The organism is Pseudarthrobacter oxydans (assembly GCF_030812335.1).
GTDB classification, from domain to species: domain Bacteria; phylum Actinomycetota; class Actinomycetes; order Actinomycetales; family Micrococcaceae; genus Arthrobacter; species Arthrobacter oxydans_B.
Genome location: NZ_JAUSSN010000001.1, coordinates 226,492 through 283,760 on the forward strand (window position 1 = coordinate 226,492; position 57,269 = coordinate 283,760).

The 57,269-nt window shown below is 65.2% G+C and carries 54 protein-coding genes and 3 tRNA genes (1 of these 57 running past the window's edge); 27 read left to right on the top strand and 30 right to left on the bottom strand.

Translation table 11 applies throughout. The annotated features are described in order from the left end of the window. The first annotated feature begins 1,866 nt into the window (after positions 1–1,866). The gene (locus tag J2W14_RS01070; RefSeq protein ID WP_307457135.1) at positions 1,867–2,019 is read left to right on the top strand and encodes a hypothetical protein; all 153 of its coding nucleotides are present in this window, start codon (positions 1,867–1,869) and stop codon (positions 2,017–2,019) included. A gap of 496 nt (positions 2,020–2,515) precedes the next feature. On the opposite strand, the gene J2W14_RS01075 is transcribed toward J2W14_RS01070, so the two are convergent. The 8 genes from J2W14_RS01075 to rpmH form a co-directional block, all read right to left on the bottom strand. Then, a complete protein-coding gene (locus J2W14_RS01075; RefSeq protein WP_307457137.1) occupies positions 2,516–3,742 on the bottom strand; it encodes a ParB/RepB/Spo0J family partition protein in 1,227 nt (408 codons plus the stop codon). A 68-nt stretch (positions 3,743–3,810) separates the two neighbouring features. Further along, positions 3,811–4,878, bottom strand: coding sequence for a ParA family protein (locus J2W14_RS01080; RefSeq protein ID WP_307457140.1), 1,068 nt, complete (start codon positions 4,876–4,878; stop codon positions 3,811–3,813). A gap of 85 nt (positions 4,879–4,963) precedes the next feature. Then, a complete protein-coding gene (gene rsmG, locus J2W14_RS01085; RefSeq protein ID WP_307457144.1) occupies positions 4,964–5,614 on the bottom strand; it encodes a 16S rRNA (guanine(527)-N(7))-methyltransferase RsmG in 651 nt (216 codons plus the stop codon). A 17-nt stretch (positions 5,615–5,631) separates the two neighbouring features. Further along, entirely contained in the window at positions 5,632–6,249 is a 618-nt protein-coding gene (locus J2W14_RS01090) for a Jag family protein (protein ID WP_307457147.1), read from the bottom strand. Then, complete coding sequence (yidC, locus tag J2W14_RS01095) at positions 6,249–7,229, bottom strand: membrane protein insertase YidC (RefSeq protein ID WP_307457150.1); 981 nt, start codon at positions 7,227–7,229, stop codon at positions 6,249–6,251. The genes J2W14_RS01090 and yidC overlap by 1 nt, the downstream gene beginning before the upstream one ends. Before the next feature lie 16 nt (positions 7,230–7,245). Continuing rightward, positions 7,246–7,641 carry a membrane protein insertion efficiency factor YidD gene (gene yidD / locus J2W14_RS01100; RefSeq protein ID WP_307457152.1) on the bottom strand — a complete coding sequence of 132 codons (396 nt, stop codon included), beginning with the start codon at positions 7,639–7,641 and terminating at the stop codon, positions 7,246–7,248. After that, entirely contained in the window at positions 7,634–8,044 is a 411-nt protein-coding gene (gene rnpA / locus J2W14_RS01105; RefSeq protein WP_307457155.1) for a ribonuclease P protein component, read from the bottom strand. Before rnpA ends, yidD begins: the two co-directional genes overlap by 8 nt. 41 nt (positions 8,045–8,085) lie before the next feature. After that, positions 8,086–8,223: a 50S ribosomal protein L34 gene (rpmH, locus tag J2W14_RS01110; RefSeq protein WP_003800212.1), complete on the bottom strand. Its 138-nt coding sequence runs from the start codon at positions 8,221–8,223 to the stop codon at positions 8,086–8,088. 463 nt (positions 8,224–8,686) lie between these two features. On the opposite strand from rpmH, the gene dnaA reads away from it, so the two are divergent. The 12 genes from dnaA (at position 8,687) to J2W14_RS01170 (ending at position 22,004) form a co-directional block, all read left to right on the top strand. Further along, complete coding sequence (gene dnaA, locus J2W14_RS01115) at positions 8,687–10,108, top strand: chromosomal replication initiator protein DnaA (RefSeq protein ID WP_307457158.1); 1,422 nt, start codon at positions 8,687–8,689, stop codon at positions 10,106–10,108. A gap of 533 nt (positions 10,109–10,641) precedes the next feature. After that, the gene (dnaN, locus tag J2W14_RS01120) at positions 10,642–11,766 is read left to right on the top strand and encodes a DNA polymerase III subunit beta (protein ID WP_307457161.1); all 1,125 of its coding nucleotides are present in this window, start codon (positions 10,642–10,644) and stop codon (positions 11,764–11,766) included. Positions 11,767–11,860: 94 nt separating this feature from the next. Continuing rightward, positions 11,861–12,745 (top strand): phosphogluconate dehydrogenase (NAD(+)-dependent, decarboxylating), encoded by an 885-nt coding sequence (gene gnd / locus J2W14_RS01125; protein WP_307457164.1) that lies wholly within the window; start codon positions 11,861–11,863, stop codon positions 12,743–12,745. Between the two features lie 26 nt (positions 12,746–12,771). Further along, the gene (gene recF, locus J2W14_RS01130; protein ID WP_307457166.1) at positions 12,772–13,959 is read left to right on the top strand and encodes a DNA replication/repair protein RecF; all 1,188 of its coding nucleotides are present in this window, start codon (positions 12,772–12,774) and stop codon (positions 13,957–13,959) included. Beyond that, the gene (locus J2W14_RS01135; RefSeq protein ID WP_307457168.1) at positions 13,956–14,519 is read left to right on the top strand and encodes a DUF721 domain-containing protein; all 564 of its coding nucleotides are present in this window, start codon (positions 13,956–13,958) and stop codon (positions 14,517–14,519) included. The genes recF and J2W14_RS01135 overlap by 4 nt, the downstream gene beginning before the upstream one ends. Positions 14,520–14,952: 433 nt before the next feature. Further along, a complete protein-coding gene (gene gyrB, locus J2W14_RS01140) occupies positions 14,953–17,037 on the top strand; it encodes a DNA topoisomerase (ATP-hydrolyzing) subunit B (RefSeq protein ID WP_307457171.1) in 2,085 nt (694 codons plus the stop codon). Positions 17,038–17,096: 59 nt separating this feature from the next. After that, positions 17,097–19,820, top strand: a complete 2,724-nt coding sequence (gyrA, locus tag J2W14_RS01145) for a DNA gyrase subunit A (RefSeq protein WP_307457174.1) — start codon at positions 17,097–17,099, stop codon at positions 19,818–19,820. Further along, entirely contained in the window at positions 19,817–20,467 is a 651-nt protein-coding gene (locus tag J2W14_RS01150; RefSeq protein ID WP_307457177.1) for a DUF3566 domain-containing protein, read from the top strand. The genes gyrA and J2W14_RS01150 overlap by 4 nt, the downstream gene beginning before the upstream one ends. A 98-nt stretch (positions 20,468–20,565) precedes the next feature. After that, positions 20,566–20,639, top strand: a tRNA-Ile gene (locus J2W14_RS01155). Between the two features lie 70 nt (positions 20,640–20,709). Continuing rightward, positions 20,710–20,826, top strand: coding sequence for a DLW-39 family protein (locus J2W14_RS01160; protein WP_224048067.1), 117 nt, complete (start codon positions 20,710–20,712; stop codon positions 20,824–20,826). Between the two features lie 71 nt (positions 20,827–20,897). Further along, a tRNA-Ala gene (locus tag J2W14_RS01165) sits at positions 20,898–20,973 on the top strand. A gap of 116 nt (positions 20,974–21,089) precedes the next feature. Beyond that, a complete protein-coding gene (locus tag J2W14_RS01170) occupies positions 21,090–22,004 on the top strand; it encodes a DMT family transporter (RefSeq protein ID WP_307457181.1) in 915 nt (304 codons plus the stop codon). A 58-nt stretch (positions 22,005–22,062) separates the two neighbouring features. On the opposite strand, the gene J2W14_RS01175 is transcribed toward J2W14_RS01170, so the two are convergent. Then, the gene (locus J2W14_RS01175; protein WP_307457184.1) at positions 22,063–22,938 is read right to left on the bottom strand and encodes a glycosyltransferase; all 876 of its coding nucleotides are present in this window, start codon (positions 22,936–22,938) and stop codon (positions 22,063–22,065) included. Between the two features lie 157 nt (positions 22,939–23,095). Further along, complete coding sequence (locus J2W14_RS01180; protein WP_307457191.1) at positions 23,096–24,109, bottom strand: hypothetical protein; 1,014 nt, start codon at positions 24,107–24,109, stop codon at positions 23,096–23,098. A gap of 155 nt (positions 24,110–24,264) precedes the next feature. On the opposite strand from J2W14_RS01180, the gene J2W14_RS01185 reads away from it, so the two are divergent. Continuing rightward, positions 24,265–24,810 (top strand): peptidylprolyl isomerase, encoded by a 546-nt coding sequence (locus tag J2W14_RS01185; protein ID WP_307457194.1) that lies wholly within the window; start codon positions 24,265–24,267, stop codon positions 24,808–24,810. Between the two features lie 9 nt (positions 24,811–24,819). Beyond that, positions 24,820–25,701, top strand: a complete 882-nt coding sequence (locus J2W14_RS01190) for a rhomboid family intramembrane serine protease (RefSeq protein WP_307457197.1) — start codon at positions 24,820–24,822, stop codon at positions 25,699–25,701. 1,394 nt (positions 25,702–27,095) lie between these two features. On the opposite strand, the gene J2W14_RS01195 is transcribed toward J2W14_RS01190, so the two are convergent. Next, the gene (locus tag J2W14_RS01195; RefSeq protein WP_307457200.1) at positions 27,096–27,710 is read right to left on the bottom strand and encodes a DNA-3-methyladenine glycosylase I; all 615 of its coding nucleotides are present in this window, start codon (positions 27,708–27,710) and stop codon (positions 27,096–27,098) included. A gap of 120 nt (positions 27,711–27,830) precedes the next feature. Next, positions 27,831–28,085, bottom strand: coding sequence for a cell division protein CrgA (locus tag J2W14_RS01200; protein ID WP_307457202.1), 255 nt, complete (start codon positions 28,083–28,085; stop codon positions 27,831–27,833). Between the two features lie 214 nt (positions 28,086–28,299). On the opposite strand from J2W14_RS01200, the gene J2W14_RS01205 reads away from it, so the two are divergent. Further along, a complete protein-coding gene (locus J2W14_RS01205) occupies positions 28,300–28,941 on the top strand; it encodes an aminodeoxychorismate/anthranilate synthase component II (protein ID WP_307457204.1) in 642 nt (213 codons plus the stop codon). A gap of 16 nt (positions 28,942–28,957) precedes the next feature. On the opposite strand, the gene pknB is transcribed toward J2W14_RS01205, so the two are convergent. From pknB to J2W14_RS01240, 7 genes are read right to left on the bottom strand one after another with little or no spacing between them, the layout of a single operon-like run. Continuing rightward, positions 28,958–30,925 (bottom strand): Stk1 family PASTA domain-containing Ser/Thr kinase, encoded by a 1,968-nt coding sequence (pknB, locus tag J2W14_RS01210; RefSeq protein ID WP_307457208.1) that lies wholly within the window; start codon positions 30,923–30,925, stop codon positions 28,958–28,960. 6 nt (positions 30,926–30,931) lie between these two features. Continuing rightward, positions 30,932–32,752: a protein kinase domain-containing protein gene (locus J2W14_RS01215; RefSeq protein WP_307457211.1), complete on the bottom strand. Its 1,821-nt coding sequence runs from the start codon at positions 32,750–32,752 to the stop codon at positions 30,932–30,934. Next, entirely contained in the window at positions 32,749–34,206 is a 1,458-nt protein-coding gene (locus tag J2W14_RS01220; protein ID WP_307457213.1) for a peptidoglycan D,D-transpeptidase FtsI family protein, read from the bottom strand. The genes J2W14_RS01215 and J2W14_RS01220 overlap by 4 nt, the downstream gene beginning before the upstream one ends. Then, positions 34,203–35,654 (bottom strand): FtsW/RodA/SpoVE family cell cycle protein, encoded by a 1,452-nt coding sequence (locus tag J2W14_RS01225; RefSeq protein WP_307457216.1) that lies wholly within the window; start codon positions 35,652–35,654, stop codon positions 34,203–34,205. Before J2W14_RS01225 ends, J2W14_RS01220 begins: the two co-directional genes overlap by 4 nt. Continuing rightward, a complete protein-coding gene (locus tag J2W14_RS01230) occupies positions 35,651–37,390 on the bottom strand; it encodes a PP2C family protein-serine/threonine phosphatase (protein ID WP_307457220.1) in 1,740 nt (579 codons plus the stop codon). Before J2W14_RS01230 ends, J2W14_RS01225 begins: the two co-directional genes overlap by 4 nt. 2 nt (positions 37,391–37,392) lie before the next feature. Further along, entirely contained in the window at positions 37,393–37,872 is a 480-nt protein-coding gene (locus J2W14_RS01235) for an FHA domain-containing protein FhaB/FipA (protein ID WP_307457224.1), read from the bottom strand. Beyond that, positions 37,869–38,618, bottom strand: coding sequence for an FhaA domain-containing protein (locus J2W14_RS01240; protein ID WP_307457227.1), 750 nt, complete (start codon positions 38,616–38,618; stop codon positions 37,869–37,871). Before J2W14_RS01240 ends, J2W14_RS01235 begins: the two co-directional genes overlap by 4 nt. A 409-nt stretch (positions 38,619–39,027) precedes the next feature. Here J2W14_RS01240 and J2W14_RS01245 point away from each other — a divergent pair. Then, positions 39,028–39,110, top strand: a tRNA-Leu gene (locus J2W14_RS01245). 224 nt (positions 39,111–39,334) lie between these two features. Here the strand turns inward: J2W14_RS01245 and J2W14_RS01250 are convergent. Both J2W14_RS01250 and J2W14_RS01255 read right to left on the bottom strand, forming a co-directional pair. Next, positions 39,335–39,820: a VOC family protein gene (locus tag J2W14_RS01250; protein WP_307457229.1), complete on the bottom strand. Its 486-nt coding sequence runs from the start codon at positions 39,818–39,820 to the stop codon at positions 39,335–39,337. 177 nt (positions 39,821–39,997) lie between these two features. Then, a complete protein-coding gene (locus J2W14_RS01255) occupies positions 39,998–40,687 on the bottom strand; it encodes a TetR/AcrR family transcriptional regulator (protein ID WP_307457232.1) in 690 nt (229 codons plus the stop codon). Between the two features lie 186 nt (positions 40,688–40,873). On the opposite strand from J2W14_RS01255, the gene J2W14_RS01260 reads away from it, so the two are divergent. The 4 genes from J2W14_RS01260 to J2W14_RS01275 all read left to right on the top strand — a co-directional run bounded on the left by J2W14_RS01260 (position 40,874) and on the right by J2W14_RS01275 (position 45,378). After that, positions 40,874–42,283 carry a flavin monoamine oxidase family protein gene (locus tag J2W14_RS01260; protein WP_307457234.1) on the top strand — a complete coding sequence of 470 codons (1,410 nt, stop codon included), beginning with the start codon at positions 40,874–40,876 and terminating at the stop codon, positions 42,281–42,283. Positions 42,284–42,328: 45 nt separating this feature from the next. Next, positions 42,329–43,240, top strand: a complete 912-nt coding sequence (locus tag J2W14_RS01265) for a universal stress protein (RefSeq protein ID WP_307457236.1) — start codon at positions 42,329–42,331, stop codon at positions 43,238–43,240. Next, a complete protein-coding gene (locus J2W14_RS01270; RefSeq protein WP_307457239.1) occupies positions 43,237–44,760 on the top strand; it encodes an APC family permease in 1,524 nt (507 codons plus the stop codon). Before J2W14_RS01265 ends, J2W14_RS01270 begins: the two co-directional genes overlap by 4 nt. 135 nt (positions 44,761–44,895) lie before the next feature. After that, entirely contained in the window at positions 44,896–45,378 is a 483-nt protein-coding gene (locus tag J2W14_RS01275) for a pyridoxamine 5'-phosphate oxidase family protein (RefSeq protein WP_307457243.1), read from the top strand. A gap of 78 nt (positions 45,379–45,456) precedes the next feature. Here J2W14_RS01275 and J2W14_RS01280 read toward each other — a convergent pair whose 3' ends face one another. Then, positions 45,457–46,089, bottom strand: coding sequence for a hypothetical protein (locus tag J2W14_RS01280; RefSeq protein WP_307457246.1), 633 nt, complete (start codon positions 46,087–46,089; stop codon positions 45,457–45,459). Between the two features lie 156 nt (positions 46,090–46,245). Here J2W14_RS01280 and J2W14_RS01285 point away from each other — a divergent pair, with 156 nt between their 5' ends. Beyond that, on the top strand, positions 46,246–46,629 hold the full coding sequence (locus tag J2W14_RS01285) for a VOC family protein (RefSeq protein WP_307457249.1): 384 nt from the start codon (positions 46,246–46,248) through the stop codon (positions 46,627–46,629). A gap of 47 nt (positions 46,630–46,676) precedes the next feature. On the opposite strand, the gene J2W14_RS01290 is transcribed toward J2W14_RS01285, so the two are convergent. Continuing rightward, positions 46,677–47,081 carry a DUF5997 family protein gene (locus J2W14_RS01290; protein ID WP_307457252.1) on the bottom strand — a complete coding sequence of 135 codons (405 nt, stop codon included), beginning with the start codon at positions 47,079–47,081 and terminating at the stop codon, positions 46,677–46,679. 90 nt (positions 47,082–47,171) lie between these two features. On the opposite strand from J2W14_RS01290, the gene J2W14_RS01295 reads away from it, so the two are divergent. Continuing rightward, the gene (locus tag J2W14_RS01295) at positions 47,172–47,924 is read left to right on the top strand and encodes a LysR family substrate-binding domain-containing protein (RefSeq protein ID WP_307457255.1); all 753 of its coding nucleotides are present in this window, start codon (positions 47,172–47,174) and stop codon (positions 47,922–47,924) included. Between the two features lie 22 nt (positions 47,925–47,946). On the opposite strand, the gene J2W14_RS01300 is transcribed toward J2W14_RS01295, so the two are convergent. From J2W14_RS01300 to J2W14_RS01330, 7 genes are all read right to left on the bottom strand, one after another. Next, positions 47,947–48,282 (bottom strand): hypothetical protein, encoded by a 336-nt coding sequence (locus tag J2W14_RS01300; protein ID WP_307457259.1) that lies wholly within the window; start codon positions 48,280–48,282, stop codon positions 47,947–47,949. Between the two features lie 308 nt (positions 48,283–48,590). After that, positions 48,591–49,451: a phosphogluconate dehydrogenase C-terminal domain-containing protein gene (locus J2W14_RS01305; protein WP_307457261.1), complete on the bottom strand. Its 861-nt coding sequence runs from the start codon at positions 49,449–49,451 to the stop codon at positions 48,591–48,593. Between the two features lies 1 nt (position 49,452). Then, complete coding sequence (locus J2W14_RS01310; RefSeq protein WP_307457264.1) at positions 49,453–50,268, bottom strand: sugar phosphate isomerase/epimerase family protein; 816 nt, start codon at positions 50,266–50,268, stop codon at positions 49,453–49,455. Beyond that, positions 50,265–51,089, bottom strand: a complete 825-nt coding sequence (locus J2W14_RS01315) for a triose-phosphate isomerase family protein (protein WP_307457266.1) — start codon at positions 51,087–51,089, stop codon at positions 50,265–50,267. Before J2W14_RS01315 ends, J2W14_RS01310 begins: the two co-directional genes overlap by 4 nt. Continuing rightward, on the bottom strand, positions 51,073–51,543 hold the full coding sequence (locus J2W14_RS01320; RefSeq protein WP_307457268.1) for a ribose-5-phosphate isomerase: 471 nt from the start codon (positions 51,541–51,543) through the stop codon (positions 51,073–51,075). Before J2W14_RS01320 ends, J2W14_RS01315 begins: the two co-directional genes overlap by 17 nt. Continuing rightward, entirely contained in the window at positions 51,540–53,300 is a 1,761-nt protein-coding gene (locus J2W14_RS01325; protein WP_307457271.1) for a dihydroxyacetone kinase family protein, read from the bottom strand. The genes J2W14_RS01320 and J2W14_RS01325 overlap by 4 nt, the downstream gene beginning before the upstream one ends. A 90-nt stretch (positions 53,301–53,390) precedes the next feature. Beyond that, positions 53,391–54,755 (bottom strand): MFS transporter, encoded by a 1,365-nt coding sequence (locus tag J2W14_RS01330; RefSeq protein WP_307457274.1) that lies wholly within the window; start codon positions 54,753–54,755, stop codon positions 53,391–53,393. Positions 54,756–54,964: 209 nt separating this feature from the next. Here J2W14_RS01330 and J2W14_RS01335 point away from each other — a divergent pair, with 209 nt between their 5' ends. The 4 genes from J2W14_RS01335 to ureC form a co-directional block, all read left to right on the top strand. Then, complete coding sequence (locus J2W14_RS01335) at positions 54,965–55,723, top strand: FadR/GntR family transcriptional regulator (protein WP_307457276.1); 759 nt, start codon at positions 54,965–54,967, stop codon at positions 55,721–55,723. A 147-nt stretch (positions 55,724–55,870) separates the two neighbouring features. Next, entirely contained in the window at positions 55,871–56,173 is a 303-nt protein-coding gene (locus tag J2W14_RS01340; protein WP_307457279.1) for an urease subunit gamma, read from the top strand. A gap of 10 nt (positions 56,174–56,183) precedes the next feature. Next, entirely contained in the window at positions 56,184–56,501 is a 318-nt protein-coding gene (locus tag J2W14_RS01345; protein ID WP_307457282.1) for an urease subunit beta, read from the top strand. Continuing rightward, on the top strand, positions 56,498–57,269 hold the start of the coding sequence (gene ureC, locus J2W14_RS01350) for an urease subunit alpha (protein WP_307457285.1). It continues 1,019 nt past the right edge of the window; 772 of the gene's 1,791 nt are visible here — the first part of the coding sequence; the start codon lies at positions 56,498–56,500; its stop codon lies off the right edge, out of view. The genes J2W14_RS01345 and ureC overlap by 4 nt, the downstream gene beginning before the upstream one ends.

Sequence of the window (57,269 nt, forward strand, 5' to 3'; positions counted from 1 at the left end):
CCAGCAGCTGAGGAACCACCGCTGCCGATGCCATTCCGTCCTGGAGTAGTCGGGCAAATCCTGCATAAATACGCGAGAAATTAACCGTCAGCGGGGGATTTAGAAAGAACGGGCTCGCGTGAATTGGATCACGGTTCGGGAACCGCGATTGTTTCACGTGAAACAGGACAGGCCCCGTCGTCGAAGAGGTGCATCCACCGTTCACTTTGAGTCCACTAGCCCAGCGGAGGGCAGTTCCCTGGAACAAGCTCGGCCAACTAATCCACAAAGTTATCCACAGCGCTATCCACCGCGATATCCACCGCGATATCCACCGGTCTATCCACCGTTCCCCCGCTTGTACGAGACGCCTCATTCGGGCCGGCGCACCCGCCTGGTCACCGCACTGGCATCATCGGCGCCATTGAAGGAAGCAGTTGAAATCAGCAGGGAATCGCCCACTCAAGCCATACATCCAGCGCTCTTGGTCCAGCGAGGACCGACCCGGTGCCGCCTGCTAGCAGCTTCCCCGCAGGCGCACCCACAATGGGAGCCTGCAGGAGCCGACCGAGCGTCACTGGCAGACATCCCTCCCGGTACAGATTGTCTTCCGAGGGGGAGCGCGCCGTCCGGCAGCAAGGACCGAGTCGAAATACGCCCAGTACCAAACGCCAATACCGCTGAAGATCCGAAGTTCCAAAACCCGTGCCCGCTGAGGTCGATGCAGGCGGATACACCACTCATACCGCGCGGATGGGATCCCGCCTGGGAACCAGACAGCCTCCGGAGAGATTCCGAAGAGTCTCCATCCGAGCCTCCCTTCACACGGGGACGGCAGCGGCACGCCTCGGGTGCCGAGCCTTCGAAACGGGGCCTACCCTGCGGCTGGCCTGAATGGCCGGTAAGTTCATCAAGGGGCCCGGTCCGATGAATCCCGCCACTGCATGGGCCCCTGCACGCGTCCCAGCGCCCCAACCAGACCCGCATTGGTTCCGCTCCACGGCGGGGCACCGGGCAGCATCCATACCTCCCCTGACGGCCGCGGAGCCCTCCCGGACGTTGGCAGAGCGGACAACGGCCGGGGGCATCACCAAGGCGGCCAGGTCTCACTCCTGCGACCACTCTTATTCCGGCCTACAGCACGACGCTCGCTACCGCTGAAGTCCATGACCGGCATGCAGTGCTGGTGCAGGTGCCCGCCGGCGCTTAGTAGCCAAGTGCATTGGAGTCCCGTGGGCGGCGGGTCGAAGAATAAATCCCGCGCCAAGGGACATAGAAGTCCAGGGACGCGCGAACATCCCAGGCCCACACAGGCGCTTACGGCTCCGTAGCGTCCTTCGGGGGAGTCAGAATCCCTCCCCGGACCGTTCCGGCGTAGAAAACCGTCCCCAGCGGTTCTGGCAACCGCTGGGTGGCAGCGTCCACCCTGTGGCACCTCGTTCGGACCCGACTCACGCGCGTACCAGGGGCGGTAATGCGGCCGAACCCGGATCCTATTGAAAGCCAGATCACCGGATGTTTCACGTGAAACCCAACAGCCCACACAATTCGGCACGCTTCCGTTCCATACTCGATATCGACCGCAAAACTCACCTTTACGTGCGAACGTGCGCGTACAGCGTACTGACAGGCCGGACCATGGCGAGTCTGGTTCCGATCCCGGAACGGCGGATCGTTTCCTGCGGTGACGATCTCCGCCTCAGGCTCCTCCGGCCAGGCTCGGTGATGTGTTCGCCTATCTGCCCTTCAATGACCTCTCTCTACGGGCCATTCAATGCGTCTTGATCAAATCCCGATAACCCGGCGGTACCATCTTGTTTCACGTGAAACGCTCCGATGCCTGTTCAGTGTTGGCAAACCAGACCAACGCTGACAAAGAGGATCACTATGGAACTTTCTGAGCTCAAAGAAGCGCCCAACCAGGGGATTGACGACCAGGTCTGGGCGCTCATACAGTGCCGCACGACGGGCGCGGCAATCGTCGAGACGCATCCTTTGGATCTACAGCCTGCAGTGATGCAGGCAGTTCACCTAAAATAGCCGATGATACCGGCGACAACACCCAGGCGGTGCAAGGACTGAATACCGGGAGACGGTCAATTTATGTGCCAGGAATCGTGACTGGTATAGCCTCGCGGCCACGCCCCGTGGGGATTCTGGTTCCAGCCCCGGAAAGGCGGACACTCTCCTGGACAGTTCCAGACTGCACCTGCAACCCCGTGAGTACGACCTTGTTTCACGTGAAACGTACGGATCCCAGTTCCGTGTGGTTAACCAGATGAAGGGTCGAGAACAACAATCAATTTACAGCCCAGGGCTGCAGGTTCTTCCCACATAAAACGGTCACAACTAGCGCTGCAATCCACCGCCACCAACTACGGTGCAAGGAACCCTTCAAGACTGCCGGGGCGGCTCCTTGGGCACCGTACGGCATCCGGCCAGTACAAAAAAACGCGCGTGACCGAGCGGATAATGCACAGCCACCAAAAAAGGGACCTGTTTCACGTGAAACAGGTCCCTTCGCCGACGATGTGGGCTAGCTGGAAGCCCCCGGCGTCAGGACATCCATGATCCGATTGAGGTCCTCCACGCTCGCGAACTCGATACTGACTCGTCCCTTGCGTGCACCGAGGGAGATCTTGACGTTCGTATCGAGCCGGTCAGAAAGTGAAGAAGCCAGGTAATCCAGGCGCTCGTGCCGCGCCCCGGGGCGCGGAATGTTGTTCTTCGGTGTCGCCGACGGATTCTGGTAGAGCGTCACGGCCTCTTCGGTCGCGCGGACAGACATGCCTTCAGCGACGATTTTCTGCGCCAGGCGTTCCATGGCGGCAGCATCCGGGAGTGCCAGGAGCGCGCGGGCGTGTCCGGCAGAGATAACACTGGCGGCCACACGGCGCTGGACCAGCGGCGGAAGCTTGAGCAGACGGAGCGTATTGGACACCTGGGGGCGTGATCGCCCAATGCGGTCAGCCAGCTGTTCGTGGGTGGTGCCGAAGTCCTCGAGGAGCTGCTGGTACGCGGCGGCCTCTTCGAGTGGGTTCAGCTGGCTCCGGTGCAGGTTCTCCAGCAGGGCATCGCGGAGGAGGTCGTCGTCGGTCGTATCCCGGACAATGGCGGGGATGGTTTGAAGGCCCGCGGCCTGCACTGCCCGCCAGCGACGCTCGCCCATGACGAGCTCGTAGGGTTCTCCACCTTCTTCAGTTGAAGTGCGGACTACAATTGGCTGGAGGACACCGATCTCACGAACCGAGTGAACCAGCTCCGCCATGTCGTCCTCATCGAAGACTGAGCGCGGCTGCTTGCGGTTGGGGTGGATGTCGGTGACCAGGATTTCCGCAAAGCGGACGCCGGGCACCTCCACGAGTTCAACACCCTGATTCTCAGTTGAAGGGTCCGGTTCGTCGACTGCCGGCTTCCGGGCGGCCGGCGCAGCTGCTGCTGCGGGCGCCTCACCCTTGGCCGCAGATGTCTTCCGGGGCGTTGCCTTCTTGGCCCCGGAAACAGTTTCTTCCTCCGGCCCGTCGGAGGTACCCGCCGGTGCCGGCGAGGACGTGGGCACCTGCGGCTTTGCAGTTTCCTCCGTCCCGGGACGTGTGGCCTTTTCTTCCGTAGCCGCTGCCTCGACAGCCGGTGTCCGCTTTCGAGACTCCGGAAAGAACAGATCCACGGGACGGGACGGCGCTGAACCGTTGCCGGCAGCCGCAGCGGAACTTGGAATGAGTGCCCCAAGTCCACGGCCGAGGCCGCGTCGCTTATCGCTCATGGATAAATCCCTCCATTGGAAGAGCCTGGCAGCACCGGGCTCTAGCTAGTGCAATTCTCGAAAAGATTCTAACGTTCCGCGATTTCGGCTGCGGCTTCCAGATAGGACAGGGCACCGCTGGATGAGGGATCGTAAGTCATCACGGTCTGCTGGTAGCTGGGAGCTTCAGAAATACGCACAGAACGGGGGACCACGGCGCCGAGAACCTGCTCGGGGAAGTGTTCCCGCACCTCGGCCGCCACCTGGGCGGCGAGGTTTGTGCGGCCATCGTACATGGTCAACAGGATCGTGGAGACGACCAGGTCCGCGTTCAAGTGCTTCTGGATCATTTCGATGTTCTTCAGCAGCTGGCTCAAACCCTCCAGGGCGTAATACTCGCACTGGATCGGGATGAGCACCTCGCTGGCTGCACAGAAGGCGTTGACGGTCAGCAGCCCCAGGCTCGGCGGGCAGTCGATAAAAATGTAGTCCAGCCGCTCCTCACCGTTCTTCGCCCGCTCCTTGGCGTACACATCAATCGCCCGGCGGAGACGCTGCTCGCGAGCAACGAGGCTGACCAGTTCAATCTCGGCGCCGGCGAGGTGGATGGTCGCGGGCGCGCAGATCAGCTTGGCGATGTCCGGGCAGGGCGCCACAACGTCCTGCAACGGGATGTCGTTGATGAGCACATCGTAGATGCTGTCAACGTCGGCGTGGTGTTCAATTCCCAGGGCAGTCGAGGCATTGCCCTGCGGATCGATGTCGATGACCAGCACATTCAAGCCTGCGGCGGCCAGAGCGGCGGCGATGTTGACCGTGGTGGTCGTCTTGCCCACTCCACCCTTTTGGTTGGAGACGGTGAAGATGCGCGTCTTCTCCGGCTTCGGAAGTGGGCGGCCCAGGAGGCGTTCCCGGCGTTTGTTCTCATGGGCGAGCTCGCGGGCGATGGGGCTGGAGTCGTCTATGGAATCCAGTACGGTCGCGGGGCCGGCAACAGATGTTTCACGTGAAACGCCTGCCATGCCGGTGGTCTTCGCAACCGATGTGGTGCGATTTCCGGAGTAGGCGGGAGCGACTGCGGGCGCAGCGAAGGCCCGTGCGGACCCCAGGGACACAAACGGGGGAATCCGTTGTGTGGAGGCTTCGCTACTGGTCACTGTGACACACTCACTCTCGTTCGGCTGTTCTGCCGGTTACTAGCCTAACCTCTTACCCTTGGCGTCCGAGGGCAACGGGCTGATGCTAGGCAATCTTTTGAGGCTTATTCACAACGATTCGGACTACGGTTGTGGGTTCTTCGAGGAGGTCCTCGCCCACTAGTACAACGGAAGTCTGCGTACCGCCAAGCTTCCGGATCACCTTGGCGGCCTTTTCGATTTCCTCGCCGGCGCTGCGTCCTTTGATCGCGACAACTTCACCTTTGCCCGCCAGCAGCGGAATGGTCAGTCCTGCGAGGTTGGCGAGGGCGGAAACGGCGCGTGCCGTGACGACGTCGGCGTTCACCATACCAACCGCAAGCTCGGCGCGGGTGCGCATGATCGTGACGTTGTCGAGGCCGAGGTCATCCACGACTTCCTGGAGCCAGATGACACGGCGTTCGAGGGGTTCGATCAGGGTCAGTTCCAGGTCCGGTCGGGCAATGGCCAGGCACAGTCCGGGAAGGCCGGCGCCGCTGCCGACGTCGGCCACATGGCTTCCCTCGGCAATCTGGCTCTCGATGACGGCACAGTTCAGCACGTGCCGGCTCCACAGCCGGGGCACTTCGCGGGGCCCAATCAGGCCCCGCTCCGTTCCGGATGTGGCCAAATGTTCCACATAGCGCTTGGCCAGGTCCAGCCGGTCCCCAAAGATCTTCTCGGCTGCCTGCAGTTCGGCGGGGGTAATTTCAACCATCAAGCTGTCCGGCGTCTTCAGTCTGCGGAAACGACGATGTGGCGGTCGGCGCCTTCGCCTTCGGACTCGCTGATGAGCCCCAGGTCGGCAACGGCGTCGTGCACAATCTTTCGTTCGTAGGCGCTCATCGGTGCCAGAGCCACGGTCTCGCCGGATTCTTTCACGGAGGCGACGGCGTCTTCGGCTATCTTCTGCAGCTCGCCGGCACGCTCCGAGCGGTAGCCGTTGATGTCCAGCACGAGCCGGGAGCGGTTTTCCGTCGCGGACAGCACGGCAAGCCGGGTCAGCTCCTGCAGTGCTTCGAGAACTTCGCCGTCCTTGCCGACGAGGCTGTCGAGGCCTGCTGATTCTTCCTCAGCGACGATCGAGATGTAGGTGCGCCCGTTGCGTACTTCAATGTCGATGTCGCCGTCGATGTCGGCAATGTCCAGCAGTTCCTCGAGGTAGTCCGCTGCGACGTCGCCTTCTTCTTCCAGGCGGCTGGCGGAAGTGCCCTTGTCCTCGGAACCCTCGGAATCTTCGGCTCCGGCGCCTGACTCAACGTCCTGCCCGGTATCCTGGACTGCACTCAGGGCGTCGTCCTGCTCTTCGATGGCTTCGGCGGAAATAGCGTGTTCGGTGCTCTCGGCGGACATTACTTCCTCTTCCTGTTCTTGCGTTGTGGCTGGACGCGCTGGCTCTTGGCCACCAGGGCCGCGGCGGCGGCAGCTTCAGCGGCCTCGGCCTCGGCCTTCTTGGCGCCCGTCAGCGGCAACGCCGGCAGGCCCTTGGCGGCACGGCGCTCGGCCAGGGCCTTGGCCGCCGGGGATCCCGGAGTCGGCATGCGACGGATCACGAAGAACTGCTGTGCCATGGTCCAGAGGTTGGTGGTGGTCCAGTAAATGAGGACGCCGATGGGGAAGTTGATGCCGCCCACGCCGAAGACGATCGGCAGCACATACAGCATCATCTTCTGCTGTTTCATGAACGGGCTGGCCATGGCCTCTTCGGACATGTTCTTGGCCATGATCTGCTTCTGCGTGATGAACTGCGAGGCCGTCATGGCCAGGATCATCACGATCGAGAGAATCCACACCGCGACCACGTTGCCGCCGGGAGGAGTGCCGTGCAGCAGGGTGGCGGAAAGCGGGGCGCCGAAGATGCTGGACTCGTCGAACTGCACCACTTGCTCGTGGCTCATGGCGCCGATGCCCTTGCCGCTGTCCGCCGCCGTCGTAATGCCGGACAGCACGGTGAAGAGGGCGAAGAAGAACGGCATCTGGATCAGCATGGGCAGGCACGCCGAGAACGGGTTGGTGCCGTGCTTCTTGTACATGGCCATCTGTTCCTGGGCCATGGCCTGGCGGGACAGCTGGTCGGTCTTGCCCTTGTACTTGTCCTGCAGCTTCTTCAGATCCGGCTGCAGGAGCTGCATGCCGCGCTGGGCCTTGATCTGCTTGACGAACACGGGAATCAGGGCGGCGCGGATCACCAGCACCAGCCCGATGATGGACAGCGTCCACGTCCAGCCGTTGGCGGCGGGCATGCCGATGGCGCTCAGGCCATCGTGGAAGACCACCATGATGGCGGATACAAGCCACTTGAACGGAAACATGATTGTTTCAAAGAAATCCATACGATATCCCTATTCGTTAGGCCGCAGAGCGGCCTTCTCCATCAGTCTGAGCAGCCAGGTACTTGTCCGGATTGTTCAGCACAACAATTGTGGGGGTTCGGTCTGCGGGCCACTCGCAGTTACCGGCGGGGACATGGTCCACACCGCCGGCATTCCAGGGATGGCAGCGCACCAGACGCTTGGCCGCCAGCCAGCTTCCCTTGACCGCGCCGTGGACCGTGATCGCCTCAAGGGCGTAAGCCGAGCAGCTGGGGAAGAAGCGGCAAACCTGGCCGTAGAGCGGTGAGATCACCTTGCGGTACGCCAGGAGCAACAGGATGAGGATATTGCGGGGCAAGTTCCAGAGCGCCCGGCCCAGCCATACTGCTGCGGATTTTGAAGGAGGGACGACGGCGGCAGTTAAGTTACGCACGCGGGGTCCCTTCCTGTGTTGTCTCGTAAGAAACTGAAGAAGCAGCCTTCGGAAGGCGGCTGCCCAGTCGTTTCATGTTGCTTTCCAAGGCAGCGTCATAGTCTGACCGCAGCTGCTCGAAGCTGGCGCCCGCCGCGGCGGGCAGGGCCCGGACCACGATCGCGAACCCGCTGCCGTACTGCTGCAACGACAAGGCGCCGACTTCTCTCAGTCTCCTCTTAACGAGGTTCCTGACAACAGCGTTCCCGACACTCTTGGAAACGATGAATCCGATCCGGCTTGGTTCATCGGCAGCGAGAGCTGCCGTATATAACACTACGTTCCGGCGTCCATTGCGGACACCGGAACGTACGGTTGTTGAAAAATCGGTTGATGTCCTCAGACGGTTGCGGGTGGCCAGCACCTTTACACTCGCACAGGGATGTGGACCGACGAGTCAGTTATTTAGGCCGACAGCTCGGTGCGACCCTTGCCACGACGGGCTGCCAGGATGGCACGGCCGGCACGGGTACGCATACGAAGGCGGAAGCCGTGCTTCTTGGCTCGACGGCGGTTATTCGGCTGAAAAGTCCGCTTGCTCACGTTAGTTACTCCAGTGGGATCAAAGGTGCGCCCACCCGATCAAGGGGAAGAACTGGTCGACGCTAAGTTTTGTATGTGCCGCTTCCCTCGACTCGCAAGACGCTGGGCGTCGGGTGAGATTCAAATGAGGCGAAAAGCGTACACATGGGACTTCACAACGTTAGGGCTTGCCGCCCTCCCGAGTCAAACCGGGGGTCGCGCCGCAGACTTTCCACAGTTGTGGCTAAGTGCCGCTCCAGCCTGTGGATGAAGTGCGTCACGGGCCCCGTTTTCGAACTACACCGGTGTGATTATCCACAGGACAGATCCCAGCTATCTTCTGGCCTTTTCATCCCCTACAGTGGCTCAGTAACCCATTATCCACGGACTGTGCATAACCCTGTGGATTATCCGGGGGTCCGGTGCGCTGGATCGACCGCGCGGCTGCAGGTAATGAAGGCAAGCAAGTTTGAGGAACTGATTGATGACAGTAGACGAAGCCAACCAAGCCAACACTGTCGGAAGTTCCTGGCGGCGGGTCGTGAGCCTGCTGGAGAACGACCACCGTGTGTCACCGCGGCAGCGTGGCTTCGTCATCCTCGCCCAGGCCCAGGGCCTGATCGGGTCCACCCTGCTGGTGGCCGTACCAAATGAGCTCACCCGCGAGGTACTGCAGACGCAGGTGAAGGAAGCCCTCGACGACGCCCTCCGGAGCGTGTTCTCCGACGAAATCCGGTGCGCGATCGACGTCGACACCGATCTCGTGCCGCTTCACACGGAGCCGGAACCCGCCGTCGAGCTGTCCCTGGCTGCCGACCCCTCGGTGGAACTGAAGCCGCAGCCGATGCTGCCCAGCACCTCCCACGAATTTGGCCGGCTCAATCCAAAGTATGTTTTCGACACCTTCGTGATCGGTTCCTCCAACCGCTTCGCCCACGCCGCCGCCGTCGCCGTGGCCGAAGCGCCGGCCAAGGCCTACAACCCCCTCTTCATCTACGGTGACTCCGGACTCGGCAAGACCCACCTGCTCCACGCAATCGGCCACTATGCCCGCCGGCTCTACAGCGGGATCCGGGTCCGGTACGTGAACTCCGAAGAATTCACCAACGACTTCATCAACTCCATCCGTGACGATGAAGGCACCAGCTTCAAGACGACGTACCGCAACGTGGATGTCCTGCTGATCGATGACATCCAGTTCCTGGCCGGCAAGGACCGGACGTTGGAGGAGTTCTTCCACACCTTCAACGCGTTGCACAACAACAACAAGCAGGTGGTCATCACCTCCGACCAGCCGCCCAAGCTGCTCGCCGGCTTCGAGGACCGGATGAAGTCGCGGTTCGAATGGGGCCTGCTGACGGACATCCAGCCGCCGGAACTCGAAACCCGGATCGCAATCCTTCGCAAGAAGGCCCTCAGCGAGGGCCTGTCCGCCCCGGACGATGCCCTGGAATACATCGCCTCGAAGATCTCCAGCAACATCCGCGAACTCGAGGGCGCGCTGATCCGCGTCACGGCCTTCGCCAGCCTCAACCGCCAGCCGGTCGACGTCGCCCTGGCCGAGATGGTGCTCAAGGACCTCATCACCGATGACGGGGCCCAGGAGATCACCTCCGCGCAGATCCTCACCCAGACCGCCGACTACTTCAAGCTCAGCATGGAAGAACTCTGCAGCAAGTCCCGGACCAGGACCCTGGTGACCGCCCGGCAGATCGCGATGTATCTGTGCCGCGAGCTCACGGACATGTCCCTGCCCAAGATCGGCCAGGAGCTCGGCGGCCGCGACCACACCACGGTTATCCACGCGGACCGCAAGATCCGTGAGCTGATGGCCGAGCGCCGGGTGATTTACAACCAGGTGACCGAGCTGACCAACCGGATCAAGCAGCAGCAGCGTAATTCCTGATCTGATTCCTGACCTGACCGGCCGCGCACTCTTACCTTATTAACAGGCACCTGTGGACAAGCCTGTGGATAGTTAAGGGGACAACTGCGGTTAATGGGCTTAAAACCCTTAAGGCGCCTGTGGATCACCGGGACCGCCAAAAATGTTATCCCCATCCACACCCTGTTTAAAACCTGCTCCGCCCACAGTCCATGAACAGGGCTTAACCGCGGAATCGCACCGCCAAACAGGGTTATCCACAGTATCCACAGCAGTTATTAACACTACTAATCCCTAGAAAATGAAATTCCCTCAAATAACAACTTCGATCCGCACCCGCACCCAGCCCAGGACCGTCCCGGCCCCCGGCCGGAAACCGGCACCGGCCCGGCCGGGCCGAACCACACGGATGTAACCCGGGGATGGGAGAATCACACTTCTTGCGGCTAAGCTGTCTGCAGTGTGTCCGTCCTGGACATCTTTTGTGATTCCCTGCCGGGCCCATGGCCCCGGCAACCAGCGATGACAGCAGCAATGAAAGGCGGCACCCTTCCGTGAAGTTCAGAGTCGAGCGGGACGTCCTGGCAGAAGCCGTGACCTGGGCAGCCCGGTCGCTGTCTCCGCGGCCGCCAGTACCCGTACTTTCGGGCCTGCTCCTCAAGGCTGAAGGCGGCACCGTCAGCCTCTCGAGCTTCGACTACGAAACTTCAGCCAGGCTCGAAATCGCTGCCGACATCACCACCGAGGGCACGATCCTGGTTTCGGGACGCCTGCTGGCCGACATCTGCCGCAGCCTGCCGTCCGCACCGGTCGACATTGAAACCGAGGGCAACAAAGTCACACTGAGCTGCCGTCGAAGCAGCTTCCACCTGGCCACCATGCCGGAAGCCGAGTACCCGCCGCTGCCGGCATTGCCGCCGATCAGCGGCACCGTCCCGGGCGACTCGTTCGCCCAGGCCGTTTCCCAGGTGATCATCGCAGCGAGCAAGGACGACACCCTGCCGATCCTCACCGGCGTGCGGATGGAGATCGAGGACGACCTCATCACGCTGCTGGCCACCGACCGTTACCGGCTCGCCATGCGCGAGGTCCCGTGGAAGCCCGTCACCCCGGGCATCTCCACCAGCGCACTGGTCAAGGCCAAGACGCTCAACGAAGTCGCGAAGACCCTGGGCGGCAGCGGCGACATCAACCTTGCCCTCGCCGAAGACGACAGCCGGCTCATCGGGTTCGAAAGCGGCGGCCGCACCACGACGTCGCTGCTGGTTGACGGTGACTACCCCAAGATCCGCTCACTCTTCCCCGAATCCACCCCAATCCACGCAACCGTGCAGACGTCGGAACTGGTCGAGGCAGTGCGCCGCGTCTCGCTCGTGGCCGAACGCAACACCCCGGTCCGGCTCGCCTTCACCCAGGGCCAGCTGCACCTCGACGCCGGAACGGGCGAAGACGCGCAGGCCTCGGAAGAACTCGAAGCCCAGCTCACCGGTGATGACATCACCGTGGCCTTCAACCCGCACTACCTGATCGAGGGCTTGAGTGTCATCGAGACCAAGTTTGTGCGTTTCTCCTTCACGAGTGCCCCCAAGCCGGCCATGATCACGGCACAGCAAGAAGCCGACGGCGAGGACCAGGGCGATTACCGCTACCTTGTTATGCCCGTCCGTCTGCCCAACTAGCAGGCAGCTGGTTCCATCCTGATCCTGTGGAACGGCAAGCCCCGCCGGCTGCGCCACCGCCCGAAGCACCCCATCGCAGAAGAGAGTTCATACCGTGCACATCGGACTGATCGGCCTTGGAAAAATGGGTTTCAACATGCGCGAGCGGCTGCGCAAGGGTGGAATCGAAGTCACCGGTTTTGACCGCAACCCGGACGTCACCGACGTCGCGAGTGTGGATGAATTGATCGCCGCCCTGCCCGCCCCGCGCCTGCTTTGGGTGATGGTCCCGTCCGGAGAGATTACCGACGCCGTGATCACCGAACTGGGCTCCAAGCTCGACGCCGGCGACCTCGTGATCGACGGCGGTAACTCCCGTTATACCGAGGACCAGAAACACGGTGCCGCGCTGGCCGAAAAGGGCATCCGGTTCGCCGACTGCGGGGTTTCCGGCGGAGTCTGGGGCCTTCAGAACGGCTACGGACTGATGGCCGGCGGGGACGCCGCGGACATTGAACACGCGATGCCTGTCTTCGATGTGCTTCGTCCCGAGGGCGACCGCGCCGACAGTTTCGTCCACGTCGGCGGCGTCGGCGCCGGCCACTACGCCAAAATGGTCCACAACGGCATCGAGTACGGGCTCATGCAGGCCTATGCCGAAGGCTACGAACTCCTTGCCGCCAAGGACATCGTCACGGACCTTCCCGGCACTTTCCGCGCCTGGCAGAAGGGAACCGTCGTGCGGTCCTGGCTGCTGGACCTCATGGTCAAGGCCCTGGACGAGGACCCCGGCCTGGCCTCGATCGACGACTACGTCGAGGATTCCGGTGAGGGCCGCTGGACCGTGGAGGAGGCCATCGCCAATGCTGTGCCGGCCCCGGCCATCACGGCAGCACTCTTTGCCCGCTTCTCCTCCCGCGAGGACAACTCGCCGGCAATGAAGATGGTTTCCGCGCTGCGCAACCAGTTCGGCGGGCATGCGACCCGTCCGGCGAAATAGTCCTGCCCTGAAGTCCTGATCCCGGCGTGTATCTAGAACAACTTTCGCTCACAGATTTCCGCAGTTATGCCCAAGTGGAACTGAGCCTCGAGCCCGGGGTCACGGTGCTGGTCGGCTCGAACGGCATCGGCAAAACCAACCTGATGGAAGCCATCGGCTATCTGGCCACGCTCAGCTCCCACCGGGTCAGTTCCGATGCCCCGCTGCTGCGGTTCGGCACCGAACGGGCCATGATCCGCGCGAAGCTGGTCCGGGGCGAGCAGTCAACCGTGCTCGAACTCGAAATCAACAGCACCCGCGCCAACCGCGCCCGGATCAACCGCAGCAACCCGGTCCGGGCCCGAGACATCCTTGGCATCTGCCAGACCGTCCTGTTCGCTCCGGAGGACCTGGCCCTGGTCAAGGGCGATCCGTCCAGCCGGCGCCGTTTTCTCGATGAGCTCCTGGTCAGCCTCATCCCGCGGCACGCCGCCACCCGCAGCGACTACGACCGGGTGCTGAAGCAGCGCAACGCGCTGCTGAAGTCCGCCCGCGCTGGAAAATTCAGCACGGGGCATGAAGCCACCCTGGATGTCTGGGACCAGCACATGGCCCGGGCTGGCGCCGAGCTGCTGCATGCACGGCTCGAGTTGGTGGAACGGCTCCGTCCCCACCTCAGGAACTCCTACGCCGGGCTGACCGACGGGTCCAAGGAAGCGGGGGCCATCTACCGCTCCACGCTGCAGGGCGCCGTGGAGGATGACGGCGCGGTGTCGGACGCCGGAGGGCCCGCCGAGGACCTCCGGCTGCTCTCCGTCGACGAACTTACCGGACGCTACATCCAGGCCTTTGCCTCCTCACGGCGCAAGGAACTCGAACGCGGTATTTCCCTCGTTGGCCCGCACCGCGACGAGCTCGAACTGGTCCTTGGCGAGGCCCCGGCGAAGGGGTATGCCTCCCATGGTGAAACCTGGTCCATGTGTTTGTCCCTGCGGCTGGCCTCGTACTACGTGATGCTCGACGACGCCAGGACCGGCGGATCCGCCCCGATCCTGATCCTGGATGACGTTTTTGCCGAGCTTGATGTCCAGCGGCGGCGTAAACTGGCCGCAATAGTATCCGGCGCCGAGCAGGTGCTCGTGACTGCCGCCGTCGAGGACGATATCCCGTCCGAACTGGCCGGGCGGCGGGTGAAGGTAATCCCGGGAGGAATCGATGAACGGGAAGATCGGTGAATAAGGATACCGACGGCGGCCTGCAGCCGGGCCGCGATCCCGACGACATCGACGCCGCCCAGTCGGCCCTGAACAGGATGCGCGAGGCGGCTGCATCCCGGGGCGAAATCAGGCGCAAGGCCCCGCCGCGGCCAGGCAGCACCCCGCAGAAGTCCGGCCGGAGTTCCGGCAGCAGCCGCGGTTTCGGACAATTCCACGGCACCGGCCGGGACCCGATGGGGCTCGGAAAGGTGGTTGGCCGTCTCGTCGCGGAGCGCGGCTGGAGCTCCCCGGTCGCCGTCGGCTCGGTGATGGCCGAGTGGGCAACACTCGTGGGACCGGAGATTTCCGCCCACTGCACCCCGGAGAGTTTCACCGACACGACCCTCCACGTCCGTTGTGATTCCACCGCCTGGGCAACCCAGCTGCGCCTGCTCAGCATGAGCCTGCTGGAGAAGTTCCGCACCGAACTCGGCGACGGCGTCGTGACCAAGATCCAAGTCCTCGGACCGGCCGCGCCGAGCTGGCGCAAGGGCGGCCGGACCGTCAACGGCCGCGGCCCCCGGGACACTTACGGATAACTCTGGGTGGCCCAGCGTGGACATCAGGCCCCCGGCAACCCGTAGATCTGAAGCACTCCTTGCAAAACTCTTGAAAAAACCGCAAACGGCGTGTAGGGCGCTCAGACGCACCGGAGTCGTATAGGAACCCGCATCCGGTAGTGCTGGAGCCTTGAAGGTGGAGCCTGTGGCCTCCCAGCGGTACTTTCCTCCCCGTTTGACCCTCTGGAATGCGGGTTTAGGCCCTATAGCACGGTAGAATCGTGGAAGATAACTGGGCGCCGGTGAAACGTTGACTGAGTCCGTTTCCGACGCAATATCCGCGTGCGGTAAACGGATCCTCGAGCCAGCATCACAACCGGTGGCATCAGTGACGTGCCCGTTGGCTGTAGCTGTTTCCTCCGGGAAGGAGCAACGGCCGGCCTATAACGAAAAAGAGGAGTCGAAAGCGCCTGTGGCTAACGACAATGCAGAGATCCCGGCAGTGGAACCAGTAGTGGCGGGAACGGCGGACACCCCGCCGGAAGCCGCAACTCCCCACGGTTACGGCGCCAGCGACATCACGGTGCTCGAAGGACTGGAAGCTGTCCGGAAACGTCCCGGCATGTACATCGGTTCCACCGGGCCGCGCGGTTTGCACCACCTGGTCTACGAAGTCGTGGACAACTCGGTGGACGAGGCCCTGGCCGGGTACTGCACCCACATCGAAATCGTGCTGCAGGCAGACGGCGGGGTCAAGGTCGTCGACAACGGCCGCGGCATCCCCGTCGACATGCACCCGACCGAGCACAAGCCCACCGTGGAGGTTGTGATGACCATCCTGCACGCGGGCGGCAAATTCGGCGGCGGCGGCTACGCCGTATCCGGCGGCCTGCACGGAGTGGGCATCTCCGTCGTCAACGCGCTTTCGAGCCGCGTCGACACCGAGGTCCGCCGTCAGGGCCACGTCTGGCGGATGTCGTTCGCCGACGGCGGCAAACCCCAGGGCGGCCTGGTCCAGGGTGAAGAGACATCGGAAACCGGCACCACCCAGACGTTCTACCCGGATGCCAGCATCTTCGAGTCCACGGATTTCGATTTCGAAACACTCCGCGCACGCTTCCAGCAGATGGCCTTCCTGAATAAGGGACTGCGGATCACACTCACCGATGAGCGGCGCGCCACAGAGGAACCAACCGAGGACGGGGACCTGGACCTCGACACCGTTCCGACCGAAGGTGAAGTCCCGGCCGAGTTCCACACCGTTGTGTACCAGTACGACGACGGTCTGCTGGACTACGTGAAACACCTCAACTCCGGCAAGAAGGTCGATGTGGTCCACGAGGACGTCATCGCGTTCGAAACCGAGGACAAGGAACGGCACATCGCCCTGGAAATGGCGATGCAGTGGACCAACGCGTACTCCGAGAGCGTCCACACCTACGCCAACACCATCAACACCCACGAGGGCGGCACCCACGAAGAGGGATTCCGCGCCGCGATGACCTCGCTGATCAACCGCTACGCGCGGGAGAAGAGCATCATCAAGGAAAAGGATGACAACCTCACCGGTGACGACATCCGCGAAGGCCTCACGGCCGTCATCTCGGTCAAGCTGGCCGAGCCGCAGTTCGAGGGCCAGACTAAGACCAAACTCGGCAACTCCGAGGTGAAGGGCTTCGTCCAGCGCGTTGTCACAGACGGACTCGGCGACTGGCTCGAACGCAACCCCGGCCCGGCCCGCGATGTCATCCGTAAGGCCATCTCGGCAGCCCAGGCCCGGATGGCCGCGCGCAAGGCCCGCGACAACGCGCGCCGCAAGAGCCCGCTGGAGTCCTTCGGCATGCCCGGCAAACTCTCCGACTGCTCCTCGAAAAACCCCGAAAAATGCGAGGTCTACATCGTGGAGGGCGACTCCGCCGGCGGTTCGGCCAAGCGCGGCCGCAACCCGGAAACCCAGGCCATCCTGCCGCTGCGCGGCAAGATCCTGAACGTGGAACGGGCCCGGCTGGACAAGGCCCTGGGCAACACCGAGGTCCAGTCCATGATTACCGCGTTCGGCACGGGGATCGGCGAGGACTTCGACCTGAGCAAACTGCGCTACCACAAGATCGTCCTCATGGCCGATGCCGACGTGGACGGACAGCACATCACCACCCTGCTGATGACCCTGCTGTTCCGCTACATGCGCCCGCTGATCGAGAACGGCTACGTCTACCTCGCGCAGCCGCCGCTGTACCGGATCAAGTGGTCCAACGCCCCGCACGATTATGTCTACAGCGACCGGGAACGCGATGCGCGGCTGCTGTCCGGCCAGGCCGCCGGCCGCCGCATCCCGAAGGACAACGGCATCCAGCGCTACAAGGGCCTCGGCGAGATGGACTACACCGAACTGTGGGATACCACCATGGACCCGGATCACCGCACCCTGCTGCAGGTCACCATGGACGACGCCCTGGCCGCGGACCAGACCTTCTCCACTCTGATGGGCGAAGATGTCGAATCGCGCCGAAACTTCATTCAGCAGAACGCCAAGGACGTTCGGTTCCTCGATATTTAGCGGCCAAAAACCGTAAATATTCCCGAACTGATATATACCTGAAACGGAAAATATAGACTATGAGTGACGAAACACCAGAAGTTCCGGCCGGCCCGGCCGGTGCCGAGCCCGTTCTCGAGGGCACCGTCCTTGACACCGATGTGCTGACCGACCGCGTCGAGCAGGTTGACCTGCAAACGGAAATGCAGCGTTCCTACCTCGACTACGCGATGGCCGTGATTGTGGGTCGTGCTCTTCCGGACGTCCGCGACGGACTCAAACCGGTCCACCGGCGGGTGCTCTATGCGATGTTCGACGGCGGCTACCGCCCTGAACGGTCCTTCAACAAATGTGCCCGTGTGGTCGGCGAGGTCATGGGCCAGTACCACCCGCACGGCGACACCGCCATCTACGATGCGCTGGTCCGCCTGATCCAGGACTGGACCATGCGCTACCCGCTGGCGCTGGGCCAGGGCAACTTCGGTTCACCCGGCAACGACGGCGCTGCTGCTCCGCGGTACACGGAAACGAAGATGGCCCCGCTGGCCATGGAAATGGTCCGCGATATCGACGAGGAAACCGTCGACTTCCAGGACAACTACGACGGCAAGAATCAGGAACCCACGATCCTGCCGGCGCGGTTCCCTAACTTGCTGGTCAACGGCTCCTCGGGCATCGCCGTCGGCATGGCCACCAACATCCCGCCGCACAACCTCCGCGAGGTTGCCGACGGGGTGCAGTGGTACCTGTCCAACCCGACCGCAAGCCGCGAGGAACTGCTCGAAGAGCTGATCGTGCGCATCAAGGGTCCGGACTTCCCGACCGGCGCCACCATCCTGGGCCACAAAGGCATCGAGGACGCCTACCGCACGGGCCGTGGCTCGATCACCATGCGTGCCGTGGTCAGTGTGGAGGAACTCCAGGGCCGCACCTGCCTGGTCGTCACGGAGCTGCCGTACCAGGCCAACCCGGACAACCTGGCCATCAAGATCGCCGAACTCGTCAAGGACGGCAAGATTTCGGGCATCGCGGACCTGCGCGACGAAACCTCGGGACGCACCGGCCAGCGCCTGGTGATCGTGCTCAAGCGCGACGCCGTCGCCAAGGTGGTGCTGAACAACCTCTACAAACACACCCAGCTGCAGGACAACTTCGCAGCCAACATGCTGGCGATCGTCGACGGCGTTCCTCGCACGCTGAGCCTGGACGCTTTCATCCGCCACTGGGTCACCCACCAGATGGACGTCATCGCACGCCGCACCCGCTACCGACTCCGCAAGGCCGAGGAGGAAGCGCACATCCTGCGCGCCCTCCTCAAGGCGCTCGACGCGCTCGACGAAGTCATCGCGTTGATCCGGGCGTCGAACACCACCGAGGCGGCCCGCGACGGACTGATGCAGCTCTTGGACATCGACGAACTCCAGGCCCGCGCCATCCTGGACATGCAGCTGCGGCGGCTCGCGGCCCTGGAACGCCAGAAAATCCAGGACCGTCACTCCGAACTCGAAGCCCTGATCGCCGAATACAACTCGATCCTCGCTTCCGAGGAACGCCAGCGCGCTATCATCAGCACCGAACTGGGTGAAATCGTGGCCAAGCACGGCGATGACCGCCGTACGAAGGTCCTGCTCGGGTTCGACGGCGATATGTCCATGGAGGACCTGATCCCCGAAGAGGAAATGGTCGTCACGATCACCCGCGGCGGCTACGTCAAGCGCACCCGCAGCGACAACTACCGTTCCCAGCAGCGCGGCGGCAAGGGCATCAAGGGTGCCCAGCTGCGCGGCGACGATGTCGTCGAGCACTTCTTCGTGACCACAACCCACCACTGGCTGTTGTTCTTCACGAACCTTGGCCGGGTATACCGGGCGAAGGCCTACGAACTCGTGGAAGCCGGACGCGACGCCAAGGGCCAGCACGTGGCGAACCTGCTCGCGTTCCAGCCGGACGAGCACATCGCCCAGGTGCTGGACCTGCGGGATTACCAGCAGTCGCCGTACCTGGTCCTGGCCACCAAGCGCGGCCTGGTGAAGAAGACCCGTCTAGAGGACTACGACACCAACCGCTCCGCAGGTGTCATCGCAATCAACCTCCGCGACGGCGACGAGTTGGTCTCCGCCCAGCTGGTCTCGGAGACGGATGACCTGATGCTCGTCTCCCGCATGGGCCAGTCGATCCGCTTCACCGCCACCGATGAGGCCCTGCGCCCGATGGGCCGGGCAACCTCCGGCGTCACCGGAATGAAGTTCCGCGAGGATGACGAACTTCTGGCGGCCGACGTCGTCACGGACGGTTCCTTCGTGTTCGTCGTGACCGAGGGCGGTTACGCCAAGCGCACCGCGGTAGAGGAATACCGCCTCCAAGGCCGCGGCGGCCTCGGCATCAAGGTCGGCAAGTACCAGGAGGAACGCGGCCACCTCGTAGGTGCCCTGATCGTCCAGGAAGAAGACGAGGTCCTGGTGGTCATGGAAGGCGGCAAGGTGGTTCGTTCCTCAGTGACCGGAGTGCCGGCCAAGGGGCGCGACACCATGGGTGTCATCTTCGCCAAGCCGGACAAGAACGACCGCATCATTGAGGTGGCGCGCAACAGCGAACGAGGCCTCGAAACCGACGAGGGTGCTGAAGACGAAGACGCAGACGCTACGGCCGAAAGTCGGGCATCGGCGGCTGATGACGTAACGTTGGCTGAAAATACCGGATCACATGAGGGGTCCGCAGCGGAAGAATCAGCACCGGCCCCGGAGTCAGATGAGTCATCAGGCAATGCCGAGCTGGACGAAGACAACACCGGAGGTAACGAGTGAGTAATTCCGACTCATATCCCAAGCCGAACAGCGGCGTTCCCGGCGGAGTGCGGCAGCCTGCTGCCGCGCCCCGGGTAGGCGCGCCGTCCCGTCCCGAGCAGCGACCCGGGGTGGCAAGCGGCGCCACGGGCACGACTCAGCGGCCGCAGGTGCCCGGGCAGCGTCCGGCCCAGGGAGGCCCGGTGACTCCCGGGCAGCGTCCGGCCAACGCCGGACAACGTCCGGACCAGAACAGTCCGGGGCAGAACACCACAGGCCTGATCAAGCCGGCCCCCAAGGCCAAGGTCCGCCGCGCCCGGCTGCTGGTGAGCAAGGTTGACCCCTGGTCCGTGCTGAAGATGGCCTTCCTGCTCTCCGTGGCCCTGGGCATCGTGACCGTCGTGGCCGCGATTGTGCTTTGGACGGTCCTGGACCTGACCGGAATCTTCGACCAGGTCGACGGTCTCCTCGGCACCCTGGCCGGCTCCGAAGGTGGCGGCTTCGAATTGAAGAAGGTCGCCTCACTGGGACAGGTGGCATCTTTCGCCACCATCATCGCGGTCATCAACGTCGTCCTGCTGACGGCGCTCTCGATGCTCTCGGCCGTGCTGTACAACATCTCGGCCACCCTGGTGGGCGGCATCGGCGTCACCCTCACGGACGACTAAAACCGATAGTTTTCCCGGAATTTTCCCGGGGAAATGCCTCGATTTGAGATCGGGCCGGGATGTGCTGTAAAGTCGTATCTCGGCCCGATGAGGCATCGGGGCGTATAGCTCAGGCGGTTAGAGCGCTTCGCTGATAACGAAGAGGTCCCAGGTTCAAGTCCTGGTACGCCCACGGAATCTGTACGGATTCAAGTGGAGGTCCGGTTGATATTTGTTTATCGCCGAACCGGAACGGGGTGCATGTGAAGAAGTTGCTCGTTGTTGCAGCTACGATCGCAGGCGTCCTGCTCTACAAGAAAGTGCAGGAATCCGAGGCCCGGAAAACGGTCTGGAGCGAATCAACCGATACGGTTGATTAGCCCGGATTCCCGGTTCGACAGCCGGAAAGCGGCTCATCGAACTAGGGTATGATTGTCGGGTTGCTTCTTATGGGGGCATGGCGCAATTGGTAGCGCACCTGCTTTGCAAGCAGGGGGTTCGGGGTTCGAGTCCCCGTGCCTCCACCATAGGAAAGGCCCCGGACAGCGGAAACGCGGTCCGGGGCCTTTTGCATGCCCTGGCTGGCCGCAGCCGCAGGGCGGCTCCTCAATCCTTGGCACTCCACCCCCACTAGTGTTGGACCGTGAACTTCTTCCTTGCCGCCCTGGGCGTCCTCGGTGTGGCCTCGTCCGGGCCGCTCATTGCCGCCACTCTGGGGGCCACGTCCGTCAGTGCGCTGGCGATCGCCTTCTGGCGCAACGCCATCGGGTCGGTTGTCATGGCGGGCCCCGTACTGGTCCGTAACCCCCGCCAGTTCGGCCGGGTCACCGGCAGGGAATTTCGTTGGTCTTTGGCGGCTGCGGTTGCTCTTGCGCTGCACTTCGCCTGCTTCATCACCTCGCTGCAGTTCACCTCGGTCGCGGCAGCCACCGCCCTCGTCTGCCTGCAGTCCGGCTGGATCGCCGTGTTCCAGCTCTTCCGCGGCGTCAGACACCGCTGGCCGGTCCTGGTGGGCCTGGGGATCGCGTTTGGCGGCGTGGTCGCCATTACCGGGTTCGACATGGGCACTTCTCCGGAGGCGCTGCTGGGTGATCTGCTGGCGGTGGCCGGAGGAGCCCTGGCCGGTGTCTACACGCTCGCCGGAGGCAAGGCACGCCAGACCATGGGGACCGGCGTCTACACGACCCTGTGCTACGGGATGTGCGCAGCGGTGGTGGCCGTGCTGGCCCTGTTCACGCAGCAGCCACTGGCAGGGTTCGAAGCCGCCGGTTGGATTGGCATCCTGGCGATCACGGTCTGCGCCCAGTTGATCGGTCACACCGCATTCAATCACCTGCTCGCCACCATGAGTCCGCTGCTGGTGTCCATGATCATCCTGCTGGAGATTCCGGGGGCGGCGCTGCTCGCTGCCGCGTTCCTGTCCGAGACCCTGCCGGCCGGGACCTACGCCGGCCTGGCAATGATCCTCGTGGGGCTCGCCGTCGTCGTCCTGGGGCAGCGCAGCTCACGCGCCGTCCGGCGCACGGCTGAAGGGCTGGCGGAGCTGGGGACGGACTGACGAGGCTTGCGGTGCTGGGGACGGACTGACGAGACGCGCGGCGCCGCAGGGGCGTGTGCTACTGGCCGCCGCGGCGGGCAGGCTGGGCCGTGTTGACCGTATGGATCGCACGCAGCAGCTTCGCCGGGAAATACACCGAGAAGAAGACCACCATGGGGGCCTTGAGCGCCATCTTCTTGACGTTGTGGGCCTTGTACGTGCGGTCGAAACGCGTCACGTAGTAGCGGTAGTCGCGGGGAGAGTCTTCCAGCCGGCGTGCGGACATGCCGGAGACCATCTGCGGCCAGTACTGGATCCGGAGGTCATGGTCGGCCAGATGCAGGGACAAATCAATGTCCTCGTGCATCTCGTCCTTCTCATCCCGGCACGCCTCGTCCCGGATGATCTCCCACGCGGAGCGGCGGAGGGCCATATTGGAGCCAAAGAGAAAGTGATACTGGTGCTTGGCAAGCTTGAGCATCAGCTGGCGCATCCTATCGTCAGCCTTGAGACCGAAGCGACGCATAGGCATGTCGTAGTAAACCACCGGGCCGGTCGCGGCGTGGACGGATTTGTCCCGGAAGGCTAACTGCACCTGTTCAACCCAGTCGGGCTCCAGCACGGAATCGGCATCGATCCGGCCCAGAATGTCACCCGTGGCATGGTCGAGCCCGAAATTTCGGGTCGGGATCAGGCCCTGGTCGCGGTCCTGGCTGAGCAGGATGATGGGGCTCTCCGGGTATTCCAACTGCATCTGCCGGACGATGTCGGCCGTGCGGTCCTTGGACATGTTGTCAACGACGATGATCTCGTGCGCCGGGACTGACTGGTACACGGCGGCAATGAGGCACTGCCGGATGACGCTTTCCTCGTTGTATGCCGGGATGACGATAGACACAGCCGGCGTGTGCACAGCATCGTGTAAGGCATCCTCAGAGGATTTTTCGGGTGACATCCCCCCAAATTTAGCACCAACGCGGTTTTTCCCGCCCGGCGCCGGGCAGTGCCCCGGCTACGAACTGGTAAACATCGGGCGCAAATAAGGGAGGGATCCCGCCTCTGTGGCGGAATCCCTCCCTCAACGACTGCCCGCAGGCGGCCCGCCGTCTGTCTTAGCTGCCGGTGGTCTTGTCGGTGCCGTTGTTGCGGCTCGCAGCGATGTTCCGGACGGCGGTCTTCGCATCGGTGGCGACCTTGGCGGAAGCATCCTTGATGTCCTCGGCGGCGTCCTGGACCGAGTCCTTGATGTCCTCGGCGGCGTCCTGGGCTGCGTGCTTGGCCTTGTCAGCTGCGTCGTCGGCGGACTCGGCAACGTCAGCCGAAGCGGCAGCGGCGGTGTCAGCGGCGGCAACCGTGGCGGCGCCAGCCTGGCCGGCGGATTCCTTGACGGATTCCCGGACGTCGTTGACGGTGGTGGCCGGAACCGGTGCCGGTGTGACCGGGGCGGGTGTCTTCCAGGGATCCTCGACCGGCTTGGAAGCCCGCCACGCGGCAACTCCGGCGGCAACTGCCGCGGCGATGATACCGAAAATCAGCAGCCCGCGGTGCTTGGGCTTCTGCTTCTTGACCAGCTCACCGCTCACGGCCTTGCTCGCCTTGTTCGCGGCGACCTTGGCGTGGCGCTTCGCGGACTTCGCCTGCTCCTGGACGGAGTGGATGATCCCCGCTTCGCCGAGCCGCTGGGCAACCGCATCCACATGGCCCGGGGCGCTCTGGAGTGTGCGGTGCACGGCGTCGGAGGCGTGGCCGATCTGGTCCGAAAGCTTCGGCAGGTACTCCACGACCACCCGGTCGCGCGCGTTGGCGATCACCGGTGTCGCCTTGTCCAGCGCCTCGTGCAGGCGGGGGGTGGCGCCCTCAACGGCGTCGTTGATCTTGGGTGCGAGGTGTGCGAGTCCGTCCTGGAGACGCGGGGTTACCGTCGCAACGCCGTCGGCGAGATTGTAGGCCGCCGACTTGAGCCCCTCCTGGATCTTGGGAGAAGCGGTATCCAGGCCCTGCTGCAGGCGCGGGACGGCCCAGTTGACGGCTGCTTCAACCCGCGGGGTTGCCCAGTCCTTGGCGGTCTCTACTCCGGTGCTGACTGAATGCTCCAGCTCACGGGCAATACGATCCGTTTTCTTCACAACTACCTCCCGATTAATGTGACGATTCTGCTGTTAGCCTACGTGGCCCAGACCTCACCGGCTATTCTTCAGGCCGATTATGGGCGGATTTCACCGAGCGCGGAACTGGCGGACCGGCCCTATGTGCAGGGGCCTGTCGTGGAAGAATAGGGCCTATGACTGCCATCGCAACTGCAAAAGCAACCATTCACACGAGCATGGGCGACATTGTCGTCAATCTCTTCGGCAACCACGCCCCCAAGACCGTCGAGAACTTCGTCGGACTGGCGACGGGCGAGAAGGCCTGGACCCACCCGGAGTCCGGGGAGGACAAGACCGGGACGCCGCTCTATGACGGCACCATCTTCCACCGCATCATCAAGGACTTCATGATCCAGGCGGGCGATCCCCTCGGCCGTGGCGTGGGCGGACCGGGCTACAAGTTCGACGATGAAATTCACCCCGAGCTGACCTTCAACGAGCCCTACAAGCTGGCCATGGCTAACGCCGGCATCCAGATGGGCCGCGGCACCAACGGCTCGCAGTTCTTCATCACTACCATCCCCACCGGCTGGCTGCAGGGCAAGCACAGTATCTTCGGCGAGGTGGCAGACGATGAGTCCAAAAAGGTTGTTGACGCCATCGAGGGTGTCCGCACCGGAACGGGCGACCGCCCGGTCGAAGACGTCACCATCAACAGCATTGACGTAGAAAAGCTCTAAACCCAGCGCATGAGCTACGGAATTCCGGCGGCAGAGCCGTCCGCGCAGATCCCGGTGTGCCCCCGGCACCCGGACCGGCCCGCCTATGTGCGCTGCCAGCGTTGCGGGCGCCCTGCGTGCCCCGACTGCCAGCGGGCGGCCGCCGTCGGATTCCAATGCGTTGACTGCGTCAACGAAACAAAACGTACGACGCCGGCGGTCAAGACCGTCTACGGCGGCGCCGTGACCACCGGAAAACCCGTGGTTACGCTGTCCCTCATCAGTCTGTGTTCCCTGGTCTTTGTGCTCCAGTGGCTGGTCCCCAACGACGGGATCTACCGGAACCTGGCGTTCGCCACTGTCTATGCCAGCCCGGAGTACGGGGTCTTCGAGCCCTGGCGAATGGTGACCTCCGCTTTCCTGCATTCCCAAGGCTTCATCCTTCACATCGTGCTCAATATGTACATGCTGTGGGTGTTTGGCCAGGCGCTCGAGCCTCTCCTGGGACGAATCCGCTTCCTGGCGGTGTATTTGCTATCCGCTTTTGGCGGATCGGTCGGCTATCTCCTGCTGACGCCGGAGTACGTCCCGGGCCAGCCGCTGAGCGGCGTGGTCGGCGCTTCAGGCGCCATCTTCGGGCTTTTCGGCGCCATGCTGGTCGTCCAACGCCGCCGCGGGGGCGACACCAGGCAACTCTGGGTGCTGATCCTTATTAACGGCGCCATCGGCTTTTTGGTCCCCTCGATCGCCTGGCAGGCCCACCTGGGCGGGGCAGTCACAGGCGCCCTCTGCGCGGCCGTCCTGGCGTACACGCCCCGCGGCCCGCGTCAGGGACTGCTGCAGGCCGGCGGTCTGCTCTTGGTCCTTGCCGTGCTGATCGCAGTCTCCGCCCTCCGCGTCGCCGTCGCCTGACCCCGCGGGGCCGTCCCCTGCCGCGTCACGCATGACCGCCCGTCCAAGGGTCTTCCGCGCTGGGTGATCCCGCCCTGCGCCCTCCCGTCCAGGGGTCTTCCGCGCTGGGTGATCCCGCCCTGCGCCCTCCCGTCCAGGGGTCTTCCGTCCGGGGGTCTTCCGTCCCGGGTCATCCCGTCCACGGTTCTCCCCTTCCTGATCCTTGCCGTGCGCGCTGTGGCCGCCCGCTGCGGCGCCACGTCGGCACTGCCACCTGATCGGCGGCGCAAAGGCAGCGTCGTGCCCGGACGCTCGAGTGTTGTGGCCCGCGGTGGCGTCCCTGACGTGCGTCCTGCCCTCCGCCGACGCTCCAGCCCAGTTACTCGGTGCTTCAGCATGCCCCCGCTTCCTGGAACCCCGGATTTCCGCGGCCGCGGCGAGGTGAAGGCGAAAGCAACTGGGCGGGAGCGTCAAACCGGCGCCGGTCCACGGAGCCCATCGGGAAGACTGGGAACTCCGGAAAATCTGGAAAGCCGTGGAACTCTAGGAAGCCTGGGAAGTCCGGGTCTTCTGGACTGGGCGTCGGACGTTGCCCGCATCTTGTTCCCGTTTTCCACAGCGCGCTGTGTCCTGCCCTCCCTCCTTGCGCCGTCCCCGCCTCCCCCCGGTGCCCAAAGGATGGGCCGCACATGTCCCGGCGGAGAGTTATCCACAGGGGTTATCCACACTGTTGGTAACTTACACGCCTGTAGTTCATGTCGGTCCCCCGGATCTGAGGGCCACACCGGGCGATTCCGGAATGGGTCGCCGTGGGATCTCCACAATTGTGGATAACTCCTGTGGGCGGCCCTGTGGTTAAGTGGACAACTCCGGCCGGGAGGCAAATCCCGTTTATCGGAGGTCGATGGCAGGGCGGATCGCGCAGCGGGGTTCCACCAACGAACACCGGGCCGGCTCCAGGATCAAATCTTATTTCAACAGAGTTATTCACAGGATTATTCACAGTGTTAATAACCCGCCGGGTGAAGTTTCCCCGGACGAATTGGCGCCACGTGGGGTGGAACTACCGGAAATCCCCCGTCTCAACTTCGTTATCCCCAGCTGTGGATAACTTGTGGGTACTGGGGAGTTGTCAAGTGGATAACTTTTCGTCGGCGCATGGCGGGGCGCCGGAAACCGCAGTGGCGCCACCGCGGGGGTGCCATCCCGCCGACCGGGGCCACGCGGCGAACTTATCCACAGGGAATCCACACTGTTAATAACTCACAGCTGTGTAATTCATTGGGGAATGTCCTCCGGAAGTGCCGTGTGAGGGCCACAGTGCACGGGCAAGGCCATGCGCGGGGCGGAACTGGGCCAAAAGTTATCAACATTGTGGATAACTTTGACCGGAGTTGTGCACACCGGTACGGGGTCTAGCGCGGCCAGATACCGGAGGTCCCGCGGCGGTGGCTGTCCAGCAGATGGGTGTCGATCATGCCGATGGCTTCCATCAGGGCGTACATCGTGGTGGGTCCGACGAACGCGAAACCCCGTTTCCGCAGTGCCTTGGACAGCGCAATCGACTCAGCCGAGGTGGTGGGGATTTCCTCGTGGGACCTCGGCTGGGGAGTGGAATCCGGCTGGAAGGACCAGACGAAATCAACCAGCCCGCCGTCGTCCCGCAGAGCAATAGTGGCCTGGGCGTTGGTGATGGCGGCCCTGATCTTCAGCCGGTTGCGGACGATCCCGGCGTCGAGGAGGAGACGCTCAACATCAGCAGCTGTAAACGCGGCCACCGTCTCGGGATGGAAGTCGTGAAAGGCCGCCCGGAATGCCGGCCGTTTCCGCAAAATGGTGGCCCAGGAGAGTCCGGCCTGGAAGCCCTCGAGGCTGATGCGCTCGTACAAGCCCTGCTCGTCGCGCACCGGAAGCCCCCACTCGGTGTCGTAGTACTCGCGCAGCAACGGATCCACGGCCGCCCAAGGGGGCCGGGCCAGGCCGTCGTCGCCGATTACCGGGCCGGTTGTTGCCTGTGTTGCCGGGACCATCTGGACTCCTTCGCTCGCTGTGTTCTCCGCTCCAGCATTATCGGCCCCTGCCGGGGCCCGACGTTAACGCGGAAGACCGGCACACAGGGTGTACCGGTCTTCCGTCGGATGCTGCGGGGTTCAGGAACGCCAGCGGGTGGTCATCAGGAAGCCGATGATGGCGATGCCGAAGCCGGCGATGATGTTCCCGGATCCCCAGGCAGCAACCGGGAGTGCGCCTTCGCTGATGTAGAAGGTAATGATCCACAGCAGGCCGATGATCATCAGGCCGAACATCACCGGCTTGAACCAGACCGCATTGGGCTTGTTGGCCTGCGCGGCGGACGTCTGCGGCGTTTCGTGGGCAGTCCGTTTGCGGCGCTTTGACTCGGGCACGGGTCCTCCTTGGCGGCTGGAACAGGAGCGGGACCCTGGCTTGATATCCTGCAAGGAGGAATACACCGGCGGTCAGCGCTCATGGTCATGTTGAAGTTCTTATTCGGAGCCAATTCTAGCTGTAGTTCAGGCCACGGGGATGTCCGCCGCGAACGTCCGGGATGGCACGATTCACCAGGTTCTCTGATTCAACGATTGGTTCAGCAAGGCACCCATGAGTACAACCAAGATTCTCGTCGTCGACAACTACGACAGCTTTGTCTACACCCTGGTGGGATACCTCCAGGAACTCGGCGCGGAGACCACGGTGGTCCGCAACGACGACGTCACCTTGGCCGAGGCGTTCGACCTGGCAGAGGCACGCGACGGCGTCCTCATCTCCCCGGGCCCCGGCAACCCCGCTGGCGCGGGCGTCTGCATCGAGCTGATCAAGTGGTGCGGTAGCCACCACAAACCCATGCTGGGAGTCTGCCTGGGACACCAGGCACTGGCCGAGGCCTACGGGGGAACCGTCACGCATGCGCCGGAGCTGATGCACGGCAAGACGTCCCTCGTGGAGCACCACGGCACCAGCGTGTTCGCCGGATTGCCTTCGCCCTTCACAGCGACCCGTTACCACTCCCTCGCCGCCGTCCGCGAGAGCATCCCTGAAGTCCTGGAGATTACCGCGGAGACGGGCACCGGAGTTGTCATGGGGCTCCAGCACCGCACCGCCCCGCTCTGCGGCGTGCAGTTCCACCCGGAATCCGTGCTCACCGAAGGCGGCTACCAGATGCTCGGGAACTGGCTCGAATCCCTCGGCATGGCCGGCGCGGCCCAGCGTGCCGCATCCCTCAGCCCGCTCATCAAGCACTAGGCCGACCAGAAAAAACTCAGTCGTCCTTGGACCCCTTGGTGGACGTCGAGGTCGGCGTGGGTGTGGGTGTGGGGCTCGGCGACGGCGGGGGCGGGGGCGGCGGAGCCTTGGCCACGGTGACGGAGACCGCCTTGCCCTGTTCCACGAGACCCTCCGCGGCGTCGGACTGTCCGGTGACCTTACCCGGTTCGACCTGGGAGTTTTCGACTTCCGTGGCAATCATGACCAGGCCGAGCGCCTTCAGGGCCGCTTCAGCCTCGGCCTGGGGAAGCCCGACCAACTGCGGCACCACGACTTTGCCGGTGGAGACGATGATTTCCACGATGCTGCCAGCGGCCACGTTCTGGCCCGGCGCCGGGTTGGTGGTGATCACGATGCCGGCCGGGACCGTGGGACTGTTGGCCATGGTGGTGCCCGGCGCTCCGGCCAGACCCTTCTGGCGCAGCACATCGCGCGCTGCGGCCTCCGTGCGTCCCGGCAGGTCGGCGGGGATGGTTATGACGCTGGGACCTTCGGAGATGTTGAGCGTGATGTCGGAATTCGGATCCAGCGAGCTCCCCGTGGCCGGGACGGTGCCGATCGCGATGCCCTTGGCAATCGTCTCGTGCTGCATCCGGCTGAGCTGGGGCTTGAGTCCTGCGTTGTAGAGCTTCTGGAGGGCCTCGGTCTCGGTCAACGACGTCACCGACGGCACCATGACCTTGGCCACCGGGGGCGGTGCCTGGTTCATCATGTTGTACAGCCACAGGCCGCCGCCTGCCAGTACGAGGACGGTGACGATCACCAGGGCGGTGATCCACGTCCGACGCCGGGATTGCTGACGCGGGGTGTGCTCGCGCTCCGGCGGCAGGACCAGCGGCAGGCTGCCGCTGTCCGCGGCGCCATAGAGGACACCTTGGGCCATCAGGGCGTTCTCATCATCGGCCGGTGCCTCCGGCACAGGCCGGAGCCGTCCGGTGGGGGTCTCGTCGAGGAACTTCGCCCCGGTCACAGAGAAGGCCGCTGTCGGCGTGCCGTCAGGGGTCGGTACGGTGTCATTGGGGTCAGTGGGGGCTTCGCTCGCGGCCGGTGCGGCGACGCCAACTCCGCTTCGCGCGGCCCGGAGGGCGCGGCGGAACGCCGCGGCATCCTGGAAGCGGTCCGCACGGTTCTTCTGCAGCGCCTTCATCAGCACGCTGTCCAATGCCTCGGAGACGTCGGGATTCAAGCTGCTGGCCAGTTCGGGGATTTCACGCACATGCTGGTAGGCCACCGACACGGGGCTGTCGCCGATGAAGGGCGGCCGGCCCGCGAGCATCTCGTACAGCAGGCAGCCGGCCGAGTAGAGATCGCTGCGGGCATCCACGGTCTCACCGCGGGCCTGCTCCGGTGAAAGGTACTGGGCGGTGCCCACCACGGCCTGGGTTTGGGTCATGGTCGCTGACGAGTCCGCCATGGCGCGGGCAATCCCGAAGTCCATCACCTTGACGCTGTTGGAGTCCGGGCAGAACATCACGTTGGCAGGTTTGATGTCGCGGTGCACTATCCCGGCCTTGTGGCTGTAATCCAGGGCCGCGAGCACGCCCAGGGAGAAGTCAATCGCCTGGTCGATGCTGACTTCCTTGGCCCGGATCAGGTCCCGGATCGTCTTGCCGGAGACGAACTCCATCACGATGTAGGGCACGCGGACGGTGTCCTCGTGGTCGCCGGGGACGGCGTGGTCTCCGGTGTCGTAGATGGCCACGATCGAGGGATGGTTCAGCGCGGCCACCGCCTGCGCCTCGCGCTTGAACCTGGCTTGGAACTGGGGGTCCCTGGCCAGGTCCGGGCGGAGCAGTTTGACCGCTACGGTGCGTCCCAGACGGGTGTCGACGCCGCGGAAGACGTCGGCCATGCCGCCGCGGCCGATCAGCTCACCCAGCTCATAGCGCCCGCTGAGGACGCGCTGGGTGTTCACGGGGCCGCGGTCCTCCCGGTGCGATGGGGTGCGGGGTGAAGTGGACATAGCGGGCTACGTTCCCGTGGGGCTGGGGGTTGATTCCGCGGCCGCGGCCTTGGCCAGGTGGTAGGTCACGACCGAGCCGGCGGGCACCTCGCTGCCGGAAGCAGGTTCGGCGCTGACGAAGGTCCCGGGCGCCTCTTTTTTGTTCGTCGGATTCACGTCCGCGCCCTTCGCCCAGCGCAGGCCGGCGTTCTGGATGGCCTGCTGGATTGCGGCTTCGCTGGCCCCGGACTGCAGGGTCGGCACCGTAACGCTTTGGGGTGCTTCCGGGCCCTTGGAGTAGGACACCGTGATCGTTGTGCCTGGCTGGACCGGCCCGGCGGGGTCGATTTCGACAACCGTTCCGGGGGCGGACTCGTCGAAGACCTCTGCCCCGGTGACGCCCAGGCCCAGGCCGATCAGTTCCCTGCGGACGTCGTTGTACAGCCGGCCGAGGTACCTCTCCGGAATCAGGTTAATGGCGGCCGGTGTGGACTGCGTCGGTGCCGCGGAGGTGGTGGTGGGGCTGGCACTGGTGGTCGTGGGCGAGGCGCTTGTGGTGGCCGGTGAAGCACTAGTGATGGCGGCGCTGCTGCTGCTCGCCGGAGTCTGCGGGAACAGAATCCCGGCCTGGGTCAGCATGACGCCCACCAGTGCGAACAGCACCAGCAGGATCAGGGCAATCAGCGGCCAGGTCCAGGGGCTGCGTCCGCGGCGTTCCGGCTCAGTGGCCGGCTCGTCGTAGTCGTCGTCCTCCTGGACCCAATTGCGTTCCGCGGCGAGGGCGTCGGCACGCGACAGTGTGTTGCGGGCTCCATACGCGCTGGCGGCGGCGGCCCCGGCAGCAACCCCTGCTGCGGCACCCGCTCCGGCGGCGCCAACCACGGGCAGCGCAGAAGTGGCCGACGTCGTCCCATCTGCAGCGCCGATGACGCCGGTTGCTGCCGTCGGGATGTCCACCGGTGCCGTGATCGGCCCGGTGGCTGCTTCGAAGAGCAGCATGCCCGGGACGGCGGCGTGTGCTGCCGGGATGTCGCCGTTGCGGATGGCCTCGGCGGCTTCCGACAGTTTGAGAGCGTCCGCCGGGCGGTTCTTGGGGTCCTTGGCCAGCATGGACATCAGCAGGGCGCGGACCGGCTTCGGCAGGGTTTCCGGAAGCGGCGGCGGCGCATCATTGACCTGGGCCAGAGCGATCGCGATCTGGGATTCCCCGGAGAACGGGCGGTGCCCGGTGAGGCACTCGTAGCCGATCACGCCGAGGGCGTAGATGTCCGAGGCGCCCGTAGCAAGCTGGCCGGTTGCCTGCTCCGGAGCCAGGTACTGGGCGGTGCCCATAACCTGTCCGGTCTGGGTCAGCGGGACCTGGTCGGCCAGCCGGGCGATGCCGAAGTCCGTGACCTTGACACGGCCGTCCGGGGTGATCAGCAGGTTGCCCGGCTTGATGTCGCGGTGGACCAGGCCCTGGGCGTGGGCCACCGAGAGGGCGCGGGCCGTCTGCGCGATCATGGACAGGGTGCGGTCCGGGGAGAGCACCTGTTCATGTTCGATGATGCTGCTCAGCGGCTGGCCCGGGACCAGCTCCATGACGAGGTAGGCGGAGCCTTCTTCCTCGCCGTAATCAAAGACATTGGCGATGCCCACGTGGTTCAGGAGCGCCGTGTGGCGGGCTTCGGCGCGGAAACGCTGGAGGAAGCCGGGGTCGCCCGTGTACTCCTCCTTGAGCACCTTGATGGCGACGATGCGGCCAAGGATCAGGTCTTTGGCTTTCCAGACTTCTCCCATGCCGCCGATCGCAATACGCGTGGTCAGCTGGAACCTGCCGCCGAGGGTGATTCCTGATGAAGGCCTCACTTATTCAACACCGCCTCAAAAATCTTCTTCGCGTTCGGACTGGTTAGTGTTGCGCCGGTGGTGATGTCTACGCCTTCAATGACGATGGTGACAGCCACCTGCGGGTCATTCGCCGGGGCAAACCCGGTAAACCATGAGTTGTTCAGGCCGTCGCCGAGTTCCGCTGTTCCGGTCTTGCCGGCCACCTTCACGCCGGGCACTGCCGCCTTACTGGCGATCCCGTCGTCGACGACGCTGACCATCCACTCGTTGATCTGCCGGGCAATCTCCGGCGTGGTGGAGGTCTGCAGTGCCTGGGGTTTCGGCTCGCTGATCGGCCGCAGGTCCGGGGAGCGGACGGCCTTGATCAGGTTCGGCTGCATCTGCACCCCGCCGTTGGCGATCGCAGCTGTCATCTGGTTGATCTGCAGCGGGGTGGCCCGGACGTCCCGCTGGCCGATCGACGACTGCGCCAGGCTGGCGTCGTCCAGTTCTTCGGTCGGGAAGAAACTCGGGGCGGAGTCCAGCTTCAGCTGGTCGCCGAAGTCCTGGCCGAAGCCGAACTTCTCCGCCTGGTCCGCGATGGCCGCCTGCCCCAGGTCCAGGGCAATGCTGGCGAACGGAGTGTTGCAGGACTGCTGCAGAGCGAAGGCGAACGTCGCCGTGTTGCGGGTGTAGCAGTTGCCGCCGGCATAGTTAGGCAGCGTGTACTGGATGCCGGGGAAGGACATCTCCGCCGGGTTGGGCAGGACGCTGTCCTTGTTGTACTTGCCCGAGCTAAGCGCCGCGGCCGTGTCGATGAGCTTGAAGACGGATCCCGGTGCCAGCAGAGCCCCGGTGGGGCCGCTAACGTTCTGGTTCAGGTTGATCCCGGGGACCTTGTTCAGTTCGGCGAAGTTGGCAGCCTCTGCCACGGGATCCTGGGTGGCGATCAGGTTGGGGTCGTAGGAGGGCTTGGACACCATGGCCAGGATCGCGCCGGTCTTCGGATTGGTCACCACGATCGATCCGCGCTGGCCATCCGGGATGAGGTCGTAGGCGAGCTTCTGGATCTCGGGATCGAGCGTGAGCTCCACCGAGGCGCCCTTGGGCTGGTTGCCCAGGAAGAGCTGGCCGACCCGGTCCAGGAACTGCTGGTCCGAGCTACCCGCGAGCTCTTTGTTCATCGTCTTCTCCAGGCCGGTCACACCGAAGCTTCTGGAGAAATAGCCGGTGATCCCGGCGTACGGTTCCGGCTGGTTGTAGGTCCGCTGGAACTTGCAGCTTTCATCGGCAGCGACGGATTCGGCCACCGGGGTGCCGCCCACGATGATGGCGCCTCTGTCGTTGCAGTAGTTCTGCAGGAGGGTCCGCTTGTTCCAGGCGTTGGCCTCCAATTCGTCCGCTCCGACCACCTGGACGTAGCTGAGGGCACCGAAGATCAGGACGAACATCGCGATCGCCGCGATCCAGGCATTGCGAATGGCTTGGTTCACAGCTTCACCGCCTCGGTCGGGGCGTCCGGACTGTTCCGTCCGGTGCCGGGCACAGTGGCCGGCTTCGAAGGCATGACAGGCAGTACTTTCTGTGGGTCGGGTTCCTCACCGGGAGCTAGCGGTGTTGTGTCCACCGGGCCGCGCGCCGTATGCGAGATCATCAGCAACAGTCCGACGATGATCCAGTTGGCCAGCAGTGAGGAACCGCCCGCGGCCAGGAACGGCGTGGTGAGGCCGGTGAGGGGTATGAGCCGGGTGACGCCCCCGATCACGACAAAGCACTGCAGCGCAATGGCGAAGGACAGCCCGGTGGCGAGCAGCTTCCCGAACGCGTCACGGGTGCCGAGCGCGGCACGGAAGCCCCGGGTGAAAAGCAGCAGGTACATCAGGACGATCGCGAAGAGACCGATCAACCCGAGTTCCTCGCCGAAGGAGGCAATGATCATGTCGCTATTGGCGAACGGAACCAGATTGGGGCGCCCTTGGCCGAGGCCGGTGCCGACCAGTCCGCCGTTGGCCATGCCGAACAGACCTTCGACGATCTGCAGGCTGCCGCCGAACGCCCGGCCGTAGACCTCGTCGGTGAAGGCGTTGATCCAGCCGTCAATCCGCAGGGCGACGTGGGAGAAGACGCGGGAGGCGACGAATCCGCCGGCCGCGATGAGCCCGACGCCGATGATCACCCAACTGATGCGGCTCGTGGCGACGTAGATCATCACCAGAAAGAGTCCGAAGAACAGGATCGACGAGCCGAGGTCCCGCTGAAAGATCAGCACGCCGATGCTCACGAGCCAGGCGGCGATCATAGGACCCATGTCCTTGAACCGCGGGAACTGGATGGGACCGACTTTCCGGCCGGCCAGCAGGATGAGATCGCGGTTGGAGGAAAGATACCCGGCAAAGAATATAGCGAGGGTGATCTTGGCGATCTCCCCGGGTTGGAAGGTCATCGAGCCGAACTTGATCCAGACCCGGGCGCCCAGGATTTCACCGGCGCTGATGCCGGGAACCAACGGGAGGATCAGCAGGAAGGCACTGGCGGCCAGGGAAATATAGGTGAACCGGCGGAGGATCCGGTGGTCCTTGAGGAACCAGATGACCGCGATCGAAACGGCCATGGCCACCAGGGTCCACCGCAGCTGGTTGTTGCCCGTGTCCTCCCCGACCCGATCCAGCCGGTGGATCATGGCGAGGCCGAGGCCGTTGAGCGCCACCACCAGCGGAAGTATTACCGGATCGGCATATTTTGCCCGGAGGCGCAGGACGATGTGGAACGCGAGGGCTGCGGCGGCGAGCAGACTCGACTGGAACCAGAAATCGGTGTCGAACGCTTTCTGCTGGTCCACGCCGACTAGGGCGTTGGCCCCAATGCCGACGGCAAGGGCCAGCACCAGCAGGACCAGTTCCACGTTCCGCCGCGGCCGGGGCGTGGGATCGATGGATGTCAATTCCCCACCTCGCAGACAGGGGCCGTCGCCGCCGGCGAAGGTGCCGCGGTCGCGCCGGGACCCGGCGTGACACCCGGGTCGGCCGTGGCACTGGGGTCCGCGGTCGCGCCGGGGGTGGCAGGGGTCGGAGACGGGGTGATGCACTCGTCCGCGGGGGCGGTGGTGCCGGTGCGCTCAAGGTTCTTAACGATCCGCTGGGCGTCATAGAGGTCCCGGGCCGGCACGGTCTGGCGTACCCGCTGCTGGGAGAATTCAGGGAGATCTGACATCCGGATTTCGGTCACCGCTTCGAGGGTGGAGAGCTGGATGGGTCCCAGGCGCTGGGAGACCCCGTTGAAAATGGCGACATGCTGGTCGTGCTCGCCGATGTAGTACCGCGTCTGGGTCCAGGCGTAACCCAGCCATAGACCCACCATGAGGAAAGCCACAATGGCCGCGGCAATGGAGACCGTCACCCAGCGGCGGGGACGGCCGGCCTGCCGGTACTCTTCGGCTTCCTCCCTTGCCTGCTCCGACTTGTGAGTCAGGACCGTTGCCGCCCGGCGGGCCATGGTGCGCCCCGCAATGGTGGGGATGGAGCCGGATTCCGCGGCGGCTGCGGCAGCGCCCACGAGTTCGTGGGGGCGCCCGGCCAGTTCCTCGCGGAGCACCTCGGCGGACAGATGCTCACCCAGGTGCGGGTCGGTGGAGGTTGGCGGTTCGCCCGCCGCGCCGGGGTCGGAATGGGAGTCTGCGGCCCCGGACGGAGCGGGGGCCGATGCGGCCCCACCGGCCAGTGGGAGGGTGGCGGAGGCGCCGGTATCGGCCGGTCCTTGGGTCTTCGGCGGCGTCTCGGCAGTTTTCGCTGCACCAAAGGTGTTTCCGGTCTGGCGGGCGCCTTCGGACCCGGCCGCGGCTACGGTGGACGGCAGCGTCGACGGGACAATTTCGACGGCGGCGGTCCGGACGTCGTCGGTGGTCGGTTCGACGATCTCCAGCATCACCACGGTGACGTTGTCCGGGGCACCGGCCTCCAGCGTGAGATCGACCAGCAGCTCAACGCATTCCCGCAGGCTGTTGGTCTCCCGGACGGTGCGCTCCACAACGTGGCCGGCGACGTAGTTCAGACCGTCGGAACAGAGTAGCCAGCGCTCACCCGGTTCGACCTCGAGCGTCGCCAGGTCCAGTTCAGGGCTGGCGTCGACATCGCCGAGGACGCGCATCAGGACGTTTTTGTGCGGATGGGTCTCCGCTTCTTCCGGGCGGAGACGGCCTTCATCGATGAGGCGCTGAACGAAAGTGTGGTCCACGCTGACCTGCTCGAATTCGCCGTTCCGGAGCCGGTATGCGCGGGAGTCGCCGATATGGGCGAAGTGCAGCTTGCCCTCGGCCAGCAGGAGGGCGGTGACGGTGGTCCCCATGCCAGCCAGCTTGGGGTTGATGTGGACGAGTTCGGACAGCAGCGAGTTGGCGGTCTGGATCTCGTCGGCCAGGACAGTGCCGGCGTCGCCGTCGTAATCGTCGCTATCGAGGTGGATCATGTCCAGCACCGTGGCGGCAGAGGCGACATCGCCGCCGGCGTGTCCACCCATGCCGTCGGCGACGACGGCGAGGTGGCGGCCGACGTAGGCGGAGTCGTCATTCTTCGCGCGCACGCGACCGACGTCGGAGCGCGCGGCGTAGCGCATGATGAGCGGCCGCTTAGGGGCAGTTGTTTTGCCTTCGGCCCTGTCTGCGGGGCGATCAGGGGCAGCCACGGCTACGGCCTCAATTCAATGACCGTCTTGCCGATTCTCACGGGGACACCCAGCTCTACGGGCAGTGCCCTGGTGAGCTGCTGGTCGGCCAAATAGGTTCCGTTGGTCGAGCCAAGATCCTCGATAAACCAGCGGCTGCCCTGCGGGAACAGGCGGGCGTGGCGGCCCGATGCATAGTCGTCCTCCAGCACAAGGGTGGCTTCCTGGGCGCGGCCCAGCAGGATGGGGCTCGCGGCCAGCGGGATCGTGGTGCCCTTGAGCGGGCCTTCGGTCACGACCAGTTGGCGGGGCTGTTGTCTGACGGGGGCTGCCTTTTCGGCCAGGGCCGGGTTCTTGCGGACCTGCCGCGCTGTGGGGGCGCCCGCTGCTGCCTTGCGTCCGATCATGAGGTCGCGTCGCATGGCGGCAACGATGCTGAAGATCAATACCCACAGGAGGAGCAGGAAACCGAAGCGCAGGGCCGTGATGGTCAGTTCGCTCATCGGCGGCCGCCTGGGCTGGCGGGCAAAAGTCGGAAGATGATCTTGGTCCGTCCCATTGTGATCGTGGAGCCGTCGGTGAGTTCCGAGGAGCCCGCGATCTTGTGGCCGTTGACGTAGCTGCCGTTCGTGGAGCCCAGATCCACGGCCTGGGCAGTGCCCGGTCCCGTGCGGATCTCCAGATGGCGGCGGGAAACGCCGGTGTCGTCAATAAGGATGTCTGCCTCCGAGGAGCGTCCCAGCACGATCGCCGGAGCGTTCAAGGAGTAGCGCTGCCCGTCGATGTCCAGCACGGGCTGCATCCGGGAAGGCTGGCGCGTTGGCGCGGCAGGCATTCCGGCGTGGGGGGCCGGCTGGGCGGGCGCGGAGGGGGATGCGGTCTTTTCGGTCCGGGATTTGATCTCGAAGTCGCCGGCGCGGCGGTCCCCGTCACGGCGGAAACTGATCCGGACGGGACCCTGGAGGGTGTAGCCCTGGCTGCGCACGTGGTTGATGACCACGTCGCAGAGTTCCTCAGCCAGCGGGGTGCCCCATTCCTGGGCCCGTGTGAAGTCGTCGTCGCTGAGGAGGACGTCAAAGACATTGGGGGCGAGGGTCCGTCCCGCGGCGATGGTGATGGCCTTGTTGTCGACCTCGCGGCGGAGGTGGCTGGCGATCTCGACCGGCTCGACCTGGGCGCGAGAACCGGTGGAGAAGACTCCGCGGACGGCCTTTTCGATGCCGCGCTCGACTTTGTCCAGCAATCCCATGGTCCTTCTCCTTTCGTGACGGCTGCAGGGCAGCATTCGTTCCGGAACTCGGTTTCCCACATCCGAGGGAGCCCGCTGTTAGCGGGCACTCCTACATCAGATACTACTGGGCGAGTCTGGGAATGGCCTTAATGCGCGTCGCCACCCCGCGCCGGGAAAGTGCGCCGGACCGGCCTTGACGTGCACGGACACCGGCTCGCTGCACCCCGCCGGAGACGGCGTCCAGGTGGCTCGGTGGGGTCTTGGTCCCGGTGGTGCCGGCCCCGGATGTCCGGCGCGGAACGTCAGGACCTGTCCCGCCCGGGAGGCCGATTGGTGTTTTCCCGCTGTTGTCCGTTATGCTTGATCTCGCTGCTTTTACGAGGTTTACGGCACGATTCTGGACCGAAAACTACGTGGAAGAAGTTGCGCGCGAGTGGCGGAACGGCAGACGCGCTGGCTTCAGGTGCCAGTGTCCGAAAGGGCGTGGGGGTTCAAATCCCCCCTCGCGCACGCAAATGAAAGAACCCCGGGAAATTAATGATTTCCCGGGGTTCTTTTTGTTTGCCCACGCGCAACCACGTTTCGCCCACGCGACTCCCGATCAGGCAACCGCCGTGGGCGGCCTGTACGCATAGTAATCAACATGGCCTACATCGAATCTCGCAAGCGCTAACATTGCGGCACAGTGTTCCTCGTTCCTCCGGGAAATCACGCCAGGAGCTCGAAGGGTCCCCTCAAGCCGGTGGCGCCCAGCTCTGCAGCTCGACGGCGTTGCCCTCAGGGTCGGTGACGTAGCACCAGGTGACCCGGCGCCCGTCAGCTGTCGTGAGCGTAACGACTTCGCCGATGGAGTTCCCGCCCTCATCGAGGACGCGGCGTCGAGCGGCGTGGACGTCCGTGACCGCGAACGCGATATGGCGGAAGCCCGGCCGGTCGATGCCCGCTTCCGACGCTCCGTTCGTCGATGCGAACGTGTAAATCTCGAGCGTCGGGCCGCCATCGCCATGCCCGGGCAGGCGCAGATGCACGCCCTGAAGGGCAGCGTTCGGTACGGCGGTGCCGCGCTCGAGGTCTTGCCCCGAGTAGTCGCGCTCCGGCGGGACCCGTGTGCATCCGAAGAGACGCACGTACCAGTCGGAGAGGTGGCGCCAGTCGCGTGCGATCAGATTCGTGTGCCCGTATCGGGCGCCATCGATGGGCTTACTTGCGTCACCACTCATGGACGCATCGTACTCACTGCAGGCCCCGGAAAGAACCGGTGAATCGGCCGCTGCGGGCTCCCAATCTTCCCCCTTCCGGCTTCGTGTTCGGCGACGTCGTTGCGCTCCCGGGGAGGGCCCGTCCCTTGACGAAGGCGCGCCCCGGTCACGCCCCGTCGACGTCGGCGTGACGGGCGGTCAGCCGCGTAACGTCCCAAAACGCGCGATCATCGCCTCCAGGCCCAGGTTGAACGCGACGTCGGCGGGTTTGTCGTAGCCTTCCAGGTCCTGCTGCTTGACGGCCGCGGTGAAGTTCGGCGTCGAGTCCGCCATGCTGCCGGAGTCAAAAATGTCCGCAGGCGCCGTGACGTCATAGGCCGAGCCGAAGATGAAGGACTCCAAGGCCACGATCGCGGACACGATCAGCCCCTGCGGAAAACCCGCACGGCTGAACCCCGCGCTGACGGCCTCATACATGGCCAGCGTCTTGGGGGCATCGGTAACCGGGAGCACGGCGATCACCGGGATCAGCGGCGTGTGCTTGGAGAACACGTCGCGGTAACTCCAGGCCCAGCTGCGCACGGCCTGGTCCCACGGTTCGGCCTCGAAATTGGACACATCAACGAAGGACGTCAGGTGGTCCTGGACCAGCACCAGGACGTCGCGTTTGGACGAGACATGGTTGTACAGGGCCGACGGCGCCACGTTCAGCGTCCGGGCCAGGGCAGCCATCGTGAAACCGTCATAGCCGCTCTTCCCGATGAGCTGCAGCGCCGCCGCCGTGATGCCGTCCTGGTCGAGGACAGCCGCCGCGGGCCGGCCCACCCGGCGGCGCGGCTTGGCGTCGTGGCGGTGCGGATCGGCAGGGGCGCTAGTTGGTGCCGGCATTGCTGGCCTTTCTGCGGTCGGTGTCCTGGATGCTCCCATTGTGCCCCCACTTTACGGGCACTTACCCGGCGAAATTTAGTGCTCAGGAGGTCTTCCCTGATGCTTCCGAAGGGTCTATAGTCTATCGTAAATGAACGGCATTCATTTAGTGGTACGCATCACTACAGTGGCCACAGAGAGGACATCATGCTGGAACTTGACCGCGACGTCGTCATCGTCGGAGCTGGCCCCGCCGGGCTGACCGCAGCACGGGAGCTGAAGAAGGCCGGCCTGAGCGTGGCCGTCCTGGAGGCGCGCGACCGTGTCGGCGGCCGCACCTGGACCGACACGGTCGACGGAGCCATGCTGGAGATCGGCGGCCAGTGGGTCTCCCCGGACCAGACTGAATTACTGGCCCTCCTTGACGAGCTTGGCCTGCAGACCTACTCCCGTTACCGCGACGGCAAATCCGTTTACATCGGCTCCGACGGCAGGCGCACCCTCTACACGGGCGCTACTTTCCCGGTCAGCGAAACCACCGCCGCCGAAATGGACAAGCTCACCGCCCTGCTGGATTCTCTCGCCGCCGAGATCGGCCCCACCGAACCGTGGGCGCACCCCAAGGCCCGCGAGCTGGACACCATCTCCTTCCACCACTGGCTGCGGGAGAACTCCTCGGACGAGGAAGCCTGCAACAACATCGGGCTCTTCATTGCTGGCGGCATGCTGACCAAACCCGCCCACGCCTTCTCCGCACTGCAGGCAGTGCTAATGGCAGCCTCCGCCGGATCCTTCACCCACCTCACCGACGAGGACTTCATCCTGGACAAGCGCGTCATCGGCGGAATGCAGCAGCTCTCCCTGCTGCTCGCCGCCGAACTGGGTGACGACGTCGTTCTGGACAGCCCGGTGCGCACCATCAACTGGACGCCGGCCTCCCCAGGAGTAATGGGAGAAAACACAGCCCACCAGGTGACCGCTGTTTCGGAGCGCGCCACCGTGAAGGCGCGCTTCGTCATCATGGCCGTGCCGCCGAACCTCTACTCCCGGGTCTCCTTCAACCCGCCTCTGCCGCGCCGCCAGCACCAGATGCACCAGCACCAGTCACTCGGCCTGGTCATCAAGGTGCACGCCGTCTACAGCACCCCGTTCTGGCGCGAGGACGGCCTCTCTGGAACCTGCTTCGGCGCCGGCGCCCTGGTCCAGGAGGTCTACGACAACACCAACCACGAGGACGCCCGCGGCACCCTGGTCGGCTTCGTCTCGGATGAGAAAGCCGATGCCATGTTCGAGCTCAGCGCCGAGGAACGCCGCCGGGCCATCCTCGAATCGATGGCCAGATTCCTGGGGGACAAGGCCCTCGAGCCGGAGGTCTACTACGAATCGGACTGGGGCTCTGAGGAGTGGACCCGCGGCGCCTATGCCTCCAGCTACGACCTCGGCGGACTGCACCGCTACGGCAAGGACCAGCACGCCCCTGTTGGCCCGATCTACTGGTCCTCCTCGGACCTCGCTGCCGAGGGCTACCAGCACGTCGACGGCGCGGTCCGGATGGGCCGCCAGACTGCGGCCCGGATCGTCGCAGCCGCAGACCGCAGCTCCGTGGCCTCCCATTAACCCGGACCTCCCACCCAACCCAACAGTTCAGAAAGGATCGGCCAGATGCGTTACGTAGTGGGGTATTCAGCCAATGCCAGAGGCCACGATGCCGTTAATCTGGCCGTATCGCTGGCACGCGGCCGCGGTGCCAGCCTGGATCTCGTCCTGGTGGTGCCGGAAGTCCAGCAGTTCGGCGCCGCCCATGCGCCCAAGGCAGGCTTCGAGAACCTTCTGAACGAGCAGGCTCGCCAATGGCTTGACGAGGCCCTGGCTCTCGTCCCGGCCGACGTTCCGGCGCAAGCGCACATCCGCAGCGGCGACTCCGACGCTCACGCTCTCATCGAGGCGGCCGAGGAACTCGGGGCAGACGTCCTGGTCATCGGGGCCACCAGCAGCGGACTGTTCAAGCGGTTCACCATCGGTTCGGTGGCCAGCGCGCTCCTTCACGCGTCCACCGTTCCGGTGGCCCTGGCACCGCACGGCTACTACCGCCAGGAAGCCCTTACCCGGATCAGCTGCGGACTCGGTACCCGGGCGGGAGCAGAGAAGCTGCTCGACTTCGCCATCGGCATGGCGGCGAACCGGGCGGTCCCGCTGCGCGTGGTGTCGCTGCTCGCGCTCGACGGCGGCGACTCAACCGCCGCTACGGCCGCCCGAGAGTACGCGGAGAAGACCGTCGCGGCAGCGGCGCCCGTCAGCCCGTCGGGCGTCCAACTGGCGGCCAAGACGGAAGTCGTCGTCGCACAGGGCCGGAGCATCGAGGAGGCCGTGGACGGCCTCGATTGGGAAGACGGCGAGGTCCTGGTCATCGGGTCGAGCCGGCTGGCCCAGGGCCGCTCCATCTTCCTGGGCAGCACGGCCAGCCGGATCCTCCGCGCCCTGCCCGTGCCGATGCTCGTGGTGCCAAGCGGCTACGAACTCAAGCACCAGAACCACCCAACGTCGAACGACACGTCAGGAGAGGCACCCCAATGAGTACCGAACACGCGGCGGCCAAGGCCTCGCACGACACCCACGCAGGACTGAGCGCCAAGGGCCTCAAAGCCGGATCGGTAGGCCTGATCGGCGCCGTCGTCATCGGCGTGTCCTGCATCGCCCCGGCGTACACGCTGACCGCGGCCCTGGGCCCGACGGTCGCCGAAGTCGGCGTCCAACTGCCGGCCATCTTCCTGGTGGGCTTCATTCCGATGCTGCTCGTCGCGTTCGGCTACCGGGAACTGAACAACGCCATGCCCGACGCCGGAACCTCCTTCACCTGGGCCTCCCGCGCCTTCGGGCCCTGGATCGGCTGGATGGGCGGCTGGGGACTGATCGCCGCGACGATCATTGTGTTGTCCAACCTGGCCGCCGTGGCCGTGGACTTCTTCTACCTCATGCTGGCCCAGCTGTTCGGCAACCCCGAACTGGCTGACCTGACCCTGAACCTGCCGCTGAACATCGCCACTACCTTGGTGTTCATTGCGCTGGCCTGCTGGATCTCCTACCGCGGCATGGAAACCACCAAGGGCGTGCAGTACGTGCTGGTCGCATTCCAGCTCTTCGTGCTCGGCTGGTTTGCCGTCGCCGCCTTCAGCCACGTCGCCAACGGCACTGCCTTCGATGCCACCGCGATCAGCCCCGAGTGGTTCAACCCGTTCGCCGTCGAATCCTTCTCGGCCTTCGCTGCCGGCGTCTCCCTCTCGATCTTCATCTACTGGGGCTGGGACGTGACCCTGACCATGAACGAGGAAACCCGCAATCCGGAGAAGACCCCGGGCCGCGCGGCCACCGTCACCGTGCTGGTCATCGTGATCATCTACATGACCGTCGCACTGGCCACCCTGTCCTACGCCGGCATCGGCCAGGAAGGCCTGGGCGCCGGAAACCCGGAAAACCAGGGCAGCATCTTCGCTGTCCTCGCCGGACCGGTCATGGGCCCGTTCGCCATCCTGATGTCCCTGTCCATCCTGAGCAGCTCGGCCGCGTCCCTGCAGTCGACGTTCGTCTCACCGGCCCGGACGCTGCTGGCGATGGGCCACTACAAGGCGCTGCCGACCAAGTTCGGCCGGATCAGCCCCACCTTCAAGTCCCCGAGCTACGCCACCATCGCGGCGGCCATCGCCGCGGCGGGGTTCTACGTCATCACCCGGACCACGTCCGAGAACGCGTTGTGGGACACTATCACCGCACTCGGCATGATGATCTGCTTCTACTACGGCATCACCGCCCTGGCCTGCGTCTGGTTCTTCCGGAGCGAGGCCTTCAGCGGGGCACAGGCATTCTTCTTCAAGTTCCTCGCCCCGCTCCTGGGCGGCGTCATCCTGCTGGTGATGTTCGTCAAGACCGCCTATGACTCCATGGACCCGGCATACGGTTCCGGATCATCCGTCGGCGGCATTGGCCTCGTGTTCATCCTGGGTATGGGCGTGATCCTGCTGGGCGTCGTGCTCATGCTGGTCATGGCCAAGATCCGCCCGGAGTTCTTCAAGGGCAAGGTCCTGCCCACGGGGTACTAGGGCCGGGTACCAGGTCCGCGCCGCACCACACCGGGAAGGTCCTTCTTCCGCTAGCCGCTGGAAAGTAAGCAAACTTACCAATAGGCTGGCGGGAGGGGGACTTTCCCCCGTTCGGAACCAGAACGAGGTGACAGCATGTCGGACGCAGAAAACATCAGCAAAGTTACGGACATCATCAACGATTCGCGGATCGGGATGTTCACTACCGTCAACGAATCGGGCGCTCTGGTCAGCCGGCCGCTGGCCGTCCAGGATGTGAGGGACGACGGCGACATGTGGTTCTTCACGTCCGCCAACACTTCCCAGGTGGCCCATGTCCGGGCGCACCCGCGCGTCAACGTCTCCTTCGGCAAACGCACGGAATGGGTGTCCGTGGCCGGAACGGCCGAAGTCGTCACCGACCGCCAGAAGATCCACGAGCTTTGGAACCAGATGGTCGAGGCCTGGTTCCCGGACGGCCCGGATACCCCGGAGGTGGTCCTGCTGCACGTCGATTCCGACTCCGCCGAATACTGGACCAGCCCGGGCGGAACCGCAGCGACGGTGCTGCAGTGGGTCAAGTCCAAGGTCACGCACAGCCGGGTCAGCGTGGGCGAAAGCGGCACGGTCGAACTGTAGGTCCTGGCAAGCGCGGGGGTGCCGGCGTCGGCCTGCTGCGATCTCCGAGGGTGGGGGTTATTGCTGAGATGCGCGCTTTCAGCCCTTGGCCGGATCCACCCTGGACAGTCCGGCGGGCCGGGCCGGAGTGTCCTGGCCGACACCGGCGGCCTGTTCGGCCTCGGCGAGGGCCTGTTCCAGCCGGTCAACCGCCGGGGCATAACCGGCGTCCGTCCCGCCACGAAGCTGCTCCGCGGCCTTCATTGCCCGGATCAGGGCGGCCGTCTCCGGCTGCCGCGGGTCACTCATGGCGGGATAATCGATGCTGTGCGCCGGGTCCAGTTCGTAGCGCTGCCAGCGGGCCAGGGCGCGGCGGTGCCGGGCCGCGGCTGCCTCGTTACTGGCCGCTATGTCCCGGGAAATCCGGCGGGCCTCGCTCCGGCTGAAAACCTTGGGAGTCCAGAAGTAGGAGGCGGCGGCCGCGGCCACGGCGAGAACACCAAGCAGCAGTCCGGCCCACGGTGCCGCCAGGGCCGGGAGGATCACGGCCGGCGCCACGATGGCGAGTCCGGCGAAGACGTCCCAGAACACGGCATCGGGCAGGCCATCGCTGGCGGCGGCCACATGCTTCCGGACGAGATAGACCGAGGCTCCGGACGCGCACACGACGACGACGGCCAGGGCCAGCAATTGCCAGAGCGCGAAGGGGGCGGACTCGAACAGGGACGGCATTCCAACACCTCCAGGGATCCGGCCCGGACGGGCACGGTTCCGCTGATTCCATTGGAGTCCATTGGAGGAGGGCCGTCAATAGCCCGGAACGGTGCGGGAGCCCGCCGCGGCCGGACCGGTTCACAGCAGGACCCGCCCCGGCGTAGCCTAGGGCCCATGCGACTGAAAATGTGCAGCATCCACGTCAGGGACCCCGCCGCCGCTTTCGAGTTCTACACCGGAATCCTGGGCTTTGAGAGCCTCCTGGCCATGCCGGAGCACAACCTCTACATCGTGAAGGACCCGGCCGGGTCCGGCGGTGGATCAGTCGGGCTCCTGCTGGAGCCCAGCGACAACCCGGTCGGGGCCGCCTACATGAACGGATGCCACGACGCCGGGCTGCCCGCGATCGTCCTGGGCGTGACCGATGTCCGGGCGGAGTACAAACGGCTCGCGGGCAAGGGCGTGATCTTCCAGGGCGAACCATCCGTTGGTCCCGGCGGCACCACGGCGGTGTTCGACGACGGGTGCGGCAACTTCGTTCAGCTCCACCAGGACTGAGGGGGCCGCCCCCTGGACCGGGGGGCGTGCCCTGAAGGCAGCCGCGGCTACTCGGCCGCGGTGCGTGCCTGCTTGGCGTCCTTCTTCGCAGCCTCGTCCTTGACCCGCTGGGCCTCGGCGCGGACGGCAGCGTGAGTGGAGCGTTCGGCGACCAGCCACGCCGGGGGGGCCTGCAGCAGCGCGGTGATTTCCGCCGTCGTCAGCGCTTCCTCGACGCCGCCGCGGGCCAGGCCGCTGATGGAGACGTTGAGCTTCTGCGCTACCACCGGGCGGGGGTGCGGGCCGTTGCGGCGGAGTTCGGCAAGCCACTCCGGCGGGTTGGCCTGGAGTTCGGCGAAATCGGCGCGGCTGATGACCGAATCCTGGAACTCCTGGGGTGTTGCGGGCAGGTAGATGCCAAGCTTCTTGGCAACGGTGGCCGGCTTCATGGACTGGGAGTTTGCAGAGGTCATGCTTCAAGGGTATCCGGCCAGAGGCTGGCTGGGCACCGGCACTGAGCACTGACACCCGCCGTGCGCCGGGCCGGGCGGTACTGTGAACATGTGTCCGCAGCAGAAGAAACACCCCAGACCCCCGACGAAACCGCCGCCGTCCCGGCCGAAGATGCCGTGCGGGAGCTGCGTTTTGCCTACGTCGCCGGCGTGACGCCCGGCAAGTGGACCCGGCGCTGGGAAGAGCGGATGCCCGATGTTCCGCTGCGCTCCTTTATGTCCGAGGAGGGCGCCCAGCTCAGCGTGCTGCGCGACGGTTCCGCGGACCTGAGCTTCGTCCGGCTGCCGGTGGACCGCGAAGGCCTCAGCGTTATCCCCCTGTATGAGGAACAATCCGTGGTGGTGGCACCCAAGGGGCACGAGATTTCCGTGTTCGAGGAGGTGGCCTTCGCCGACCTGTCCAACGAGACCTTCCTGGATGTCGCCGAACTCGGCGGACCGGAGATGGCCCTGCAGGTCGTGGCCTCGGGGGCCGGCCTGGTGATCCTGCCGATGTCAGTGGCCCGCCACTTCAACGTCAAAGGCACCGTGGCGCGCCAGCTCACCGGCGCCCCGACGACGGAGATCGCCGTGGCCTGGCCCAGCGACAGCACGGACGAAGTGATCGAGGAGTTCATCGGGATTGTCCGCGGCCGGACCGCCGCGAGCTCCCGCCAGCCCTCCGCCCAGCAGGAAAAGCCCAAAAAGGAACCGAAGCCGGACCGGCGCGGTCCCGCGGTCAAGAAGCCCAAGGTGGCGCAGCGCTACGCGCCCAACCCGGACAAGGGCCGCGGCAAGGGGTCACGGAAAAAGGGCAAGCGCTAGGACGCCGCCCGGCCCGGAAGGGCTACTTGGCGCAGGCGTCCTGCAGGGCCTTGACGGAATCGGACGGAACCTGGTCGCCGGATTCGGCGATCTCCCGCAGCGGCGTGGTGATCTCCGCGGGCACACCCGCGGTCTCGGCACCGGCGACCAGGCCGCCGAGCAGTTCCTTGTCCTGGACGCTGACCAGGCCGTCCTCGACGAGCGTGCAGGCCTGCTTCTTCACTTCACTCCCGGCCGCCGTGGCAACCTGGGAGGCGCCGTCGCTGACGGCCTTGTTTGCGGCGTCCTGCACCTGGCCGCAGCCCGTCAGGGCGATCATGAGGGTGGCGGCGGACAAGGCGGCAAGGCGAAGTTTCATGCCTCCACCCTAACAAGCGCTCCTGAGCGGAAGCTGGCCGCGGGCCGTCACTGGAGGAACCGGAACGCCGTCCAGGGCCTTGCCGTCAACACGCACTGATCGTCGTGGACGGCCCCGAAAGCGGCGCTGCGCCGTGCTGAGGCAGCCCGGAAAAAGGCCGGAGCGCCGCACGCGATACACACCAGGCGTCGGCGGCGGGCCCCGGGCGGGTGGTGGAAGTCGTGTCCCACACACCCGTCCCGGCGTTCCGCACCTTGACGCCCCGCACTTCGTGGGGAGCCGGAGGCCGGGCCGTCACATTCTCGAACTTAGCGCTTGACGGCGTCCAGCTTCAGCATCTTGGCGATGACACCGTCGAGCTCGGAGTCGTTGAAGATTTTCTTCCAGTCGTCCTTGATGATGGTGTCCTTGCCGTACTGGATGGCGATTTCGCAGGCCTCCGAGAACGGGTTGGAGCCGCGGAGGGCGTTGGTCAGGGCGATCTGCACGTGGCCGAACAGCATGGCCTTGGCGGCTTCCTCAGGGACACCGGCGGTGTGCACGGTCTCGTGCAGCGCCTCGTTGAGCAGGGTGCCGATCATGCAGGCCACGGTTTCCACCAGCGTGGGTTCCAGGATGGCGAGCTGCTTCACGGTGACCCAGTGCACGTCGATGACGGGGGCGTAGATCGTGCGGATGACGGCCTCGGCGGCTGCCTTGGTCTCTTCCGGGGCGTTCTCGTCGATCGCGGCGACCACATTCTGCGGTGCGCCTTCGCCGCCGAAGGTGTCGGCCCATTCCTCCTTGGTGGTGCGCTCCAGGAACACGGACGGGTGGCACGGGTGGGCCACGGCCTGGACCACGTCGTCGCGCTTGGCCAGCAGGCCGGCGTAGGCGGCGGCCGGGTCCAGGGTGAGCAGGATTGCGCCGGCCTTCATCTGGGGGACAACACCTTCGGACACAACGCCGAGGACGGTGTCCGGGACGGCGAGGATGACCACGTCGGCGCCCTTGACGGCGTCCTCAGTGGCGGTTATTTCGCGGCCTTCGGCCTGGATGCGTTCCTGGCCGGCGGGGGAGTTCTCGCTGTAGAAGACGGTGTGGGCGCTCTTCTGGAGGTTCCGGGAAACGCGCATTCCCATTTTGCCACCGGCTCCGATGACGGCGACGGTCAATTGTTCTGCTGACATTTCACTTGCTCCTTAGGAATTCGATGCTTTGCTGGGTCCACTGGTTTTCGAGGCGGATGGTTTCCGCCTCGGAGTCCTGCCACGGCAGCCAGTGTTCGACGATCTGGTTGATGTTTCTTTCTTTGGGCTGAAACTTCCCGGCCATGTAGTCATAGTCGAGAAGCCCTTCGCCGAGGGGAGCGCCGGAGTACGTGAACCCGACCCACCCCTCCTTGCGGCTGAACGCAAAGTCTTTGATGTGCATGTTGAGGACGTACGGGGCGACGGCGTCAATCACCTCACGGGGCATCTCCAGTGCCGCGACCGTGTTGGCCGGGTCGCTGCAGATGCCCAGGTACGGGCTGTCCACGCGGCTGATGACCTCCAGGATGCGGGAGGTGGGGACCTGTTCGTAGGTTTCCACCGCGATCTTCACCCCGGCGGCCTCGAATTCCGGCAGGACCCCGGTGAAAATCGCTACCGCTTCGTCCACCGTCGGGGCGTGGCCCGGGACGTTGAACATGGTCCGCAGCAGGGGAGATCCGAGGATCCCGGCGATGCGCAGGAACTTGCGCAGATGCTCCGGCCGGATGCCCTTGGTGCCGAGCTCCAGGGAGATGCCCAACCGGTCAGCTGTGGCGCGGACGGCTTTCAGTTCGGAGTCCGTCATGGCTTCCAGCGGGGCGTAATCGCAGATCTGGAAGAGGTCCACGCCCAGGGCTGCGGTCCGCTCCAGTGCCTGGTGGATACTGAGCGGACTGGAGACCTGGTCCGAGAGCTGCCAGAAAAAGGCGTAGCTGCTCAGGCCTATGCGTGAGCCCGGTCCGATGCCGCTCATGCGGCCACCTTCTGCGCGGCCAGCCGTGCGGCGGCCTCGTCCAGGATGGTCTTGAGCGCCTTCGGATCGTGGGCGAAGCGGCCCAGGAACAACCCGGCGACGGCGGGGCCCAGTTGGGTGATCAGGCCGGGGCCGGCGCTGCCGCCGTAGATCACCCGACTGTCGGCCTGGCCGGGCATGGAGCGCAGGTGTGCGTCCAGTCCGGTGATGACGGCGCTGATGTACTCCGGCGTTGCGGGCTCCGGGGCGCCGATGGCCCACTGCGGCTCGTACGCCACGATGGTGCGGCCGACCGGCCCCAGCGACTGCGCGCGGTTAAGGGCGGCGTCGATCTCCGCGGAGCAGCGGGTGACGGCTTCCTCCACGGAACCCTGCTGCCGTTCGCCGACGCACAGGACCGGGGTGAGGCCGTTGCGGTAGGCGGCGGCGGTCTTGAGCCCGATGATCCTGTCGTCCTCGCCGAAGATCCGGCGGCGTTCGGCGTGGCCCACTTCGGCGTACCGGCCGCCGAGTTCGGCCACGATCCTGCCGCCGACTTCACCGGTGAACGCGCCTTCGTCCTCCCAGAAGATATCCTGCGCGCCGGCTGCTGCCCCTGCGGTCCCGAGGATGCGGGCCGCTTCGGGCAGCCCCGGGAGGGTGGGCAGCACGAAGAGCTCGATGTCGCCGTTCTGGACCGTCGGGTGCGCTGACGCGATGGCGGCCACGTCGCGGCAGTAGTCGAGCGTGCGTGCGTAGCCGAAGTACATCTTCAGGCTGACGCCGATGATGGCCTTGGGTGAGGCTGTCCCGCCGGCGGCGGGGTTAGCAGGAAGTGACACCTTCATAGTCCTTAATCAGGGTGACTTTTTCGGCCGAGGCGGAGGTCTCGTCGAAGGTGTAGGTGAGCCATTCGCGGGCGAGCCGGCGGGCCAGTTCCAGTCCTACGACGCGCTGGCCGAAGGTGAGGACCTGGGCGTTGTTGCTCAGGATGGAGCGTTCCACGGAGAAGCTGTCGTGCGCGGTGACGGCGCGGATGCCGGGGACCTTGTTCGCGGCGATGGCGACGCCGAGCCCGGTGCCGCAGACCAGCAGTGCGCGGTCGGCCTTGCCGGTGGCGATGAGTTCGGCGGCGGCGATGGCCACGGACGGGTAGGGGGTGTGGCTGGTGGCATCGACCCCGACGTCGGTCACGGATTCGACCAGGTCGGAGGCCTCCAGGTCAGCTTTCAGGGCTTCCTTGTATTCGAAACCGGCGTCGTCGGCTCCAACGATCAGGCGCAGTTTGGCGCTCATGTTTTCTCCTTAATGGTGGTCCGCTCGATGAGCGTGTTGTGGATGGCTCGGACGATCAGTGCCATGGATACCGCTCCGGCGTCCGGGGTGCCGAGGCTCTTCTCGGCGTGCGGGCGGGCGCGGCCCATGAGGGGCAGCAGCTGTGCGGTGTCTTCGGCGGCCTGTTGCGCGACCGTGGCGGCGGCGCCCCAGGCCTCGGTGAGGGACTGCCCGGCATTCACACCGGATGTGAGGGCGTCGCGGAACGGGACGAGGACATCCACCAGGGTCTTATCCCCGGGCTTGGCCTTGCCGAACTCCATGATCGCGGCCGCCGCGCCGGCGACTCCGGCGGCGACGGCTTCGGCGTCGGGGGCTTTGGTGTCCCCGACCGTGTCTCCGACGGCCCGCAGGGCCATGCCCCAGAGGGCGCCGGACGTGCCGCCGGCCTTGTCGGCCCAGGCATCAGCGGCGAAGTGCAGGGTGGTGGCGGCACCTGCGCCGCCGGCGACGGCGTCACGGGCTGCGTCGACGGCGGCGCGGACGCCGCGTTCCATGCCGATGCCGTGGTCACCGTCGCCGGCGATGGCGTCGATCCGGCCGAGTTCGTCGGCGTTGGCCTCCACCACGGCCTTCGCGGCGCCGAGCGCGGCGAGGATGCGGACGGCACCGGCGCGGGATTCTTCGGATGCGGCCGGGATCGATGCTTGGGCCTCGGCGAGGTCGGTGACTTCGGTGGTTTCGAGGGCCGCCGCGGTGACGGCGCCGCGGCGGAAGGCCGGGGCGTCGGCCGGTGCGTTCCAGAGGGTCTCAAGTTCGTCGTCGAGCCAGAAGAGGGTGAGGGAGGTGCCGGCCATGTCGAAGCTGGTCACGAGTTCGCCCACCTGCGGGTCCACCGCGTCCAGGCCGGCGGCGGCGAGGAGCTGGGCGACGCGGCGGTAGACGACAAAGAGTTCCTCGTACTTGACGCTGCCCAGACCGTTGAGGATCGGGACCACGCGCGGTCGGGCAGCAGCGCCGGCCGAGGCCTCGAGTCCCTCGGGGATTTCGGTGAGGAGTTTGGCCACCAGCAGCTCGGCGAGCTCGTCCGCCGTCGGGATCTCCGTTTCGCCGATGCCGGGTTCGCCGTGGATGCCCATGCCCACGGCCATCCGGCCCACGGGGACGGAGAACAGCGGGTGGTCAGCGCCCGGCAGGGTGCAGCCGGTAAAGGCGACCCCGAAGGAACGGGTGCGGTCGTTGGCGCGCTCGGCGATGTCCACGGTGGCGTCCATGGAATAGCCCGCTTCCGCGGCGGCAGCGGCGACCTTGAAGACGGTCAGGTCCCCGGCAATGCCGCGGCGCTTGCTGCGTTCGGCCGGCGGGGCGGAGGATACGTCGTCGGTGACGGCGATGCTCCGGCAGTCGATGCCTTCCTTGTGGAGACGGTCCTGGGCCTGATTGAAGTGCAGGACGTCGCCGGCGTAATTGCCGTAGCCCAGGAGCACGCCGGCGCCGTTGTTGGCGGCTTTCGCCACGTTGTAGACCTGCTGGGCGGAGGGGGACGCGAACAGGTTGCCCATCGCGGCGCCGTGCGCCAGGCCCTGCCCCACCAGGCCGGCGAACGCCGGGTAGTGACCGGATCCGCCGCCGATCACCAGCGCCACCGTGTCCGGAGTGCTCCTGGTGCTGCGGACCACGCCGCCGGAAACGCGCTTCACCCAGCGGCCGTGGGAGGCAACAAAGCCTTCGATCATCTCGTCAGCGAAAGCTGAAGGTTCATTGAACAGGCGGGTCATGGGAAGCTCCTGGGCCTAACTAAGGGAAAGGTCGTGACGCGAATGTTGGTGCGGGAGCGTCCCCGGGTAAGGGGGACGCCCCCGGGTCTGTTACGGTTCGGCGTGGTGTCCGGCACCCTTGGGATCAAGGGCCTCAGCGGGTACGCCTTCGCTCACTTTGCCGGTGCGGCTCAGGACCACCATGAGGACGGCCGAGAGGAGCATAAAGCCGCCGACGACGAACATCGGTACGGTGTAGGAGCCGGTCCAGTCCTTGAGCCAGCCGGTAACGAAGCCGGCGCTGAAGCCGGCCAGGTTGCCCACGGTGTTGATCAGGGCGATGCCTGCTGCTGCGGCGGCTCCGGTCAGGAACTGGGTGGGAACGGTCCAGAAGTTCGGCAGCGCCGCGAAGATGGACATGGCCGTGATGGTGATGACGGCGATAGTCGCGGCCGGCGAACCGGCGAACAGGGCCAGTGGGATGCTCAGGCCGCCGATCAGGGCGGGCAGGGCAATGTGCCAGGTCTTGACGCCGCGCTTCGTGGCGTCCTTGGACCAGAAGTACAGGGCAAAGGCCGCGGGCACGTAGGGGATGGCCGTGATCAGGCCCTTCTGGAAGACGTCGAACTTGGTCCCGTAAAGGCCTTCGAAGCCGGCGATGATGGTGGGCAGGAAGAACGCCAGCGCGTACAGGCCGTAGATGAAGCCGAAGTAGATGACGGACAGTACCCAGACCCTGCCGTTGGAGAAGACCGTGCGGACGCTGACGTGCTTGTTGCTCGCCGAGGTTTCCTTCTTTTCGGTCTCGAGGGCGTTGGTCAGCCACGTCTTCTCGTCCTGGTTCAGCCACTTTGCCTTGGCCGGGGAGTCGACGAGGTAGAACCAGGCGATGATGCCGACGATGATGGCCGGAATGGAGACGCCGAGGTACATGACGCGCCAGCCCTCGAGGCCGAAGAGGCCCTCCTGCTGGATGAGGAAGCCGGCAAGCGGTGCGCCGATGACGGTGGTCAGCGGCTGGGCCAAGTAGAACAGGGCGAGAATCTTGCTGCGGTGCCGGGCCGGGACCCAGAGGCTCAGGAAGAGGATGGCGCCGGGGAAGAACCCGGCTTCGGCCACACCCAGGATGAAGCGCAGGACGTAGAGCTGCTCCACGCTGCTGACCCAGGTGAACAGCAGGGACACGATGCCCCAGCTGACCATGATGCGGGCCAGCCAGCGGCGGGCGCCGAACTTGTGCAGGGCCAGGTTGCTGGGAACCTCGAGCAGGATGTAGCCGATGAAGAAGACGCCCGACGCGAAGCCGAACTGGGCCGCCGAGAGGCCGAGATCCTGATTCATGCCGTTCGGGCCGGCGAACGAGATGGCCGTTCGGTCCAGGAAGTTGATGAAGAACATGAGGGCGACAAACGGCACCAGCCGGTACGCCACCTTCTTAATTGCAGATCTTTCGACCACCGATTGTGTGGTGTCCACATTGACTCCTAGAGATTGGTTGCTGCGGCTCCCTGCGCTGGGGCCTTCCGGTTTCGCCCGGTTGCTGGTGCCCGTGCGGGCTGCGATAGCTAAAGCGTGTGATTAAAACCATAGGCCTCCACCCGCAAATTGGTCAACCGGTTGACGAGTTATTTCTTTTCCGGTTGGGCCTCGGGTTCAACTGGTCATCCGGTTGTTACCCTTGGACTGTGTCTGCCACCTCCGCCGCTTCGGCCGCCAAGATCAGCGCCGCCCTCGGCTCCATGGAGCAGGGGTCGGTTGTCTCAGAGGTGGCCGAGCGACTTCTGGGCTACTTCACGAGCGGGGAGATTGCCGCCGGAACACGGCTGCCCGGCGAACGCCAACTCGCCGCCTCGTTGGGGGTGGGACGCTCAGCCGTCCGCGAAGCGCTGGCGGCCCTGGAGATCCTCGGCATCGTGGTGGTCCGGCCGGGCTCCGGCACCTATCTCCGGGACGGCATCTCGGAACTGCTGCCGCGCACCCTGAGCTGGGGCCTCATGCTTGGGGAACCGCGAACTCGTGAGCTCGTGGAGCTCCGCGGAGGCCTCGAAGTCCAGGCCGGCCAGCTCGCCGCGGCCCGCATCACGGACGAAGCACTGGCGCGTCTGCGCGGCTACCTGGCTGCAATGGAAGCCAACCTGGATGACCTTGCGGCCTTTGTGGAAGCCGATGCTGCCTTCCACCGCGAAATCGCCGAAAGTTCGGGGAACCAGATCCTGGCCGAACTCCTGCAGAGCATCCGCTCACTGCTGCGGATCTGGGTGGACCGCGCCCTGACCGACGAAGGGCATGCAGCGGCCGCCCTCACGGAACACCGGGAGATTTTCACGGCGCTGGAGCGCCGCGACGAGGCGGGCGTGACGGCCGCCATGCATTCGCACATGGGCACCGCGGCCCGCCGGCTCCTGGCCGGTTACGACGCGGAACGGAACGACCCGCAGGGCTGAACCCCGCGACGCCGCCGTCGACGCCGTCGGCGTCCGCTGCGCCGCAGTTTGTGACAAAAGGAAACCTGCAGGAAACCTTCTCCGTCTACGCTGGCAACACCGCGGCGCCGCCAGGCCCGTGACCGCCGGTGTTGAAGGGATTCCGTCATGCATCTTCTGCCCCGTGAGCAGGAAAAGCTCATGATCGTGGTCGCGGCCGACCTCGCCCGCCGGCGCCAGTCGCGGGGGCTGAAGCTGAACTTCCCGGAGGCGGTGGCCATCATCAGCTACGAGCTGATCGAGGGCGCCCGGGACGGCAGGACCGTGGCGGAGCTGATGAGCTACGGCACCACCGTGCTCCGCCGCGACGACGTCATGGAGGGCGTGCCGGAGATGATCCACGACGTCCAGATCGAAGCCACGTTCCCGGACGGCACCAAGCTCGTCACCGTCCACGACCCGATCCGATAGGGGCACCGAGATGATTCCCGGAGAATACGTCCTGGGCCCCGAGCCCGTGCTGGTCAACGCCGGCCGGGAGGCGGTCGACGTCGTGGTGATCAACACCGGGGACCGTCCCGTGCAGGTGGGCTCGCACTTCCACTTTGCCGAAGCCAACGCCGCCCTGACGTTCAACCGGCGGGCCGCCTACGGCCGGCGCCTGGACATCCCGGCGGGCACGGCGGCCCGCTTCGAGCCGGGGGACAGCAAGACCGTCCGGCTGATCGAGCTCGCCGGCCGGCGCGAGGTCTTCGGCCTCAGCAATGCGGTCAATGGAAGTCTGGAGGGACGCAAGTGAGTTTCGAGTTATCCCGCCGGCAGTACGCGGACCTGTACGGGCCCACGACGGGCGACTCCATCCGCCTCGCCGACACCGAACTTTTCCTCGAAATCGAGAACGACCTCACCGTGTACGGCGAGGAAGTGGTCTTCGGCGGCGGCAAGGTGATCCGCGACGGCATGGGCCAGAACGGCCAGGTGACCCGCGACGGTGTTGGTTCCGGCAGTGTTGGTTCCGGCGGTGTTGGTTCCGGCGACGGGGTTCCGGACACCGTTATCACCAACGTTGTCATCCTCGACTACACCGGGATCTACAAGGCCGACGTCGCGCTCCGGGACGGCCACATCTTCCGGATCGGCAAGGCCGGCAACCCGCAGATCACCGACGGCGTGGACATCGTCATCGGCGCCAGCACCGAAATCATCGCCGGGGAGCGGAAAATCCTGACCGCCGGAGGCGTGGACTCGCACATCCATTTCATCTCCCCGGACCAGGTCCCCGCCGCCCTGTGCAGCGGCGTGACCACCATGATCGGCGGCGGCACCGGCCCCGCCGAGGGCACCAAGGCCACCACCGTTACCCCCGGGAAATGGCACATCCAGCGGATGCTGCAGGCGGCCGAAGGGCTCCCGATCAACATCGGCCTGTTCGGCAAGGGGCACGCGTCCGCCGTCGAGCCCCTGGCCGAGCAGATCCGCGCCGGCGCGATCGGGCTGAAAGTCCATGAGGACTGGGGCTCCACAACCTCCTCGATCGACACCTCGCTGCAGGTCGCGGATGCCTACG

Bases quoted from the DNA above. Each gene is read 5' to 3' on its own strand.
- J2W14_RS01070 (WP_307457135.1), top strand. From the start codon at position 1,867: ATGGAACTTTCTGAGCTCAAAGAAGCGCCCAACCAGGGGATTGACGAC.
- J2W14_RS01075 (WP_307457137.1), bottom strand. From the start codon at position 3,742: ATGAGCGATAAGCGACGCGGCCTCGGCCGTGGACTTGGGGCACTCATT.
- rsmG (WP_307457144.1), bottom strand. From the start codon at position 5,614: ATGGTTGAAATTACCCCCGCCGAACTGCAGGCAGCCGAGAAGATCTTT.
- J2W14_RS01090 (WP_307457147.1), bottom strand. From the start codon at position 6,249: ATGTCCGCCGAGAGCACCGAACACGCTATTTCCGCCGAAGCCATCGAA.
- yidC (WP_307457150.1), bottom strand. From the start codon at position 7,229: ATGGATTTCTTTGAAACAATCATGTTTCCGTTCAAGTGGCTTGTATCC.
- dnaA (WP_307457158.1), top strand. From the start codon at position 8,687: ATGACAGTAGACGAAGCCAACCAAGCCAACACTGTCGGAAGTTCCTGG.
- gyrA (WP_307457174.1), top strand. From the start codon at position 17,097: ATGAGTGACGAAACACCAGAAGTTCCGGCCGGCCCGGCCGGTGCCGAG.
- J2W14_RS01175 (WP_307457184.1), bottom strand. From the start codon at position 22,938: ATGTCACCCGAAAAATCCTCTGAGGATGCCTTACACGATGCTGTGCAC.
- J2W14_RS01185 (WP_307457194.1), top strand. From the start codon at position 24,265: ATGACTGCCATCGCAACTGCAAAAGCAACCATTCACACGAGCATGGGC.
- J2W14_RS01190 (WP_307457197.1), top strand. From the start codon at position 24,820: ATGAGCTACGGAATTCCGGCGGCAGAGCCGTCCGCGCAGATCCCGGTG.
- J2W14_RS01195 (WP_307457200.1), bottom strand. From the start codon at position 27,710: ATGGTCCCGGCAACACAGGCAACAACCGGCCCGGTAATCGGCGACGAC.
- J2W14_RS01205 (WP_307457204.1), top strand. From the start codon at position 28,300: ATGAGTACAACCAAGATTCTCGTCGTCGACAACTACGACAGCTTTGTC.
- pknB (WP_307457208.1), bottom strand. From the start codon at position 30,925: ATGTCCACTTCACCCCGCACCCCATCGCACCGGGAGGACCGCGGCCCC.
- J2W14_RS01235 (WP_307457224.1), bottom strand. From the start codon at position 37,872: ATGAGCGAACTGACCATCACGGCCCTGCGCTTCGGTTTCCTGCTCCTC.
- J2W14_RS01240 (WP_307457227.1), bottom strand. From the start codon at position 38,618: ATGGGATTGCTGGACAAAGTCGAGCGCGGCATCGAAAAGGCCGTCCGC.
- J2W14_RS01250 (WP_307457229.1), bottom strand. From the start codon at position 39,820: ATGAGTGGTGACGCAAGTAAGCCCATCGATGGCGCCCGATACGGGCAC.
- J2W14_RS01255 (WP_307457232.1), bottom strand. From the start codon at position 40,687: ATGCCGGCACCAACTAGCGCCCCTGCCGATCCGCACCGCCACGACGCC.
- J2W14_RS01260 (WP_307457234.1), top strand. From the start codon at position 40,874: ATGCTGGAACTTGACCGCGACGTCGTCATCGTCGGAGCTGGCCCCGCC.
- J2W14_RS01265 (WP_307457236.1), top strand. From the start codon at position 42,329: ATGCGTTACGTAGTGGGGTATTCAGCCAATGCCAGAGGCCACGATGCC.
- J2W14_RS01270 (WP_307457239.1), top strand. From the start codon at position 43,237: ATGAGTACCGAACACGCGGCGGCCAAGGCCTCGCACGACACCCACGCA.
- J2W14_RS01275 (WP_307457243.1), top strand. From the start codon at position 44,896: ATGTCGGACGCAGAAAACATCAGCAAAGTTACGGACATCATCAACGAT.
- J2W14_RS01280 (WP_307457246.1), bottom strand. From the start codon at position 46,089: ATGCCGTCCCTGTTCGAGTCCGCCCCCTTCGCGCTCTGGCAATTGCTG.
- J2W14_RS01285 (WP_307457249.1), top strand. From the start codon at position 46,246: ATGCGACTGAAAATGTGCAGCATCCACGTCAGGGACCCCGCCGCCGCT.
- J2W14_RS01290 (WP_307457252.1), bottom strand. From the start codon at position 47,081: ATGACCTCTGCAAACTCCCAGTCCATGAAGCCGGCCACCGTTGCCAAG.
- J2W14_RS01300 (WP_307457259.1), bottom strand. From the start codon at position 48,282: ATGAAACTTCGCCTTGCCGCCTTGTCCGCCGCCACCCTCATGATCGCC.
- J2W14_RS01305 (WP_307457261.1), bottom strand. From the start codon at position 49,451: ATGTCAGCAGAACAATTGACCGTCGCCGTCATCGGAGCCGGTGGCAAA.
- J2W14_RS01310 (WP_307457264.1), bottom strand. From the start codon at position 50,268: ATGAGCGGCATCGGACCGGGCTCACGCATAGGCCTGAGCAGCTACGCC.
- J2W14_RS01320 (WP_307457268.1), bottom strand. From the start codon at position 51,543: ATGAGCGCCAAACTGCGCCTGATCGTTGGAGCCGACGACGCCGGTTTC.
- J2W14_RS01325 (WP_307457271.1), bottom strand. From the start codon at position 53,300: ATGACCCGCCTGTTCAATGAACCTTCAGCTTTCGCTGACGAGATGATC.
- J2W14_RS01340 (WP_307457279.1), top strand. From the start codon at position 55,871: ATGCATCTTCTGCCCCGTGAGCAGGAAAAGCTCATGATCGTGGTCGCG.
- J2W14_RS01345 (WP_307457282.1), top strand. From the start codon at position 56,184: ATGATTCCCGGAGAATACGTCCTGGGCCCCGAGCCCGTGCTGGTCAAC.